We start from the raw sequence: 57671 nt of genomic DNA, 5'->3' as shown, positions 1-57671 counted from the left end.
AAAAGTAAAATTAGGAATTAACGGTTTCGGAAGAATAGGAAGAATAGTTTTTAGAGAAACCTTTAATAGAGATAATGTAGAAGTAGTAGCTATCAACGATTTATTAGATGTAGATCATTTGGCTTATTTATTAAAATATGATTCAGTTCACGGACGTTTTGCCGGAAAAGTAGAAGTAAAAGACGGTAAATTATATGTAAACGATAAATTTATTCGCGTTACAGCCGAAAGAGATCCAAAATTAATCAAATGGGATGATAAAGATGTAGACGTTGATGTCGTAGCAGAATGTACCGGTTTTTTCACCACAATTGAAACTGCCAAAGCACACCTTGATGGTGGTGCCAAAAAAGTAGTGATATCGGCACCTTCAGCAGATGCTCCAATGTTTGTAATGGGTGTGAATCACCTTGAAGCTAAAGCAACGGATACTGTAGTGTCTAATGCTTCTTGTACTACCAACTGTTTAGCGCCATTGGCCAAAGTAATCAATGACAATTTCGGCATTGTTGAAGGTTTAATGACTACTGTTCACGCCACAACATCAACACAAATGACTGCTGACGGACCATCAAGAAAAGATTGGAGAGGCGGTCGTGCTGCTAGTGTAAACATCATTCCATCTTCAACAGGTGCTGCAAAAGCAGTTGGAAAAGTAATCCCGGCCTTGAACGGAAAATTAACAGGAATGTCTTTCCGTGTGCCTACAGTTGACGTTTCAGTAGTAGATTTAACCGTAAAAGTGGCCAAAGAGACATCGTATGAAGAAATCATGGCAGTATTGAAAAAAGCTTCTGAAAATGAACTAAAAGGGATTTTAGGGTATACTGAAGATGATGTGGTTTCTCAAGATTTTATTTCTGATTCGAGAACTTCAATTATTGATGCTAAAGCCGGAATTGGTTTGAACTCAACGTTCTTCAAATTGGTTTCTTGGTATGATAACGAATATGGTTATTCAAGCAAATTAATTGATTTATCTGTTCACATTGCGAACTTAAAATAATAAATGACAAAATCCCGTTATCTTTGTAGGTAACGGGATTTTTATACCTAAACTAAACCAAAATAATAAAAGAATTAAGTTTTATAATTTTGAACTCGTTTCAAATTTGTAATCCCTAATTTGTAATTCCTAATTAATTATGAAATTATTAGTTGACAGTGGTTCTACCAAAGCCGATTGGATCGCAATTGATGACAATGGAAAAGTGCTTTTCACCACTCAAACTTTAGGATTAAATCCCGAAGTATTAGACAAAGATGCTGTACTTGAACGTCTGAATGACAAATTTGATATCGAGCACAACAAGGACAAAGCAACGCATTTATTCTTTTATGGCGCCGGTTGCGGTACCGACAGGATGAAAAATTTCTTAACCAAAGTGTTTGAAGAATATTTTAGAAATGCTCTAGTTTCTGTACATGAAGATACTTATGCCGCCGTTTATGCAACCACTCCAAAAGACGAAAAAGCCATTGTTTGTATTCTGGGTACCGGTTCAAATTGTAGTTATTTTGACGGTAAAGTTTTGCATCAAAAAGTGCAATCTTTAGGGTATATTGTCATGGATGATGGTTCAGGGAATCGTTTTGGAAGACATTTAATTCGCGGACATTATTTCAACAATATGCCGGAAGAATTGTCTAAAGAATTTGCAGACGAATACAATTTAGATGCCGATTACATCAAAGCCAATTTGTACAAAGAAGACAATCCTAATGCTTACTTGGCAACATTTGCAAAGTTTATCATCAAACACAAAGACAATCCTTTTTGTCAAAAAATCATCAAGAAAGAATTGAAATCGTTTGCCAAAAATTACATCATGCAATTTGACAATTGCCGCGAGGTACCGGTACATTTCGTGGGTTCAATAGCTTTTTATTTGAAAGACGAATTAGAACAAGTTTTAGCCAAATATGACATTAAGATAGGTAATGTACTCCGAAGACCAATCGACGGTTTGATTGCGTACCATATCTTAAATAAATAGATTTATAAATCCCGATTTTTTTGTCGGGATTTTTTATTTTTACTTAAATTATAATTTATGGAAATCGCCATCATAGCACACGACGGAAAGAAAGCCGATATGGTTCAATTCATCAACAAGAACAAAGAACTATTACAAAAAGAAAACATTAAACTTATAGCTACGGGAACAACCGGCGGAAAAGTAGAAGCCGTTGGAATCAAAGTAAAGCGAATGCTTTCCGGACCAATGGGTGGCGATGCTCAAATTGCGGCACGTGTAGCCGAAGGTAAAACCAAAATGGTCTTGTTCTTTAAAGACCCAAACTCAAGCCATCCTCACGAACCGGATATCAATATGTTGATTAGAATTTGTGATGTGCACAATGTGCCATTGGCCACCAATGAAGCAACGGCGCAGTTGTTATTGTTGGGATTGGATGAGGTAAAGTAAAAAATCTTTATTGTTTTCAACTTAAGAGTTTTTCCTTTTTCAATCAACTAAGAAACAATCAAAACTCTTTCTCTAATTGCCACAAAGAAATCTCAGGCGGTCCGGCTAAAAAGTTTTTAGCATTGGCGATGAATTGCTGTATATGTGGTGTTTTCATATGAGCATATTCATAATAAGAAGCATCAAGCCATTCTTCATAAAGCAAAATATTCGTCGGGTCTTTCGGGTCAACGTGGAGTTTGATGCTCACAAAATGAGGTTCTTTTTTAACCTCTTCAATCAATATAGTTAAGTTATTGATAGCTTCTACACTTTTGTCAGGTTGGGTTTTATATTTGACCAAAACTATAGTGTTTTTTGAAGTTAAAGTTGATTCGCTTTGCCAACTTAAACAAAGTAATATGGCTAACAGTACTATAAAGGGAAGTGTTTTTTTTAAAGCTTTCATACAGTTGTATTTTTAGTTAAACCATAAAGGTAAGCAATTGGTGTTTAGGTTTATAAATAAAAATCCTTCATTGTTTGCACAATAAAGGATTCATCTATTTTATAACTGCAAACTGAGACTAAGAACTACTTCACGGCTAACATCGAAATCTCTACATTCACGCCTTTAGGCAATCCGGCTACTTGAACCGTTTCTCTTGCCGGAGCTGTTGCTTCATCAAAATAACTTGCATAAACGGTATTGATTCGTGTAAAATCACCCATGTCCATGATGAAAATGGTTGTTTTGACCACATTGGCAAAAGTCATATCAGCCGCTTCTAAAACCGCTTTCATGTTTTCCATTACTTGTTTGGTTTCGGTTTCGATATCGTCTAAAACCAGTTCCATTGTGCTCGGATTCAAAGCAATTTGTCCGGAAGTGTATAATGTATTGCCCACTAAAACCGCTTGGTTATAAGGTCCTATCGGTGCCGGAGCTTTGTCTGTAAAGATTATTTTTTTCATGAGAATTTATTTAATACGGTCTTCTTAAATCTGTGTTCTGTAGGCTATCGAAGTGTTCTGTCTGGAAGCGAACGTTTGTCCCATTTGATATCACTCAATACACCCGATTTAATTCCGATAAAGAATCCCCAATAAGCATTATCCCCAAAAGGAACCCAATTGAAATCCATACGCCAACTCAACAAATCTCTTTCAAATCTGAATTGGGTAAAAGTGACACCTCTTTGTACAAAGTCGTAACCGGTTGAAACCCCAATTTTCCATTTAGGGGTTAAATCTGTATTCATTGAAATCATCACCGAATTTCCGGAGATTTTCTGTTCCCGATTGTTGTTGGAATAGGTTAGGGAATACGCTAAAGTCATGTCCCAAGGTAATTCATATTTGAAAAACTCGGTTGGTGGTTTTTCTTCGCCATCATCGTCTTCAAATTGGCTTTGACGCCGATCACTTAAATCGGTATTGGTTCCGAACAAATCATCTTCACGACCGCCATTTCGTTTGCCTTGCTCGTTTTTCTTGTCTTTACCGTTGCCATCTTTACTTGAAAAAGCATAATTCAAAGTCATGTTGGCGCTAGTCATTCTAAACAAACTTCCGCCATTGTCAATATTCCAAGTGTCGATTCTGCGACCAGCATTGTTAATGGCATACGGATCAAGTGTTGCCGCAAAATTGATGTTCATTTTTTGATTCAGAATCTGTGTTCCACCGCTAACACGCATTGGTGACCAACGCAAGGAATCGGCTGTAATGTCATAACTGGTTGAAAAATTCAAATTGTTTAGCAACATCACTTTCTTAGGTTGTGTTGCTGTTGAATCTTTATCTGTTACTTTGGCTTCAAAAGTGTTACTTAAGTTAAAACCAACATTATTGGACATGTTTTTTCCGGGTGCGCCAAAAATTCCGCCGTCAAAACGAGTATAATCTTTTAGCATCGTCCCACTGCCATCCGGGTCATAAGTGTCATAATACCTCTCGAAACTTGGCGTATAGCTGTAAGTTACGTTAGGTCGCATGACATGACGAATCGCTTGGATTTTTTTCTTGTCGCCAAAATTAAAGGTTCCATAAATCGTTGTTCCTAAACCGGTAGAAAAGGAGTAAGTTCTAAATGCATCAAACCCTTGAACATCGGTGTCAACAATTTGGTTTGTATTAGCATCGTATTGTTTTCGGATGGTTTTTAGATACCAAACCTCATTATAATTGACGGAAGTCGAAGCACTAAAGTACTTGAAAATTTTAAAGTTGGTACTCAACGGAATGCTGTGTTGGAAACCTACTTTAGCATCGCGAAACATTTCCGATTTAAAAAAAAGGGAATCGGTTGTTTCAATACGGTTTTCGCCTCTTAAGTTGTACTGTAAATTGATGTTTTTAAAGAATCCTTTTTTGATGCCGTCTTTTGGAGCAAACGGGAAAATTCTGTCCACACTCAACTGTAACGTTGGCAAAGTCATATTGATTTGCTCCGTATTGGTATTTTGTGAATGTGTAGCGGTCAATGACATATTGACTTGCGGAACGGAATTGAATGTTTTAGAATACGAAATCGAAGAACTCAACGTGTTATTCAAGCCTGAACTCACGTTCATTTGATTTAAAGATTGACGGAAATACTGACTACTTCCTAAGTTTACAGAAGCCGAAAATCTGGAGTTAGGATTCGATTTTCCGTCTTTGGCGTGTGACCATTGAATATTGTAATTATTGGCTCTGGAATAATCAGGATAACCTCTTTCGCTTTGGATTAGATTTTCAAAACGAACATTGACATTGCCCATAAACTTATAGCGCTTGGCATAAGAAGATTCAAATCGGAAGCCATAACTACCGTTGGTATAATAATCTCCTAAAATTGCTAAGTCATAATTATCGCTCAAGGCAAAATAATAACCACCATTTTGTAAAGAAAATCCACGAGTGTTACTGTCGTTATATGTCGGAATAATCAATCCTGAACGCGCTTTGTCAGTCATAGGGAAGAAAGCAAATGGTAATGCTATTGGCGTGGGAACATCTGCAATGACCATATTAGTCATGCCAACCACCACTTTTTTTCCGGGAACCAGTTTTACTCTATCGGTTTGGAAATAATATTCAGGATTGTCTATGTCTTTCGCAGTGGTAAAACGTGCACCTTTCATGAAATAAACAGAGTCGTTTTCCTTTTTAGTGATGGCGGCTTTGATGTTCATTTCCCCTTGCTGGCTTCTTGAATTCCAAACCAAAGCTTTTTTAGTTTTTAAATTAAATCGAATAGAATCCGGTTCAACCACATTTGCACCTTGTTTAAAAACCGGTCTTTGGGACAAATTCCCCAGCGAATCTTTAATTCTTCCGGCGTAAACTTCATCTTTTTGGTAATCAATTACAATAATGCCCGATTTTAATTCAATATCTTGATAATAAACTTCAGCTCTGTTGTAAAGCGTAATTGTTTTTTTCTTTTGGTCTAGTTTTTCATAATCAACCGCTTTCCTTTTGATTTTGCCGTCCAACAAAGCTTTTTTAGGTTTGATACTGTCTTTTTTTGTTGAATCGATGACTTTTGTCAAGTCTGTTAACTCAACTTTAGTGCTATCTGTTTGGTTTTTAGCTGGAAAAGGGTTGCTTTTCTTAGGCAGGTCTTGTGAATATGTTTTTACGTTTCCCAATGTTAGGAAAATTGTTAAAAAAACGATATTAAATAAGTTTCTTTGCAAAGGTTTAATGCTATTTTTGTAGAAATATGGCTTGGTTTTTGACGAGGCAAACTTAAACAATATTTCCGGTCAAAAATAGGTAAATATTACATTTATGACCGCCGGGTTTTAATTTAAATTAACTTTTACAAATGAAAATAAATAATAAGGACATTCTTTTCTCGATAGTTTCGATGTTGTTCGTTTGTAGTTTGACATGGTCTCAAGCCAATAAAGCTTTCACAGTGATACTAGATGCCGGTCATGGTGGAAAAGATCCCGGGAATTCTTATCATGGTTTTGTAGAAAAGGAAATTGCGCTTAAAACCACATTGAAAGTGGGTAAACTGTTAGAAAGTGAAAAGGATTTAAAGATTATTTATACCCGTACCACTGATGTTTTTATCGAATTAGTCAACAGACCGAAAGTAGCCAACAAAGCCAATGCCAATTTGTTTGTTTCGATTCATTGTAATTCGGTAGCCAACCAAACGCCCTCAGGAACTGAGACCTTTGTAATGGGTTTATCGCGCAGTGGGATGAATTTGGAGGTAGCCAAAAGTGAAAACTCGGTAATTTTATTAGAAGACAATTATAAAGAGACTTATCAAGGTTTTGATCCTAAAAAGCCAGAGTCATTAATTGGTTTGACGATGATGCAAGAAGAAAACTTGAATAGTAGTATTGATTTAGCCACTAAGATTCAAGATAACTTTACCCATAATTTAGATCGAAAATCAAGAGGTGTGAAGCAACAACCTTTATGGGTTTTAGACGCGGCTTATATGCCGAGTGTTTTGATTGAATTGGGATTTTTGTCCAATAAAGAAGAAGGTGAATTTTTAAACTCAGACGAAGGTCAGAATAAAATGGCCCGACAAATTGCTGATGCTATTATCAAATACAAAAAAGAATACTTGAATGAAGCTTATAATAATAATGAAAATGTAAAGTATTTGAATATGCCCGAGGTAAAAGAAGTAAAAGAAACCGTTACAGTCAAAGCGGAAGAAAATTCAACAACCGATTTAAAAAACGGTTTGTATAAAATCCAATTGTTTGCGACTTCCAGAAAGCGAGATATTACTTCATCAGATTTTAAAGGACTTAAAAGTATTTCATTTACTTTAGAGAATAACTTATACAAGTACTTTTACGGAAGTGCTGTCAGTTTGGAAGAAGCCAAAAAATTAAATGAAGTAGCCAAAAAGCATGGTTTTGCAGATTCGTTTATTGTATCAACGGTAAACGGAAAAACGGCGGCCATAAAATAATAAATAGTTTATAAGATATTTTGAAATTGATAAAACCAATGAAAGGAATTACGTTAGTAGGTACGATTTTATTATTCATTTCCAATTTGACCTTTGCCCAAACGGCCAAGTTTAAAGTAGCACTCGATGCCGGTCACGGCGATCACGATTATGGTGCAGTTTACAACGGACATATCGAAAAGAAAATAGCTTTAGCTGTCGTGCTTAAAGTAGGGAAGATATTAGAAAGTAAATCGGGTATTGAAGTTATTTACACCCGAAAGACAGATACGTTTGTCGATTTGATTGAGCGTGCAAATATAGCCAACAGAGCTGATGCGAACATTTTTGTTTCGATTCACTGTAATGCCAATAAAAATGCAGCTGCTTGTGGTTCTGAAACCTATGTAATGGGTATGTCGAAAAATGCTTCCAATCTCGAGGCAGCAAAGAAAGAGAATGAAGTAATCACCATGGAGAAAGATTACCAACAAAAGTATAAAGGCTATGATCCGAAATCTCCGGAGAGTTTAATCGGTCTGACTATAATGCAAGAGGAATATCAGGAAAATAGTATTGCCTTGGCCGGAAAAATCCAAAGTCATTTTATAGATGATGTCAACAGTAAAAGCCGCGGCGTAAAACAAGCGCCATTCATGGTATTACATAAAGCTTACATGCCAAGAGTATTGATTGAAATGGGTTTTATTTCTAATCCTGCAGAAGGCGCAAGATTAGATTCTGAAGCCGGACAAAATGAGTATGCCGAAGCCATTGCTAATGCCATTATCAACTACAAGAAAGAATTCTACGATTCAGGTGATACTGATGATGTTAAGCCTTCTCAAAAAATGGAAACGGTAAAAATTGATTCCCCTTCCACAACTAAACCGGTGGTGAAAACTGCGGACATTAAAAAGGTAGAGCCAAAGCCTGAAGTTATTGTAAATTCGGGTGTAGCTACATTTAAAGTGCAATTATCAGCCAGTGGAACAAAATTAGAAACAGTGCCAAGTAATTTCAAAGGATTGAATAATATTTCAGTTTCAAGCGAAGGTTCTTTATACAAATACATGTACGGCGAAACCACAAGCTATGACGAAGCTAAAAGATTGTTGGCGGAAGCCAAAGCCAAAGGTTTTACGTCTGCTTTTGTAATTGCCTTTAAAAACGGAAAAAAAGTTTCGGTTCAAGAAGCATTAAAGCAATAATAATAAGGAGTTTTAGTATTTTATTTTAACTTTGCCAAAAAACAATTAGCATTGAAAATCACGAGAGAAATCAAGACGGCAATTTTAGTTATTGCTTCTATTTTATTGTTCATTTGGGGTTATAGTTTCTTAAAAGGAAGAGATATCTTGTCAAACTACCATAAATACTATGTTAAGTATAGTAATGTTGACGGATTGGCAACATCGTCTCCGGTAGTTATCAACGGATTGGTGGTTGGTAAAGTAAATTCTATCGAATTGCAAAAAGATTGGTCTTCCTTAGTTGAATTGCAGATCAACGGCGATTATAAAATTCCAAAAAATAGTGTAGCCGAATTGTATTCTCCGGGACCAATCGGCGGTAAACAAATCGCTATTTTGCCCAATACAGAAACCACTGAAATTGCTGTTTCAGGAGATTTTTTTAAGTCCGGTAATAAATTGGGTTTAACCGAAGAAGTTTCGAACCAAATCAAGCCAATCAAAGAAAAACTGGATAAAGTTTTGGAAAATGCCAATACAATGTTGGTCAATGTAAACCAAGTATTGGATGAAAAAACCAAACAGAATTTAAGAAGCAGTTTAGAAAACTTAAACGAAACCTTAGCCGAATTCAAGCAAGCGTCAACCAGCGTCAACCAAATGTTAGCCGAAAACAAAAGCAAAATTTCTTCAACGATGACAAATTTTGATAAAGCATCGGGCAATTTAAAAACCATGTCTGATTCTTTAGCCAAAGCCAATATAGGTCAAACGGTTAAACATTTAGAAAAAACATTAGCCAGCGTCGATAAAATTATGGCTGATATGGAAGCCGGAAAAGGAACACTTGGCAAATTGGCCAAAGATGAAGCCTTGTATAATAACTTTGCCAAAAGTTCGAAAGAATTGGAATTGCTTTTACAAGATTTGCGTCTTAATCCAACCCGTTATATAAATGTTTCGCTGTTTGGAAAGAAAAACAAGCCCTACAAAGCACCGGTAAACGATACCATTAAAAAGTAAAACCTGAGTTATGATGTATATTGACAACATACTTTTTGCGATTATTCTCGTAGTGGGAATTGGTTTTTTTGTTAAAAACGTAAAGAAACTAACGCGAAATATCAATTTAGGACAGGATGTCAATCGTTCTGACAATCCTTCTGCACGTTGGCAAAACATGGCGATGATTGCTTTAGGTCAATCCAAAATGGTAAAAAGACCAATCGCCGGATTATTACACATCATTGTTTATCTCGGTTTTGTCATCATCAACTTAGAAGTTTTAGAGATTATTATCGATGGATTATTCGGGACGCACAGAATATTCTCGTTTTTAGGCGGGTTCTATGGTGTTTTAATCGGTTCGTTTGAAGTTTTAGCTGTGTTGGTTTTGGTAGCCGTTATTGCGTTTTGGATTCGCAGAAATGTAATTAAACTAAAAAGATTCGCTAGCACCGATTTAAAAGGTGCACCAAAGAAAGATGCCGATACCATTTTGTATTTTGAAATAGTATTGATGTCATTGTTTTTAATCATGAATGCTTTCGATTTGAAATTTCAAGATATGAATTCCGGAAATATCATTTCACAATTTTTAACACCGTCACCGGATACTTTTTCATTGGAAGCGGTTACAATTATTGAAAGAGCCGCTTGGTGGTTTCACATTATTGGAATCTTGATTTTCCTAAACTATTTATACTATTCTAAGCATTTACACATATTATTAGCATTTCCGAATACCTATTTCGCCGATTTAAATGCCAAAGGAAAATTTGATAATTTAGAAAGTGTTACCAAAGAAGTAAAACTAATGATGGATCCGAATGCCGATCCGTTTGCAGCCCAACCGGTTGACGAAAATGCCGTGCCAAGTAAGTTTGGAGCTTCTGATGTACAAGATCTGAATTGGGTACAATTGTTAAACGCTTACACTTGTACCGAATGTGGTCGTTGTACGGCTGAATGTCCGGCGAATCAAACCGGAAAAAAATTGTCACCGCGGAAAATCATGATGGATACCCGTGACCGTTTAGAAGAAGTGGGCAAGAATATTGATGAGAATAAAGGTGTTTTTGTACCCGATAATAAATCATTATTGAATGATTATATAACGCCGGAAGAACTATGGGCTTGTACATCTTGTAACGCTTGTGTAGAAGAATGTCCGGTAAATATCAGTCCATTATCTATTATTATGGACATGAGAAGGTATTTAGTTATGGAGCAAAGTGCGGCGCCACAATCATTAAACGCGATGATGACTAATATTGAAAATAATGGCGCACCTTGGCAATACAACCAACAAGATAGATTAAACTGGAAAGACGAAGTATAAACAAATATTGACGCGTTTATCGCATCTGAATTAGGATGTCATTTATTGCATCCATTTTAACCCTGATAAATTCTCAAAAATGTGAGGCTTGGGAATTTGTCGAATGAATTTGAAACACTATAAAAGTAAAAAAATGAAAGCGGAAGACATTGAAAAAAACCTGCAAAGCATCACAGAAAACGGTCAACATTTAAGCCCGATTTTACCCGAAGGAATTAAGAATTACCTAATCGATATCGATGGAACAGTTTGTGATGATATCCCAAACGAAGAACCGGAAAGAATGTTAACAGCAGAGGTTTATCCGGATGCGTTAGTGACTTTAAATAAATGGTATGACGAAGGACATATTATATTTTTCTTCACTTCGCGTACAGAAGCCCACAGAGAATATACTGAGATTTGGTTAAAACAACACGGGTTCAAATACCATGGAATCTTGTTCGGAAAACCACGTGGCGGAAACTATCATTGGATTGACAATCACTTGGTAAAGGCAACCCGTTACAGAGGAAAATTTACCGATTTGGTAGACAAAGAAGTAACCATTCAAGTGTTCGATGATGAACACCATGAGTAACAATTTGATTATTGGATATTTGGATTATTAGATCAAACACATCTAAGAATCTGAAAATCTAACAAATCTAAAAATCTAAACAGAATGTCAGAAGTTTTAAACGTGCCAACCATGGCAGAAATGATGGCCCAAGGCAAACAACCCGAAGTGTTATTTTGGGTAGGATGTGCCGGCAGTTTTGATGACAGAGCCAAAAAAATAACCAAAGCGTTTGTGCGAATTCTAAACCGTGCCAATGTTGAGTTTGCCGTTTTGGGAACTGAAGAAAGCTGTACAGGTGATCCGGCAAAACGCGCCGGAAATGAGTTTTTGTTCCAAATGCAAGCCATGATGAACATCGAGGTTTTGAATGCATATGAGGCTAAAAAAATCGTAACTGCTTGTCCGCATTGTTTTAATACTTTAAAAAATGAATACCCCGAATTGGGCGGTACTTACGAGGTAATTCACCATACCGAGTTTCTGAAATCATTATTAGATTCCGGTAGATTAACTATCGAAGGTGGACAATTTAAAGGCAAACGTATTACTTTTCATGACCCGTGTTATTTAGGTCGTGCCAATAATATCTATGAAGCACCAAGAGATTTAATCCAAAAATTGGATGCCGAATTGGTCGAAATGAAACGTTCTCGTGCCAATGGTTTGTGTTGTGGTGCCGGCGGAGCGCAGATGTTTAAAGATGCCGAACCCGGAAACAAAGAGGTCAACATCGAAAGAACTGAAGACGCTTTAGAAACCCAACCCGAAATTATTGCAGCCGGTTGCCCATTCTGCAACACGATGATGACTGATGGTGTCAAAGCCAAAGAAAAAGAAGCCAATGTCAAAGTCATGGACATCGCCGAACTAATCGCCAATGCACAAGACTTATAATTCGTAATTTATAATTTATAATTCATAATTCCCATGTACGTTCCTTTTGAAAATTTACCCGAAGATTCTAAAATTTGGATATACCAATCCAATCGCAAATTTTCAGATGACGAGATGACCGAAATCGAAAATGATATCAAAGCATTTGTCGAAAATTGGTCGGCTCACGGAACCGGTTTGGAAGCCTCTTTTTTATTAAAATACAACCGATTTATCATTTTTGCCGTAAATCAAGAAGTACAACAAGCCACTGGTTGTTCGATTGATTCATCGGTAGCTTTTATTCAAAGTTTAGAACAAAAATATGGAGTAGATTTACTTGATAAAATGAACGTAACGTTCAAAAACGGCGAACACATCGCCCACAAATCGTTGATTGATTTCAAACGAATGGCCAAAGAAAAAGCAGTAACCGCAAATACTATTGTTTTCAATAATTTAGTCAATTCAATAGAAGAGTTCAACGACAATTGGGAAGTGCCGGCCGGCGAAAGCTGGCACAGTCGTTTCTTTTAAACTTTATTTAATGAAATATTTTTTGTTCAGAATAGGCTTATTCACAGCATTGTTGTTTTTGGCGACCAATTGTTCTTCTACCAAAAATAGTAAGACCAATACACCTTTGGCTAAAACCGAAACAACGATTCAAGAGCAAGACAGTGTTTCCTATGTCAAGACCGAACGAAAAAACTTTTTCCCTGAAACTGCAGCCGAAACAAAATGGGTAGACAGCATTTATAACCAATTTACTTTACAAGAAAAAATCGGACAATTATTCATGGTTGCCGCTTATTCAAACAAAGATGCCGCTCATGTAAGCGAAATCGAAAAATTGGTGCGCGATTATAAAATTGGAGGTTTGATTTTCTTTCAAGGCGGTCCAAAACGCCAATCCCGGTTAAGCAATAAATACCAATCTTTAGCCAAAGTTCCGCTGTTTATTGGTATTGATGCCGAATGGGGAATGAACATGCGTTTGGATTCTACTTTTCGCTATCCTTTCAACATGACATTAGGCGCTATTAGAGATTTAAAATTAGTCGAAAATGCTGGAGTTGCCATGGGTAAAGAAAGCAAAAGAATGGGTGTTCATTTTAATTTTGCTCCAGTTTTAGACATCAATACCAATCCTAAAAATCCTATCATCGGATATCGTTCTTTTGGTGAAAATAAAGTGAGCGTGACAGAACATGCCATCGCTTTGATGAAAGGCGTTCAGGGGCAAGGTATTTTTTCTACCGGAAAACATTTTCCCGGACACGGCGATACTTCAACCGATTCGCATCACACTTTGCCCGTGGTAAATGCGACGTTGGAACATATCGAAAATATTGAGTTATATCCTTATAAAAGGATGTTTGACGAAGGATTGGTTTCTGTAATGGTTGCGCATTTGAATGTGCCGAGTTTGGAACCAAGGCCAAATTATCCAACTTCCATCTCAAAGCCGGTGGTTACCGATTTGCTGAAAAAGAACCTAGGTTTTGATGGGTTGATTTTTACCGATGCCTTGAACATGAAAGGCGCCAGTAATTTTAAAAAGCCCGGTGATATTGACTTAGAAGCTTTTTTAGCCGGAAATGATATTCTGCTTTTTGCTGAGAATGTACCTTTGGCTTTAGAAAAAATTTGTGTGGCTTATCAAGACAGTATCATTTCAGAAAGCCGTCTGGCAGAATCAGTGAAGAAGATTTTGCGTTACAAATTTAAAGCAGGTTTGAACAAATATGAACCGGTTGAAGGGATTAATTTGTATAATGATTTGAATCCGAAGTCGAATGAAAGTTTGCAATACGAACTCTATGAAAATGCCGTTACCGTGGTGAAAAACGATGGCGTATTGCCGATTAGAAATTTGAACCAAAAAATTGCTTATGTTAAATTGGGCGATGACACCAACAGTTCTTTCTTGTCAACGCTGAAGAAATATACTGAAGTTACCGAAGTCGCTGACACCAATTTGGACACGTTAATGGCTAAACTAACCGATTATGAAACCGTAATCATTGGTTACCACAAATCGGATAAATCATGGTGGCGTTCACCTGAACTAACGGTTCCTGAATTGCAATTAATTGATGCTGTTGCAGCTAAAAAGAAAGTGATTGTCGATTGTTTTGCCAAACCTTATTCGCTTTCCAGAATTGTAAATTTTGAGGAAATTGAAGGTGTTATTGTTTCCTATCAAAATGGCGATATTGCTCAGGAAGTTTCCGCCGAATTGATTTTTGGTGCGATAGCTGCCAAAGGTATGTTGCCGGTTTCCATCAATAGCACTTTCAGAGCCGGAGACGGTTTTTCAACAGATAAATTAGACCGTTTGGGTTTTACAACACCTGAGAATGTCGGAATGAGTTCAGAAAAGTTAAACCAAATCGAAAAATTAGCGTACAAAGCCATTGATGGTAAAATGACACCCGGATTGCAGGTTTTGGTTGCTCGAAAAGGCAAAGTCATTTACCAAAAATCCTTTGGTCACCAAACTTATGAAAACAAAGTAAGGGTAAAGAATACCGACTTATACGATGTAGCTTCCTTGACCAAAATTATTGCAACATTGCCTAACGTAATGCAATTATACGATCATCATAAAGTCACTTTAGAGACAAAGCTAGACGAAATGTTGCCTGAATTTAAAGGTTCTAACAAGCAACACATGACTTTTAAAGAGTTGATGTCGCATTACGGTAGAATGCAAGCTTGGATTCCATTCTATAAAGCTACGGTTGGTGTTGATAAAAAGCCTTTGGAAAAATACTATCGAAAAACACTTGTCGAGGGATTTACCAAAAGAGTCACCGATAGTTTGTTCCTGCGTGATGATTACCATGATACTATCATGAAACAAATCATCAACAGTCCGTTAATTGACAAAAAAGAATACAAATACAGCGATTTCACCTTTATCATCCTTAAAAAATATTTAGAAAAAGCTACCGGAAAATCTTTAGAGCGATTGACTTATGATAATTTCTACAAAACTTTAGGAATGAATAACACGATGTACAATCCTTTACAGAAGTTTGATAAAAACGTGATTGCGCCAACTGAAATCGATACTTATTTCCGTCATGAAACCATTCAAGGCTATGTACACGATATGGAAGCGGCGATGGAAAATGGGGTAGGCGGACATGCCGGAATTTTCTCGAATGCTTTGGATGTGGCCAAAATGATGCAAATGTATCTTCAGAAAGGAAAATATGGTAATATTCAATATTTCTCTCCAGAAACTTTTTCTACTTTCAACACTTGTCATTTCTGTGCCGAAGGCAATCGTCGTGGCTTAGGATTTGACAAACCACAGATAAGCGGAGCCGGACCAACTTGTGGTTGTGTTTCGATGTCGAGTTTTGGACATACTGGTTTTACGGGAACCATAGCTTGGGCTGATCCTGAGACAGAGATTGTTTATATTTTATTATCCAACAGAACTTTTCCGGATTCTAATTTGCCGAACACACTTTCCAAAGAAAACATCCGTGAAGACATTCAAAAAGTGATTCAGGGAGCGATTATTGACAAGTAATCTTTAACTCTTTTTTACGATAAAGCATTCCTATTTTCTGTAATTTCGTACTACTAAAAAGACTATATGAAAATAGCTATTGTGTGCTATCCTACTTTTGGTGGTAGCGGCGTTGTCGCCACAGAACTCGGACTTGAATTGGCCCATCGTGGTCACGAAATTCATTTTATTACTTACCGACAACCGGTGCGTTTGGCACTTTTAAATCCCAATGTGCATTACCACGAAGTAAACGTTCCCGAATATCCTTTGTTCCATTATCAACCTTATGAATTGGCCTTGTCAAGCAAGTTGGTGGATATGGTGAAATTGTATAAAATCGAATTGTTACATGTGCATTATGCTATTCCGCATGCTTATGCGGGTTATATGGCCAAGCAAATGTTGAAAGACGAAGGCATTATCATTCCGATGGTAACTACACTTCACGGGACCGACATCACTTTGGTTGGTAATCATCCTTTTTACAAACCTGCGGTGAGTTTCAGCATCAATAAATCAGATATAGTAACATCTGTTTCTCAAAGCCTAAAAGACGACACTTACAATTTATTCAACATCAAAAAAGACATTCACGTAATTCCAAATTTTATTGAGCTTGACAAAATACGCAATGAGAGTCTAATCTCTTGTCAGCGATCGGTGATGGCCAAAAAGGAAGAGAGAATAGTTACACACATTAGTAACTTCAGAAAGGTAAAACGCATTCCGGATATCATCAAAATTTTCTATAAAATTCAAGAAAAAATACCCGCTAAATTAATGATGGTTGGCGATGGTCCTGAAAAATCACGAGCGGAACAACTTTGTGAACAACTCGGCATACAAGACAAAGTAATTTTCTTTGGAAACAGTAACGAGATTGACCAAATTTTATCTTTCTCCGATTTGTTTTTATTGCCTTCTGAAACCGAAAGTTTTGGATTGGCAGCTTTAGAGGCTATGGCCTGGAGTGTTCCAGTGATTTCAAGTAATTCGGGTGGTTTACCTGAGGTGAATTTTGATGGTGTTTCAGGTTATTTGAGTAATGTTGGCGATGTTGACGACATGGCAGAAAATGCTTTGAAAATATTAGCCAATGATGAAACTTTAAATCAATTTAGAGCTAATGCTTTAGAGGTAGCCAAACAATTTGACATTAAAAATATATTGCCTTTATATGAAAATCTGTATCTTCAAGCCATAAAAAATACACAATGAAAAAAATAATTTTAGCCCTTTTTGTTTTGTTTTTTGCTTCTTGTTCTTCTCCGAAAACGGTTGTAAGCAAATCATTGTATGAAGTATTGACTACTAATGACGATGGTGGTGCCAATATTAAGTTTTACGAAATTCTAACTGAGCCAAAAGAAATCATGATGTTGTTAGGCGATGAAACTTTGCGAAAAAAAATCAGTAAAGATGATACGCTCAACAGCAGTTTTATTATTTTGAATTCGGGGCCTACTAAGGAAACTTACAACCGAATTAAAGTAGAAAAAGTGATAGAGACACCAACGAACATTGAAGTGTATGTAAAAGATACTCAAAAAAGTACCGAACCTGATTTAGCCGATGAGAATATATCTTTTCCTTATACTATTATTAAAATCAATTCGAAGAAACCTATAGTCATCAAATAAAAAAATCCCACTAATTAGTGGGATTTTTATAATATTTAAATATCGATTACCATCTGTAACGGATACCCAAAGCGATGTCCGGTCCGAAACTGTCATAGTTATCAAAATCTTTTCTATTGTCACCAAAGTATAACTCAGGTCTGAAGTCTAAAGATAATTGAATTGGAGCTTCTTTAAAGTTATACTCAATTCCAATATCTCCGGCAGCTAACAAGAATGTTCCTCCATCCGGATCTGGATCTCCAGGGCCATTGTAGCTCCAGCTTCCGATACCACCACCAACACCGGCGTACCAATTAAAGCCTCCATCAATGTTCCAAACCCATTGGTATAAACCAACGATTTTTATCGCATCAACGTTTTTACTGTTTCTCCAACCTAAATCTAACTCCAAACGATTGTTTTTCGACAAACCTCTTTGGTATGATATCTCGCCACCAAAACCGTCATTGTCTCCTAAACGCAATCCTAATGCATTCTTTGAAATGTCTTGAGCTTGTGTGCTGAATGCTAATCCTACTAGCATAAAGGCACTTAGAAATAATTTTTTCATAATTCTTGAATTAATTTTTGTTTTTGTTAAATAATAAAATCGAAATTGTAGTAACAATTCTACTAAAACAAAGATAGGGTATTAATTTGTTAAGGGTTTACATAATATTTGTTAAAAGTTATAGAATTTCTATTGATTAAAAAATCAAATAATATTAAGTCAAATTTCGATAAATAATTTCAAAAAACTATATTTGTTTAAAACATTATACAATGGCCGGAAACAGTTATGGAACACTTTTCAAATTAACTACTTTTGGAGAGTCTCACGGTGAAGCACTTGGCGGTATCATTGATGGTTGTCCTGCCGGAATGACAATCGATTTAGCCGCAATTCAATTAGAGATGCAACGCAGAAAACCAGGTCAATCAGCTATAGTAACCCAGAGAAAAGAAGAAGATGAAGTGCAATTTTTATCTGGAATTTTTGAAGGGAAAACCACCGGCACTCCAATAGGTTTTATTATTCCAAATACCAACCAAAAATCTGACGATTACAGCCATATCAAAGACAGCTACCGTCCAAGTCATGCTGATTATGTCTATGAAAAGAAGTATGGCATTCGAGATTATCGCGGTGGTGGGAGAAGTTCTGCCAGAGAAACTGCCTCTCGTGTTGTAGCGGGCGCAATTGCGAAACAGGTTTTAAGTGACATTAAAATCAATGCTTTTGTGTCTTCTGTAGGTGAAATTTTTATAGACAAACCTTATCAGCAATTGGATTTTTCTTTAACCGAAACCAATGCTGTTCGTTGTCCTGATTTGGCAACAGCCGAAAAAATGGAAAATTATATCAAAGAAATCCGTAAGGAAGGCGACACTATAGGCGGGACTATTACTTGTGTAATTCAAAATGTGCCGATTGGTTTAGGAGAACCTGTTTTTGATAAGCTACATGCCGAATTAGGCAAAGCTATGTTGTCGATAAATGCAGTAAAAGGCTTTGAGTTTGGTAGCGGATTTTGTGGTGCCAAAATGAAAGGAAGCGAGCACAACGACTTATACAACGAAGACGGAACGACCAAAACTAATCTTTCGGGCGGAATTCAAGGTGGCATTTCTAACGGAATGGATATTTATTTCAGAGTAGCTTTTAAACCGGTAGCGACTTTAATCCAAAAGCAGGAAGTACTGACCCATCAAAATACGCTAGTTGAACAACAAGGCAAAGGCCGACACGATCCTTGCGTAGTACCAAGAGCTGTGCCAATAGTAGAAGCTATGGCTGCCTTGGTCTTAGCTGATTTTTATTTAATAAACAAAACATACTTATAAATAGTTATTCAGTATTCAGAAATTAGTGGGCAGTTAAATTAGACTGAAAACTGAAACTGAAAACTGAGACTGAAAACTGAATTAAATGAATACAATTCAAACTGAAAAGAAGTCTTTTTTCTCTAATCTTACAGTCCAAATTCTTATCGCCATGGTTGTTGGCGCAATACTCGGAATTTTTGTTCACAACAATTACAGTCCCGAATCAGCAAAGGAATTTAGCGGTTACATTAAAATGTTGGCCACCGTATTTATTCGTTTGGTTCAAATGATTATTTCGCCTTTGGTTTTTACTACTTTGGTGGTTGGTATTGCCAAATTAGGCGATATTAAAGCCGTGGGTAGAATAGGAGGTAAAGCCTTGGGTTGGTTCTTTTCGGCTTCATTAATTTCCCTTTTAATTGGAATGTTTTGGGTAAATGTTTTACAACCCGGAACCGGTTTGCTTTTATCCGATGTCGATACAGCTTCAGCGGCTGAAGTTACTGATAAAACCCAAGTTTTTTCAGCACAGAATTTTATTGAGCACATTATTCCCAAAAGCATAGTGGAAGCCATGGCAACCAATGAGATATTACAAATCGTTATTTTCTCTATTTTCTTCGGATTAGCCGCTGCTTCTATAGGTGACAATGCTAAACCAGTTGTCAATGCCTTGGATAAAACGTCTCATATTATCCTGAAGATGGTAAATTATGTAATGAAATTTGCGCCTATTGGTGTATTTGGTGCCATCGCCGGGGTTTTTGCTATCAGAGATTTAAGCGAGTTACTGATTACCTATGCCAAATTTTTTGGTTCTTTTATGGTAGGTATTTCCTCTTTATGGGTTGTGTTATTGCTAATTGGATACCTTTTTTTGAAAGGCAGAATGACCACTTTACTCAAAAGAATTGTCGGACCAATAATTATCGCTTTTGGTACAACCAGTAGTGAAGCCGTTTTTCCCAAGTTGACCGAAGAGTTAGAACGTTTTGGTGTGAAAGACCGAATCGTTTCTTTTATGCTTCCGCTAGGCTATTCTTTTAATCTAGATGGAAGTATGATGTACATGACTTTTGCCAGTATTTTTATTGCGCAAGCCTATGGAGTCGATTTGGATATGGGAACACAGATAACCATGTTATTGGTCTTAATGCTAACCAGTAAAGGAATTGCAGGTGTTCCTAGAGCAAGTTTAGTGGTAGTTGCCGCCACTTGTGGCATGTTTAATATTCCCATCGAAGGTATTGCTTTGATTTTACCGATAGATCACTTTTGTGACATGTTTAGAAGTGCAACCAATGTATTAGGAAACGCAATTGCTACATCAGTTGTTGGTAAATGGGAAAAAGATAGTTAAAAATTATTTTTTTTATGAATTACTTTATACATTTGAATTTTAAAAAACTAAAAAAAATCAATACTTATGAAAAAACTTTTACTCTTATCTCTTATTTTGTGTTCTTCTATTGTCAGTGCACAAATTATTCAAAGTGAAGATTTCAATGGATTAACCATTGGAAATATTGGAACTGACCCTACTGGTGTAACAGCTGGTCAAGGTGAGTGGTTAACTTTTACAAGTAATGGTGCTGATCCAACAACCGGGACCAATGCAGGTAATTCAAATTTTCAAGTTGTGGCTTCAGGATTTGGAGCAACCAATGGATTGAAAATTGTAAGTTCAAATGGTAACAAAGGAAATCGTTTCATGTGGAAAGATGGATTAGATGTTGCTTGGGATACAAGAACAGAAGGAAATGAAATTATTGAAGTAGAATATGATTTTTTTACAGGACCTGCAACTACTAGTACAGCTCAAGTTGGGGTTAGACTTTATGCGACAGATAACTCAGTTACTCCTGCAGTTACAAGAACTGTAAATGGTTTTGTTTACTCCATGAATACAAGAGTCTTACAAGGTGTTGCTTATCTTAATAATGCCGGAACTTTTGGTACTTTTTTAATTAACTTAGCAGCAGCACCTGGGTTAGTTTTAACCGCTGATACTTGGTACAGAATAGGTTTTGCTTATGATACAACAACTGGAGAAACAATATGGAAAGCTTCTACAGTTTATACAGGTTTACCTGCAGCAAACTGGGCTGGACCATTTCCATTAATTTCGGAAGTAGATTTTGTTTCAACAGTTCCAACAACCAATTCAGCAGTCTCTGAAGTTATTTTTGATAATTTAGTTGTAGAAGCTACTTTTGAAGAAGAGTTATTAGGTGTTAATACAGTTAACGAAGTAGCTGCCTTCTCTGTCTTCCCTAATCCAACAACAAACAATTTCACTATTAATAGTGCTAATAGTTCAACAATCAATGGTGTTGAAATGGTTGATATCAATGGTAGAACTGTGAAATCAATCAAATTTGATAATTTGACAAGTGCTGATGTAAATATTGCTGATTTGTCTCAAGGTGTTTATATGGTTAAAATTTCTTCTGAAAACGGAAGCGTTACTCAGAAAATTGTAAAACAGTAATTTATTTACACTTCTAAATAACAAAAAACGACTAAGGAAACTTAGTCGTTTTTTTTGTTCTTACTGTTCATCATAAAGAAGACAGCTGCAATGATGCCTATGATTACTAGGGCAAATACACCTATCATAATAAGGGCACCATTGTCCCATGAATACAAAGGAATGTGTAATGAAGTCATGATTTTTCAAATTTAGGTTTATCAAATGTAAATCGATTATTCGATAATAATCATGATAATTGTCATGCTAAGAATTTGGCCTTAAGTTCCGGCGTTGGAATCATACATGCTTCTTGTTTGCCATACCACTTGTAACGGTTGCGAGCGACATAATCGTAAATGGCATTGGAAATAAATTTGGGGAATAGAGTCAATATTTGTAGCAAGATATAAACGCCACCAAATTCCTTTACAATCTTTAAAGCGGCTTCCGATTTATAGTAGTAAGCTTTCGTGGGTTCATACAAAACAATACTGTCTGTGTTTTTAGTATCTATACCAATGTGCTTTATGATTTTTAAACCTAATTCTGATTGCAAAGGAACAAAACGGAAAATATCTTTTTTATCATGTTTAATCACATATTGAACAGTTGAATTACAAAGATTGCAAACGCCGTCAAACAGTATTATTTTTTTGTCATTAGGTAAGTCTGCTATTTCCATAATTTATTTAGGTTGTACAAATTCTAATTCTTCCAAGCTTACTTTTGAAGTAAAGATGCCATAATTCACTACAGCTTTGTTTTTCTCAATTTTATCAATAGTTCCAACGGCTTTTCCCTCAACCATTCGAACACGATCGCCTATTTTTAAAGTCACTTTTGGCTTTTCAGCTTCCTGTTTTTGGGCTTTGATTTTCTTTTCTTTTTTTTCTTTTCGAATTTCTTCTACTTTGACTTTGACTTCTTCAACGACTTTTTTCTGAATGATTTCTATTTCCTTTTTCTCTTTTACGGTAGCTTTTTTGCGTTTGGAGTTTTCGATTTCTACTATTTTCAGCAACTCCCCAATCAATACTTTTTTGTCTTTATTATTGAAATATTTCTCCGAAAGATCATCCACTTTTTGGCCCATATAAATCAACCGTTGGTTAGCATCATACAATTCCTGGTAGCGTTCTAATTTGTCCTGAATTTTAGCATTGATGTTTTCCATTTTTTTACTTTCTTCACGGGCTTTGGTTTCTTCCTCTTTGAGGGTTGAAGCCGTTTTTTCCAGTTTAGAGCGTTCTTTTTGTAAAGTCGCAATCGTTTTGTCAAAGCGCACTTTTCCGCCTTCAATTTTCTTCTTTGCTCGATTAATTAAACCATAAGGAATTCCGTTTTTCTGAGCAACTTCAAAAGTAAATGAACTTCCGGCTTGTCCCAAAATCAATTTGTACATCGGTTCCAATGATTTTTCGTCGAAAAGCATATTCGCATTCGAAGCGAAAGGCAATTCATTGGCCAAAATTTTCAAATTGGAATAATGCGTCGTTATTATCCCGAATGCTTCACGGTGATAGAATTCTTCTAAAAAAATCTCCGCCAAAGCACCACCCAATTCAGGGTCAGAACCGGTTCCGAATTCATCTATCAGAAATAAGGTTTTGGCATTGCACTTTTTCAAGAAGTAATTCATATTCTTTAAGCGATAACTATACGTACTCAAGTGATTTTCTATGGATTGGTTGTCACCAATGTCAGTCAGAATTCGGTCAAACAAAAACGTTTCGCTTCGTTCGTGTACCGGAATTAAAATCCCGCATTGTAACATCAATTGCAATAATCCGACTGTTTTAAGCGAAATGGTTTTTCCACCGGCATTCGGTCCGGAAATCACTATAATTCTACTGTTGTTGTTTAATTCAATGGTTTGTGGAAACGTTTTTTCTTTCTTTTCCAAATTGTTCAAAAACAAAATAGGATGGAAGGCATCTCGAAAGAACAATCGTTTTTCTTCAATGATATTCGGCAAAATCGCATTGATTTTACGTGCATATTTGGCTTTAGCCGAAACTACGTCAATATCACTAAGAAAGTCTTGGTATTGTTTTAACAAATCGATGAACGGCCGAATATCATTCGACAGCTTCTTTAAAATCTTAGTGATTTCTTCCCGTTCTTCATATTCCAAATTACTCAATTCACGCGAATAACGCAAAGTGGCCTCGGGCTCGATATAAGCGATACTTCCGGTTTTAGAACTGCCTAAAATGGAGCCTTTCACTTTTCGGCGGTACATCGCTAAAACGGCTAAAACCCTTCGGTTTTCAACGAAACTTTCTTTGATTTCATCTAAATAACCTAAGCCGTTGTATTGGCTTAATGCTTGACCAAAACTTTGGTTGACTTTGCCGCGAACAACACTCATATCCCGACGAATATTAATCAAATCAGGCGATGCATTGTCTTTGATTTCGCCGTATTTATCAACCACTTCCTCAATTTTTTGGATGAGGTATTTGGTGTATTCCACTTGTGAAGCTTTCTCGTTCAGCTTTGGGTAATAATCATGGAATTTTTTCAGAAACAATAATAATACATTCACGGTTTCTGAAAGCGTGGCAATTTTTCTGAAACTGCCTACTTCCAAAAAGCTGTCTTCAATGGCTAAGAACTTGATGTCATTGGTGATATTGTCAAAGCCGTGATTTGGAATCGCGTTGTTGTTCGTGAAAGAGGATAAATATTCCGAGGTTTGCAACAACGAATTCAGTAAGGTTTCCTTATCTTTAAAAGGAACAATTTCCAATGCTTTCTGTTTACCGATTTCAGTGTTGCATCGATCTGAAATAGTTTGCAAAATGGTATTAAACTCTAAATCTTTAAGTGTTTTGTCTGTAATTGATATCATTCAATTCGTGTCTTTGGTTCAAAGTTACAAAGGATAAAATCCATATTGCAACAGAAAATAGTATTTTTGGTAAAATTTTATGAGATGTTACTCCAATTGCATTCTTCTTGGCAGGCCCAACTTTCCGATGAGTTTGAAAAGCCTTATTTTCAGAAGCTAATTGGCTTTGTCAAAAACGAATACGCAGCTCATAGATGTTTTCCAATTGAAAGCCAAATCTTTGCTGCTTTCGACCATTGTTCCTTTGAAAAGGTTAAAGTAGTTATCATCGGTCAAGATCCGTATCATGGATTAGGGCAAGCCAATGGATTGTGTTTTTCGGTTTCCGATGGGATTTCGTTTCCACCATCGTTAGTTAATATTTTCAAAGAAATTCAATCCGATTTAGATTTGCCTATTCCGATTTCAGGGAATTTAGAACGTTGGGCCGACCAAGGTGTTTTGTTGCTCAATGCCACCTTAACCGTACGAGAAAGCGAAGCCGGAAGCCATCAAAATCAAGGTTGGGAAAACTTTACCGATGCGGTAATTCAAAAGATATCCGAGGAAAAAGAAAACATAGTATTTCTACTTTGGGGCGGATTTGCCAAAAAGAAAGGCGCTAAAATCAATCGCAACAAACACCATGTTTTAGCAACCGGACATCCATCGCCATTAAGCGCCAATCGCGGATTGTGGTTTGAAAACAAACATTTCAGTAAGACCAATGCTTATTTGAAAAGTATTGGCAAAGATGAAATTGATTGGTAAAAACTAATTAACGTTGAAATAAAAATAACCATTACCATCCAGATTAGAGACGGCGGCATTCAGATTTACAATCAGATTTTTTGGCGAATTTTGCGAAACCAACTCAACACTGTTGGTTGATGAACTGTTGTAGCCAAAAGCCAATCGGTAATTTCCGGAAGCTAGTAGAGGAAAACCAACGTCATAGCGGTAATATTCGGCAACTGAATCATATTCACAAATCGCATAAACATAAGCACCGTTTTGAGCATCTCCGGCATTGATGGCTAATTGATTGTCATTTACAGTGACTACTTCCCAATCAGTGGCATTTATTTTTCGTTCAATTATATAAGAAAAAACAAATATTGGGGCATTTCCGGTGGTTTTGTAGATGTCTAACAAATTAGTTTCACCCGGTTCGGGTATGTATCTTGCTAAATCGGCTTTTACATATAAATAATCGCCAACATTATAAGTCGTTTGAGGTTGAAAGGTAACAATGTTATTACCGCCTTCAACATAAATAGTCTTGTAGAAAGTGTCGTCATTGGTGTCGCAATTCGTAAATATAATAGCAACAAATAACAAAGCGATGTATGATATTTTTTTCATGTTTATGGTATTAAAATCGGTAACCTAAGTTAAATCCAACTCTTGAAATCACATCCGGACTTTTCTCTCGATTGGTTAAGTTGGAACCGAATCCGGCTAAAAATTCTATGACAAAAGCTTCTTTGATATACATTTTATACCCTAAACCACCGCCTAAACCAAAATCGGAGTATTTTGATTTTTTCGTGGCATAGTAACCGTTTAGGTTTTCGTCTACCAAGCGAACAATTTCTTTGTAATCTCCGCTATTGTAGGAACCGAATACTTCGGCAAAATAGAAACTTTTTTTGCCTTTTGACAATTGGTATCTAACATACGGATTGAATTCAAATTTGGGAACATTGTTTCTGTAACCGTTGTCAAAATCTTCATTCAATTGATTGCTATCAGAAAAATTGACATTAAAACCGGTGGAGAAATTGCCGCTAAAAAATCGTTCGTAACTCAAACTGGCTTTTTGCCAAACTAGAGCCGACAAAACATCTACTCTGAATTCATTTTTTTTATTGTCCAACGGAGAACTTTCTTGAGCTTGTGAAGCCAAGGAAATCAACAGAAATAAACAAAGCATTTTTTTCATTACAAATCTTTTTTTACGAAACGAATATAGTAAATTAAATTGTCGGAAATTATAAATCCAGGAAGAAATGTCAGAGTGTTAAAGCACCTAAAATCTCCTCATTCATGAATGGACCACCGGGATATTTTGCAGTATAGTCGAGATTGAGCCAAATTTTACCGCGCTCATCAATATGATAGTTGATAATTTTATTTTTACTTTCCAAAGGGAAAAGAACCATTTTAATAGCGTAGTTGATTTTTTCCAAATCTTTTTTATCGCCAATATACAACTCAGGATAGATATGTCCTTTGGTGTGAATCAGCCGAGTCGTTCCGCCAATAGATTTGATACAAGCCGCCATAAAAATAGAATGGTCATCACAATCACCGGAAAGATATTGTAATGATTCTGTCGCTTTTGCTATATAATCACGACCTTTTGGGTCACTTACGTAATTCCAATTGGTGTTGATTTCTTTGAAAACCGCGAAAGATTGTATAATGGTAAAATACTCATGATATCCTTTTACATCTTTAAAATGTTTGGCAGTAGCCATGATGGCAAAGTTTCTGATTCGGGGATTTTGGTATTCGATGGCGTTTATAATTTTCGATTTGTTCGGAAAAGGCAAAAGTTTGGATATGATTATGTCCTGCGGATAAGGATTGTCATTCATGGTGTAAATCATCGAGCGATAATCTTCAAAAACGCTTTCAAATCCGTAATCGCTGAATAAACTTCCGTAAACAAGAACTATAAAATATAGAATTACAGAAATCAAAGTTACTCTTCTCAGCGCTCTTAAAATTAATTGTATAACTACGAGTATAACAATAAATAATAAGATTCTGTCAATGTGATTGGTCCAATCAAGGGTAATTAAATTGTTGTGCGCAATGATAAAAATGGGAATGGTAATCAAAATATTCAACACAAAAATGATGATCAAATCCCAAGGACTTTTTATCCTGAATTTTTCTTTCAGTTGTTGATAAGTGAGATTTCCTATTTTTATCATATGGCCAATGGCAAAAGCTACACGGCTTTCACAATTTCAGCAAAAGTACCTTTTTTATCTATAATTTTGAGGTCAAACAACTGATTTTGAATTTTGTTTAACACTTTTTCTTCTAAAGGTTTTTGCGACCATTTGGTTAGGGTTAACCAGATTTGAATGTCTTCTAGTTTTTGATTGTATTTAGAAGCCAAAGTTCGGTCAATACTGGGAATGTCTTTAAAATCGGCAGTCGTATTATTGATGATGTCTAAAATCAAATCTACCGTTTGAAAGTTGTCTTCAAAAAAATCATTCCGCACTGCTATGACAAAGCATGGCCAAGGCGTTGGACAATCGGCAATACGACGAAAAACACCTTTGTCTACCAGCGGTTTGGTCATAAAACGTTCCCACATAAAGTAATCGGCGCTTCCATTAGTTAAGGCTTCGACAGCGCCATCAATTGTATGGACGATTTCAAATTGTAGTTGCTCGGTATTCCAATTTTGATTTTGCGCATTGACATACGACATCAAATGCGAACCCGAACCATAACGTGAAATAGCCGCTTTAGTATTTTCTAAATCGGATAAAGTTTGATATGAAGAGTTTGCGCCAACGTGTATTCCCCAAATCAGCGGGCTTTCCACATAAACTTGAACAATTGAACTTGGATTGCCACCAACAATGTCTTTTACAATGCCTTCCGTTAGAATTACGGCAATATCAGTTTTGCCATCACGTAGCATTTGACACATTTTTCCGGTGCCTTCAGGAACATCGGTCCATTGTAAATCGATGCCTGCTTGGTGGAATTCGCCACTTTCGATACACAAATGCCAAGGTAAATTAAAGTGTTCCGGAACGCCTGCTATTTTTACGGTTTTCATTTTTTTATTTTTAAGAGTAAAGAACATAGAATAAAGACAATTTTGATTTAAGAGTCTATTTTCTTTTTTCTATTCTCTATTTTCTATTCTCTATTTTCTTTTCCTAAAGGATTTTCCATTTGCCACCATTTCCAAATTACGCCGTCTTTATCCGGATAGTCTTCCATGAATTTCATGCCTATTTTTTGCAAGATATGATTGGATGCGCCGTTTTCAAAATGGGTATAGGCATTCATTTTATCGATGTTCATTTGGTTGAAGCCATAATCGAGCCATGCTATCGAAGCTTCGGTGGCGTAACCTTTGCCCCAAAAATTTTCATTTAATCGATAACCATAATCGTAGAAATTGGTGTTGCCGTTTTCTTCATGGTCGTCAACGAATTTGATACCTGTCCAGCCGATGAATTCGTTGGTTTCTTTTAGAATGGTTGCGAATCGGCCGATGTTGTTTTTTCCGTATTGACTGCGAACGTACTCGATTACTTTGATGACTTCCTCTATTTTTTGCACCGGTGTTTGCCAAAGGTATTTGTGTACTTCGGGGTTTTTATCCATAGCAAACATGGCTTCAGCATCGGAAAGTTCTAGCGGACGAAGGATTAGTCGGTTGGTTTCTAGTATTAAATCCATTTTTCTTTTTTAGCCCCGATAGGAACGGCATCCTTTTGTTTTGTTTCCAATAGTAGTTATTTAGTCTGAATGTGACAAAACAAAAGATACAGTGGATAGCGGGAAATAGCTCCTAAAATTTATTCTGCTAATTTATCTAAAGCGTAAGCAATTAAAGCATCAACCGCCTTGTATGGGTCTTCGCTAAAAGTTCCTGTTGCTCTGTTGGCAATGATGGCGTTCAACGACAAACAGTGATGTCCTAATAGTTTTCCTAAACCATAAATGGCAGCGGTTTCCATCTCTAAATTGGTCATTTTGATGCCTTCGAATTCGAAGCTGTCCATTTTGCTGTTGAGTGCTGAATCTTGAATTTCGAGACGCAACACACGACCTTGTGGTCCGTAGAATCCGCCGGCAGTTCCGGTGAAACCTTTGTGAATTTGGTTGCTTTCGATTCTTTTTTCTAAAGTTTCCGAGCAAGTAATTACGTAAGGACGACCTTTTTTCAAATCCCAATCGGTTTGTTTGATAAAGGCTTCTTCCATGTCTTTTTCTGAAATATCATCGATCAAATAGGAGCGAAGCATGTTGTCTAGGCCTAAACCGTATTTGCTCATGACGAAACTATCGCAAGGAATGTCGGCTTGCAACGAACCCGAAGTTCCGATGCGGACGATGTTTAAGGAAACTAAGTTTTCTTTGGGTTGGCGTGTTTCCAAATCGATGTTGACCAAGGCGTCTAATTCGTTCATGACAATGTCGATGTTATCCGGACCGATTCCGGTTGACATTACGGTCATTTTTTTTCCTTTGAAATAGCCGGTTTGGGTTTTGAATTCGCGTTTTTGAGTGGAGAATTCAACACTGTCAAAGAATTGAGTGATTTTTTCTACTCTATTTTGGTCGCCTACGAAGATGATGTCGTGAGCAATATGTTCGGGTTTGAGGTTTAGGTGGTAAACGCTGCCGTCAGGGTTTAGTATTAATTCTGAGGATTGTATCATTTTCTTATTTTTAACCGCAAAGTTCGCAAAGAATTCGGCAAATTTCGCAAAGTTTATTATTGTTTTATATTCTGAAAACTGAGACTGAGACTGAAAACTTATTTATCCGCCGACGCGTTTGGTTTTGAAGCCTTTGTCTTTGAGCATGTTCATTATTTTATCGCGATAATCGCCTTGAATGATGATGGCGCCGTCTTTGAAAGTACCGCCAACACTGAGTTTGGTTTTGATTTCTTTGGCTAAGACTTTAAAATCTTCGTCGCTTCCTTCGTAGCCTTCGATGATGGTTGTTGCTTTGCCTTTTCGTTTTTCATATTTACAAATCATAGGTTCTTTTTGGATGAAGAGTTCATGATCTTGGTCGGCAACATCTTCCGGTTCGTTCGAGGGTTCGTGATCGGGGAAGAGTTTTTTTAATTGTTCTTGTAAGTCCATTTTTTTTAAAGTTGCTGAGTGACTGAGTAGCTAAGTTTTTTCTAAGACACTCAGGAACTTAGGTACTCAGTTACTTAGTTAAAAACCAAAAAAGACATCAAGTATATAACTCAATGTCTTTAATGAAATTATTGAATTAACCTTTACTTTTTCTTTAAACCCAGTTCTACCAGTCTTTCATCAAGATATTCACCTGCTGTAATGTCTTCAAATCCTTTTGGATGATCAGCATCAATACATTTCTCAAGACAGTTCAAAGGCATATCGCTCACGGGATGCATGAAGAACGGAATTGAAAATCGTGATGTTCCCCATAATTCTCTTGGCGGATTCACTACTTGGTGGATGGTTGACTTTAGTTTGTTGTTGGTGTGACGCGATAACATGTCGCCCACATTAATCATCAATTCGTCCGGTTGTGCCATAGCATCAATCCATTCGCCATTGTGATTTTGTACTTGTAATCCTTTGCCTTGCGCACCCATTAAAAGCGTGATTAAGTTGATATCACCATGAGCAGCCGCGCGAACAGCGCCGTCTTTAGGTTCATCGGTAATTGGCGGATAATGGATTGGTCTTAGGATACTGTTACCGTCTTTGATGTAGTTGTCGAAATAAAATTCGTCCAAACCAATGTACAAGGCTAAAGCTCTTAAAACATAAACACCTGTTTTTTCTAACATTTTGTAAGCTTCTTTTCCTACTTCATTGAAGTGAGGCAATTCAGAAACTTCAACATTGTCAGGGTATTCATTGGCATATTTTGAGCCTTCACTCACGTATTGCCCGAAGTGCCAAAACTCTTTTAAGTCTCCGGCTGAACGACCTTTAGCATGTTCTTTTCCAAAAGAAACATAACCACGTTGGCCACCAATTCCGGGAATTTCGTATTGGGCTTTGGTTTCCAATGGTAGGTTGAAGAAATTACGTACTTCAGCGTACAAGTCTTCTACCAATTTGTCATCAAGAAAATGACCTTTTAGTGCTACGAAGCCAATGTCTTCGTAAGCTTTTCCGATTTCATTTACAAATTTTTGTTTACGTGCCGGATCGTCCGACAGGAAATCACGTAAGTCAACACTTGGAATTTGTTGCATACTACTAAAACTTTTTTGTTAATAACTTAGACTGGAAAATCTCCAACCATAACTACAAATGTAACTAATTTTTGAATAGTAAAGTTCAAAGTTATTAACAAATATCAGTACATTTTTTTGCCTTCCTAAAGTTTCCTTTTACTTTCCCTCAAAAAAACTACAACGATTGAAATCTGTTTTTATACTTTTGCAACGCTAAAATAAACCAAATGAATTTCGACAGAAAAGAGCTATCCAATTTACAATTATTGGATTTATATAAAAGACTGCTTAAACCCAGATTGATAGAAGAAAAAATGTTGATTCTATTGCGACAGGGAAAAGTGTCTAAATGGTTTTCAGGTATCGGACAAGAAGCGATTTCCGTTGGAATAACTGCCGCTTTAGACAAAGATGAATACATTTTGCCCATGCATAGAAATTTAGGGGTATTCACCGGAAGAGATATTCCGTTGCACCGTTTGTTTTCCCAATGGCAAGGCAAGAAGACAGGTTTTACCAAAGGACGTGATCGCTCGTTTCACTTCGGTACCCAAGAATTTAAAATCATCGGAATGATATCGCATCTCGGTCCGCAAATGGGCGTGGCTGATGGGATTGCTTTGGCTAATAAATTAAAGAAGAACGGAAAAGTTACTGCAGTTTTCACCGGAGAAGGTGCTACTTCAGAAGGTGATTTTCACGAAGCGTTGAATATTGCTGCCGTTTGGGAATTACCGGTGCTATTTGTTATTGAAAATAATGGTTATGGTTTATCAACGCCAACTAATGAGCAATACCGTTGTGAAAACTTGGCTGATAAAGGAATTGGTTATGGTATGGAAAGTCACATCATAGATGGAAACAATATCCTCGAGGTTTATACCAAAATAGCCGAATTGAAAGCTTCGATAGTTGATAATCCTCGTCCGGTTTTATTAGAGTTTAAAACTTTTAGAATGCGTGGACACGAAGAGGCGAGTGGTACTAAATATGTACCGCAAGAATTAATGGACATGTGGGAGATTAAAGATCCAATTTCAAATTACAGAGAGTATTTGCTTCAAATCAGTGTATTGTCTGAAGAAGAAGATGAAAAGATTAAGAAAGCCATTAAAGCTGTAATTGATGAGCATTGGGCAATTACGGTGGCGGAACCTGAATGTGAAGCTGATTTAGCCGAAGAGCTTAATGATATGTATGAACCGTATGAATTTGAAGCGGTTAATCATGGTGATGCGGTAGAGAATATTCGTGTGGTAGATGCCATTTCCAATGCGTTGCGTCAATCAATGGAGCGTCATGACAATTTGGTGATTATGGGACAAGACATCGCAGAGTACGGTGGTGCTTTTAAAATTACCGACGGTTTTGTAGCGCAATTTGGGAAAGAAAGAGTACGCAACACACCAATTTGTGAAAGTGCCGTGGTTTCTGCCGCAAATGGTTTGTCTATCAATGGGTTTAAAGCGATTGTAGAAATGCAGTTTGCCGACTTCGTTTCAACTGGATTTAATCCGATTGTAAATCTTTTGGCTAAACAGCATTACCGTTGGAATGAAAAATCGGATGTTGTGGTGCGTATGCCATGTGGTGGTGGTACTCAAGCCGGACCATTTCACTCACAAACGAATGAAGCTTGGTTTACCAAAACACCGGGATTAAAAGTAGTTTATCCGGCATTTCCTTATGATGCCAAAGGTTTGTTGAACACCGCCATCAATGATCCGAATCCTGTTATGTATTTTGAGCACAAACAGTTGTACCGTTCGGTTTATCAAGACGTACCGACAGATTATTATACCATTCCTTTTGGAAAAGCAGCTTTGTTGAAAGAAGGGACTCAAGTGACTGTTATTTCTTTTGGTGCAGGAGTACATTGGGCATTAGATACTTTAAACAAGCATGGAGATATTGAGGCAGATTTGATAGACTTACGTTCTTTACAACCATTAGATACTGAGGCAATTTTTACTTCGGTTAAAAAGACAGGGAAAGTAATAATACTTCAAGAAGATACTTTGTTTGGAGGTATTTCGAGTGATATTTCAGCGGTGATTATGGAACAATGTTTTCAATATTTGGATGCGCCGGTACGAAGAGTAGGAAGTTTGGAAACAGCCATTCCTTTTGTAAAAACTTTAGAAGACCAATATTTGCCTAAAGACCGTTTTGAGCAAACTTTATTGGAATTAATAGCCTATTGAGATTATTTATTTTCACCATAACTTTATACAAAGGCACTACAATAGTTAGTGCTTTTTTTATTGAACAGTTTGTTTCTAAATGTATAATCAATTTTAACTTTAGCTATAATTTTTATCTATCGTAAAAATGATTTACATAAATAATATTGGGTAAATTTGGCTTATAACAGAACTAAAATTTATTTACAGTATGGAAAATAATCACAATGCCAACGGTGCAGCTAAATGCCCGTTTTCCGGAGCACAAGTCAAACAAGGTACAGAAACTCCAAACAATAGTTTTTGGTGGCCCAATGCGCTGAACTTAGATATTTTGCACCAGCATGACACCAAAACAAATCCTCTGGGAGAAAATTTTAACTATGCGGAAGAATTCAAAAAACTAGACCTTGAAGCTTTAAAAAATGATTTAAAAGCATTAATGACAGATAGCCAAGATTGGTGGCCGGCTGATTGGGGTCATTATGGTGGATTGATGATTCGTATGGCTTGGCATAGTGCCGGAACTTATCGAATAGCCGATGGTCGTGGTGGTAGCGGAACTGGGAACTTGCGTTTTGCACCTTTAAACAGTTGGCCGGATAATGGTAACCTTGATAAAGCTCGAAGATTACTTTGGCCGATCAAGAAAAAATATGGAAACAAAATTTCGTGGGCTGATTTGATGATTTTGGCTGGTAATATGGCTTATGAATCTATGGGCTTCAAAACGTTTGGTTTTGCCGGTGGTCGTGAAGATATTTGGCATCCGGAAAAAGATATCTATTGGGGTTCTGAAAAAGAATGGTTAGCGCCATCAGGGGGAGAAAAAAGTCGTTACTCCGGACAAAGAGATTTAGAGAATCCGCTTGCTGCTGTAATGATGGGGTTAATTTATGTGAATCCGGAAGGAGTAGACGGAAAATCCGATCCTTTGAAAACAGCCAAAGACATGCGCGAAACTTTTTTGAGAATGGCCATGAACGATGAAGAGACAGTTGCATTAACTGCTGGCGGACATACCGTTGGGAAGGCTCACGGAAATGCCGATGCAGGTGCTTTGGGCCCAGAACCTGAAGCTGCCGGTATTGAAACGCAAGGTTTTGGATGGTTGAATCCAAAGGGTTCAGGAAATGGTGAACATACTGTAACCAGTGGTTTAGAAGGTGCGTGGACAACTCATCCGGACAAATGGAATCACACCTATTTTGACATTTTATTGAACCATGATTGGCAATTAACCAAAAGTCCGGCCGGTGCTTCCCAATGGGAACCGGTTTCGATTAAAGAAGAAGACAAACCTTTTGATGCACATGTGAAAGGCGTTCGTAGAAATCCAATGATGACCGATGCTGACATGGCTTTGAAAATGGATCCGGAATACCGTAAAATTTCAGAAAAGTTCCAAAAAGATCCACAAGCTTTTGAAGACGCTTTTGCCAGAGCTTGGTTCAAATTAACCCACCGTGATTTAGGGCCAAGAAGTCGCTATTTAGGAGCCGATGCGCCTAAAGAAGATTTGATTTGGCAAGATCCGGTACCAACAGTAGATTACACACTTTCAGAAACAGAAATCGAAGAATTAAAGTCAAAATTATTGAACAGTGGATTAACGGCTACTGAATTAATCAACACTGCTTGGGATAGTGCAAGAACTTTCAGAGGTTCTGATTTTCGTGGTGGTGCCAATGGAGCTCGAATTCGATTAGCACCTCAAAAAGATTGGGAAGGTAATGAACCGGAGCGTTTGCAAAAGGTATTAGCTAAATTAACTGAAATACAAGCCGGATTGAGCAAAAAAGTATCTTTGGCCGATTTGATTGTTTTAGGTGGAACTGCAGCCGTTGAAAAAGCAGCACACGCTGCCGGAGTAACCGTAAAAGTGCCATTCGCACCAGGTAGAGGAGATGCTACTGCTGAGATGACTGATGCTGAATCATTTGATGTACTAGAGCCATTACACGATGGTTTCAGAAACTGGTTGAAGAAAGACTATACTGTTCAGCCGGAAGAAATGTTGCTCGACAAAGCCCAATTGATGGGATTAACGGCACCCGAAATGACAGCTTTAATTGGCGGAATGCGAGTGTTAGGAACTAATTACGGAGGAACGAAACACGGTGTATTCACCGATAATGTTGGTGTTTTGAGCAATGATTTCTTTGTAAATCTAACCGATATGAATTTCTCATGGCAGCCTACAGGCAAAAACTCCTATAATATAGTAGACAGAAAAACTGGCCAAACTAAATTTACAGCTACTAGAGTAGATTTGGTTTTTGGTTCTAATTCTGTTTTACGCTCTTATGCGGAAGTATATGCACAAGACGACAATAAAGAGAAATTTGTAAAAGACTTTGTGGCTGCTTGGATCAAAGTCATGAACGCTGATCGTTATGATTTAGCGTAAATAGTGATTAAATTGAAAAAGGCAACTCAGCGAGTTGCCTTTTTTTATTTGTCATTTCAACGAAGGAGAAATCACATTATTAGGGTATGCGATTTCTACTTCGTTAAATGATAACCAAATAACCTTTTTGTTTTACAATAATCTACAAATTTCAAGCCTGGTAATTGTAGCAAACGGCTTTTGGTAGCTGCGATTTAGTTTTATGTTGATAAGCTATTTGTTAAATAATTTTAAATAATCTTCAATAGGCTCTAATTCCATTTCGGCTCTTAATTGATTAATTTTTTCTGGTGATTTAAGCTTATATGGAGAATGAACTCCTTTGGAATTCCAAACCATTTGTGTACCATACAATTGAGGCTTATTTTCGTTCTTTTTAACTCGGTCGTATAAATAAGCATAGTTTTGTCGCAATACATTATTTGATTTAAGCTCTTTTTTCATCGCTTTTAGAACTTTTTTTTGAAAATTAATGTCATTATCACCATGTTGAACAATTATCCAAAAGTTTGAAGAAGTTTCTTTACCATTTTCTTTAATTCCGGGATAACCATATTCTTTAAAATATTTCTTTACAACGATTAAATTCTTTTCACATAGTTTATTGAATTCGACTTCCATTGAATCTCCATATTCTTTGCGAATTGCTTTTTTCAAATCATATTCTTGAGCCTTTTGGTCTTTCACACACATCTTTCAACTCCAATTTCATAGCTTCTGTATATGGAATTTTCGACTTACATGAGTAGAAAAAAAATATGAAAATTATTAATATTATATGTCTTGTCATTTATAATCTTTATGGTTTGAGGTTGTTGCTACCGTCTTGCGTCTTGAAATAGTTGTGAAGCCAGCGAACTGATTATTTTCTGTTAAAGAAAAACGTTTTTCGTGAAAAATAAATTTCCTTTTTCCGCTAAACCAACAATTGTTTCAAACGGCTTTTAGCGGTAGTACCGTTATAAATAATTTTCTGCAATCCAATCTCCCAACTTCCACCACAAAAACATGGAAATCATTAAAAGTGAAAACTGCATCACAAATTCTAACCATGTCGCTTCTTTTGCTTCTTCTTTTTCCATCCAATTACTTATTCTACAGCTAAAATACATGTGACGATTGTATTTTTTCAAAGCAATGAAATCGAAAAGTTTGTAAAGAGCTAAATAGCATATAAGTAAGATTGGTCCCAATGCATTTACTTTTTGAAATTTTTCCCAATCAGGTTTAATCTGCAAAACTGAAGCGATTAACATAATAATTGAAATCGCAACTAAAATAAAATGGACTTTATTGTCACGAAGATATTTATGGGTTGGAGAATAAAGAACATTTGCAAACCAAACGCTGAAAAATGAAATAATAAACATAAAAAGATGGATTGGTTCTGAATCTGCGTTCATCTCAATATAAGGGTTTTCAAGGTATTACTGCCAACGCGCCGCAGCTTGAAATAGTTGCGATTCAAACGAATTGCGTATTGTTTGCTAAGATAAAATATTTTCGTAAAGAAAGAAGTTCAATTCAAGAAAAACCAGCAATTGCGCGAAACCGCTGTTATGCCTTCGCCCTTTATTTCATTCGTGTTTTGGTTCGTTCAAGTCAAAATAATTGCCTTTTGTCTTGTCGAGTATTTCTGATAGTAATTTAAAGTTTTGTTCTGTCGGTTTTAGATTTACATATTTGTCAACTATTGTTCTGTGTCTGTATATGATAAAAGTGTTCATTGCATTAGGATTTATTTTGTTAAGGTTTACTTCACTTTCGGTGTCGCTAAATGATGAAACAAAAGTCAAAGCAATTTTTTGAAGTCCTAATTCTATTCCTATTTTTTCTAACTCTGTTTGACGGGTTTGCTCATTGTAGCTTTTTGAATTTCCGTAAACGAAATAGGCTTTCAAGTATTTCTCCCTTTTGATGCTTTCATCATCCAAATATTTGAGCCATTTTTTTATTTCTTCCCATTTGGTATTGTCGCCTACGAAAAATATAATTCCATGATACCTACCATATTTACAAACAGGGCAAGTTCTAGTTCCTTTGTCTGGTCCAAATGCATGAAATGGAATAAATGAAGGTTGGTCTTCACCTACATTTAAACCTGATGGATAATCTTTCTTGTTTTTTGTTGGATAGTTAGGAATATTTAAGCCAAGTATAATGTTGTGTTCAGCAACTTGAATTATACCATCAATCACCACTCTCAATATTTCTGTACCAGCTCGGTCAATTTTTCCGTATTTTTTCTTGTGTTTCAGATATTTTGGGTCATCGTCAAAGTATAAATCAGCAAAATACTCATTCTCTATGTTTTGTTCTTTGATTGAAAGATGTATGTGTGCTGCCATTTCTTCGTCAGGATAGTGAGCAGGTCTTGAGGTCTTTATGGTATAATTTCCATTTTCGTCTGACTTTACCCAACCTCTTAATTTACCGTGTTGTTTTGCCTCTTTTGGTGTTTCATTATTTGATGTATACAAACCATTGTCGTCTGTGTGCCAATAGTAGATGATTACATTAGATGCAGGTTTTTTTCCGTCCGGTTGAAAAACTTTACCCGTCAAAATGAGTTTTTGTTTGCCTTCAGTCCAACCTAAACTTGTATCCTCTGGCAATATTTGTTCGGGCATTCCAACATACATTAATTCACAACCATCACAACCACCCCCAACAATTTTCTTAGTGTTTATTTCAGATACAGGCTGATTTTCGTTTTTAGTGTTTATTTGTCCATTGCAACTTGTAAATAATGATAGAAGCAATAAAAAAAATAACCGAAATATTCTGAATTTGATCTCCATAATTTGAACTTTTAAAATTTAATGTTTCGGCAAAACTATGGACAGAAAAGGAGTCAAAAAAATGGAATGGTCTAAGCCGATGAATTTATATGTTGACCTGTGGACTTTCTTTAAAGTGTTTTTTGAAAGCGGCTACATAAGTTCTACTTAACCTTGTCAATTCCCCGTTTAGCAACTGTAAATCGTAATCACCATTGAGGCGAGATTTGAAAGACCTGACCTTCGAGATGTTAACCACTGTTGATTTATGTACTCGAATAAAGACATTGTTATCTAATACACTACAAATGGATTTCAGTGTCTCGGAATGAAGGTATTGCTTGTTATCGAGATGGATGAGGATGTAAGGTGTTGCAGATGTAATTAGGACGATATCTTCAACACATACAATCGTATTTTCTTTTCCATTATTGATAACAATGGTATCCAATGTAGGTTTAATTTCCTTAATGTTAATGTTTCGTGTAGAGTTTGAAAAATACTTGTAGCCCAAAACAAAGCTTGTATATACGATAACCAATTTATATAGATCGTTTGCCAATGTGTATGAAAAAAATTTGTACAAGTCATACCGTCCTTCATAAAAAAGTACAGAGAAAAACACTCCGACAAAAGGTAAAATAAGAAGATGGATTGCGACGGGAAAAACAATAAAAGTTGTCATTTTGGTATAACTGTTTAACCGCTTATTTTTCAGTATATAGTGCAAAATGACTAATATTGGTATGAACAGAAACCAAACAATTTTAAAGAGAATTGACTCGTTAAGGCTGAAAACAATGCCACTTCTCTTTGTTTCCAATAAATCTTGAAAGATAGTTAGGGCCACAATAACTAAAAATATTAATGAAAGTTGAAAAAGGACTCTGCCTATACTTTTTGGAAAATTCTGCTCGGTTTTTTTGTTTGCAATCGTGTTTACCATACATCGATGTATTTTGATTTTTTCTGCTCTTTTAGGGTGAGACATAACGTGCCTCGGTTGAAATAGTTGCGAAGCCAGCGAACGGATTATTTTTGTTAAAGATAAACGTTTTTCGTGAAAAGTAAATTTCCTTTTTCAGCTAAACCAACAATTGTTTCAAACCGCTATTATAGGCAGTGCTTTATTTTTTATTTCTCTCCAATAAGTATTGACTGTCCTCTTGATTTACTTCATCTCCTTGCCATTCTTCTTTTTTTAATACCACTTTTTTTCTTTCGATAATTTTTTTGCCAATGCTTTTTGTATAAACTATTGTGTCTTGATCTTGGTCTATGTTTTCAAAAAAGGCAATATCTCTTTTGTTTTTTTTCAGATTTGCATAGCCAAAACTATAATTTCTAGCACCCATTTTCCACATATATGAGATTCGGTTTTTTTCTTTGTCATATTCTATATTTGTGCCACTAAATACTTTTGAATATTCAAATTTTTTGTTTTTTGGATTGAAAAGAAAAACTTCATACGTCATATTGCCACCAGCTGCTGCTCTTTCTAGTAGAATTTTGAAATCACAATAACCATCATAGTCAATATCTTCACATTCCAAATTGTATGATTGATGAGTTTTAATATAAACTATGTCATTATTTTTTAGAACATCATTAGAATTGTTAACCTCATTTGTTGTTTCAAATAAAATACTATTAGAAGTGAAAGATTTTAATTTTTGGTTTAGAATAAACATGTTTTGGTCACTTTCTTTTATTGTATACTCCCAATAACATTTTGTGCCATTAACTTCAAAAGGCAATGCCTTAACTAAAAGGATGCTGTCTTTTTTTATTTGAATAGTTTTTATACTTTCCTTTTTAGCTATACTTTTTGAAATTGTATCAATTGTGATTTTCTCTTCAGAAATTTTATTCTTTTGTGAATTGTTACAACTCACAAAAAGAATGATGGCAAGAAAATATGATATATTTCGCATTTAAATTAATTTAAAATAATGACCATTGTAAATCAAGTTAGCTTCTCTGTTACAACCTCCAAAATAATTAGCTAGAATATATACTGTTTTAGCTTCAATACTAATTTTAACAATTACAGGAAAATATACCAATTCAAATGTTCTAAACTTTAGACAATCAACAAATTTTCCAGATTTAGAAATTTTACTATTTTTCAAAAACTTATTTAATCGATTATCTAAATCTTCATTTTGAGATATTTCTTGTTCAGAAAAATTATTAATTATTCTACCAATATTCCAGTTGTCACTATCATTAAATTTTTCAATTAGTTCTTTAGAAACAGCAAATATTTCGTAAGAAGCCTTTTTGGCCTTTTCCCCATTTTTTGTGTAAATGTTCAGCGTCAAAAGTCCTTCGCCACAGACTTGGGAATATCCATTTATGCTAAAATATAAAATTGTGAATATTAATAATGCTTGTTTTTTCATTGCGGTTTTTTTGCATTGGCTATAATATGCCTCGGCTACCCGACTGTAGCGAATCCAGCGAGCTACGTACTTTCAGCTAAGATAAAATATTTTCGTAAAGAAAGAAGTTCAATTCAAGAAAAACCAGCAATTGCGCGAAACCGCTGTTAGGAGCAGTTTTTATACACTAATGTGAGATTTAATATTTTTGTAAAAATTATATATTTCAGTTTTCTCGGCACCGTTTAGTTGGTCATTATTTAAAATGGTTGACATTTCTTGTAGTTTTTTAAAACAGAATGAATTCAACTCTCTTATTGATTGAACCTTTGAAGTACTGATGTCTTTTGATTTAATTCTATATTCGTCAGGAAATAGTTCTTTGTCTATTTTTGATAATTTTACTTCTTCTAATTGAATATTAGCTTGCTTTTTTTCAAAATCCAATTTTATGTCTTCAAAGAGTTGTGAATTGTAATTAATCCAATCAGAAATGTAAAAGCCATAATAATTTTGTTGCAAGCGAATTTTTATTTCTTCATCGCTCAAACCCCTAACATTGATTTCGTATTCTAAATTTTCTAAGGATTGTGTAAAATTGTCAGACTCTCTTAACTCTAAAATTTCTAATAATATACAAGGTAAGGCGTAGAAAAATACACCAAAAAGAAATACATTTATTTTAGCAATATTGGTTTGGAAATTAAATAAGGTATAAGCAGAAAAAATGATAAAAAATAAGCTAATTAAATAAACGATGATTGACCATTTGTCACGGTCATTAGTTCTCTCACCTGTACCATCAAATATTTCTAAATAAGAATTTTTAGAGTTTTTTTCGGAGTTTAAAAGACCGAAAATTAAAATTAAAAATATTAATAGAATTATTGACATCGTGATAAAATAACCGTTTTCGATGTTATTATGATAATTCCTAATTGAGACTACTATTGTAGAGACTGATGGAATTAATAATAAACTATAAAGCAAAACTTCATCTAATAAATGGATGCTATTTGAATTTAAAAAAATGCGTAGGTTAGAAACATGATTTGATGTTTGCATGTAAACCATTCTTATTATCACAAATCCTAAAATAAAATTAAATGTACAAACTAGTAAAGGTAATATCTCCCAAAATGATTTTCTAAAAGGAATGAGCGGATAAAATTCAAAAATCTTATATAAAACTATAATAACAATTGAGTATAAAACATAAGAAGTCATCCCAGATTCTCTCTTCCGTTGAAGATTCCGGTCATTGAGTTTACTCACATAATTTTTCATACAGTCTTGTTTAAAATTGCTCCTAACTAGTTCATATATATTACAAAACCATACTTCAACCCATTTTCTCACAGTATAAGTAGTAAAGTTGTAATTCTTTCATTCAAATATAAATATTCCCTTTCAAACTTCAACCCATTGGTAGCAAAAAAGCGTCTTCCTCTTGCTTTTTAGTGTTTTTATCGTTTTTATCCTTTCCGCCCTATTGACGAGGCTTTCCGAGCGCGGAAAGAAGCAAGAAGGTGGCGGAAAGAGGTAAGAAGGCAACGGAAAGAGTTAAGAATGCGGCGGAAAAGAGTAAGAAGGTAGCGGAAATAGTTAATAAGGTAGCGGAAATAGATAATAAGTTAACGGAACTTGGTAAAAAGGAGATGGAAAGAAATAATAAGGTCGCGAACATTGTAAAACCGGGAAAGACTTATTAATAAACAAACCAATACAGCTAAACCGTCATCGAAAACAACTGTGTTTGTGGTGTTCTGCGTTTCAATCGCAAGTCAAAAGCCATGCAGATATTGCGCACAAAGGGTTTGCCTTTTTCGGTTACAACCAAACGGTTGGGTTCTATTATCAGCAATCCGTCGATTTCCATTTCGTGGAGTTGTGCTAAAACTTCGGGAAGTTCATCAAAATACAGCGTATCATCTTCCCAAGAGGTATTAAATTGGCACATTAAATTCAGGATGTGTTTGCGAATGATTAAGTCTTCCTCAGTTAAAACATGGCCTCGATAAACCGGCAATTCATTGTTGGCCAATCGGGCGTAATAGGTTTCGAGTTCTTTTTCGTTTTGGGCAAAAGCATACCAACTATCGCTAATAGATGAAACACCTAAGCCAATCATCAATTGGGTTTTTGAAGCTGTATAGCCCATAAAATTGCGGTGAAGTTTTCCGGCTCTGAACGCTTTATACATCGCATCGTCTTCCAAAGCAAAGTGATCCATCCCAATTTCATGATAGCCTTTTTTAGATAAAAGCATTTTGCCTATTTCATAAAGTTGGCGTTTTTCATCATCTTTCGGCACATCTTCGTCTTTAAAACCTCGTTGGCCATTGCCTTTAATCCAAGGCACGTGAGCGTAACTGTAAAAAGCCAATCGGTTTGGCGAAAGCGAATTGGTTTTTTCAATAGTGTCAATCACATTTTCCAAGGTTTGAAACGGCAGTCCAAAAACCAAATCATGCGAAATGGAGGTGTAACCTATTTCTTTGGCCCAAAAAGTGACTTTGGCTACATTGTGAAAAGGTTGCATTCTGTGGATAGCGTTTTGTACTTTTTCATTATAGTCTTGCACACCAAAACTTACTCGGCGAAAGCCTAAATCGTAGAGTTTTTGTAAATGTTGACGAGTCGTATTGTTCGGATGTCCTTCAAAACTAAATTCATATTCAGCTGCTTTTTTAGCTTTGCTCAGAATTCCGCTAATTAATCGTTCCAAGTTTTCAGCCGAAAAAAACGTTGGTGTTCCGCCGCCCAAATGAATCTCTTTGATGATTGGTTTTGTTGTAAATAAATTACAGTACAAATCCCATTCTTTCAGTACAGCCTCTATATAAGGATGTTCTACCTCGTGGCGTTTGGTAATTCGTTTGTGACATCCACAAAACGTACACAAGCTTTCGCAAAAAGGCAAATGAATGTATAAACTTATACCTTCAGCTACATTACTTTCCTTAAAGCTTTTGAGGAAAGTTTCTTTCCATTTTTCAGTTGAAAAGGAATCTTCATCCCAATAAGGAACTGTCGGATAACTGGTGTATCTTGGACCGGGAACGTTATATTTTTGGACTATTGAAAATGACATACCACTATTTTACAAGGACAAAAGTAAATAGTGTTTCCGAAAACAAAAATGACAATTGTCATGTCGACCAATTATTCCTTAATTAACTTAATTACCTGCTGGTTAAGTTTAAGAAAATAAGTTCCGGTGGAAATATCTGTTAAGTCTACGGTTGTTTCGGCAGTTTCGATTTCAAAACTTTTTAAGCGTTGTCCCAAAATAGAGTACAATTCAGCTTTGCCACGATAACCAATAGAAGAAAGTGTCAGATAATCTTTGGTCGGATTAGGATAAACTTTGATAGATAGCAATTCGTTTGTTGGAACGTCTAAAGCTGTCTGATTCAATTTGGCCAAAAATGGATAATACTGAAAATCATCGGTTCCGACTTGTAAATTATCAAAAGTGATTACATCATTTGCCATTCCGGAAACCACAACACTTCCATCGGGTAAAATGCTAATACCATCGGTTCGGTCTTCAGAATTGCCACCGGCGGTTTTGGCCCAAAGCACGTTTCCTTGTGGGGAATATTTTAAGAGTAAAACATCGCTGTTGAAACCAACTTGGGTTTGTGAACTTACATTGGCATTCCATTGAATAGTGCCTTGAGTTTTGCCTGTAACATAAATATTCCCTTGATTGTCGAGAGTTAAGAAATTGCGTTGGCCCATTTCAGCGCCGCCGCTACCCGGAACTTCTCTAACCCATTGTACAGTTCCGCTCGAATTGAATTTAGACAAAAAGAAATCGTAGTTGCCCATCGGACCTTCGCAAGTGATGTCACCAATGGCAAAACTGTCAAATAAATGAGAACTGAAATACACTTCGTTAGGTGTGCGGGCAATGACCATAGGTTCCGGACAAGTAATGTCTTCTACATAATGCATCCATTGCATTTGTCCGGCCGGATTGTATTTGACCACATAAACATTGTATAAAAAAGGCGCGGGCATTGCAGTTCCATTAAAATCAGCATTTATTTCGGCACAGGAACCGGCAGCATAAATATTACCTTCAGTATCAACACTCACGGCACTGATGAGTTTGACTTGGGTTTGTGTGATTAATTGGAGTGAATTGCCATTAGGATCTAATTTTTCGATAAACGAATTTTGATAGTCATCATAACCAATGAAAACATTTTGTTGACTATCAATGGCAATCGCTGTAAAATGTTGGGTAAAATCGCCCGGAATCACTTTGTGCCAAAGCAAGTCACCATTGGCATTGAATTTTAATAACAGCGGATTTACACCAGATAAAAAGGTAGTCAAACTAAAATCACCAATGCTAATGTTAGTCAGATAACCCACAGCCATATAAAGATTACCGGCAGTATCGGTAGCTAATTTATAGGCGTGTACATTGCCGTTAATGTTTTTATTGAAAACCAAAGTGCCGTTAGCATCATATTTAAGTAATGCAAGATTTCCAAAAATGTCTGTGTATGGTGTAGTACTGTCTTTAAATCCGCAGATATAAGTATTACCTTGTTGGTCCGAAGCCGTCGGGTAACTGATCATTGCCGGATTTGAAGTGAATGTAATACTTGGCGTTCGCAGCCATTCAAAAGTTTGCGCTTGCACTCCAAGTTGGAACAGCAATAGCATAGTGAGGAAATAATTCTTTTTCATGATTTTATTCTTTTTGATTGATGATTCAAAGATACTGAAAACTAAAAAGGGTTGGCTATTTTGTAGGTTGACTTGAGGTAAACACATCGTTCTTCGTGTATGTAAATTTAATTTAAACAGACTTGCCAATCGCTAACAATTTAGCCACATTAAATACTTCATAGTTAATAAATCAATGACTTTAAGTTAATCATGGTGTAAAGCCAATAGCGGTATTTTGTGACAAATTAAAACAACAACACTATGTCGAAAAATTACACAGCAAAAAGCCTGTTACTTATCTTAATGATGGCTTTTTCCTCTACTTCTTGGGGACAAACTCTGGTTCACTATTGGAACTTTAATGACAACACTTCAGTGGCTGCAATCACAACACCAACTTCTACACTTGGTGGTGCAACACTAACTGCAATTCCCGGAGGCATTAGCGTCATCGATTTTGCCGGAGGAACCGGTCAAAACTTTAATGTTTTAAATTTGAATGCTCGCAACAGCGATGTTTCAGGAACACATTTGCGTTTTAATGATCCCATTGGTGGTGCTTTAGAATTTGCTTTACCAACAAGCGGTTACGAAAATATTATCGTAAAATTTGCTACTCGCCGTTCTGCTCAGGGTGCCGGTACTCAAACTTGGTCATACTCTTTAGACGGAACCAACTATGTAGCGTTTACAACCGTGATTCCTAACAATGGTGATCCGGCGTTGGCTACTTTAGATTTTTCGACTGTTTCCGGAGCAAACAACAACCCAAATTTTAAGTTGAAAGTCGAGTTCTCCCAAGGAACAGGCGGAACTGGTGGTAACAATCGTTTTGATAATTTTACCGTAGAAGGTTCGTCTCTTGGTGGCGGAGATACAACAGCGCCAATGGCCGCTTTTCTTCCAACGAATACCACAACTAATGTGGCAATCAATGTTAATCCAACTATAACTTTTAATGAAGATGTTCGTTTACTGGATGATTCCGCTATCAATGATACTAATGTTGATGCTTTAGTTGAATTGCGTTTGAACAATGCTAGCGGAGCTTTGGTTCCTTTTGATGCTACATTCTCAGGAAATACCATTACGATAAATCCAACTTCAGATTTAGCGAACAACCAAGTGTATTATGTTGCTTTGTTACCTAATGTAGTAGAAGATTTGAGCAATAATGCCATAGTAACTTCTCCATCAGCATCTTTTACAACTATTGCTTTGCAAACGCAATTTGCCGCTGGTGACATTGCTTTTGTTGCTTACCGAATGAACGCAACCGCTACCGAAGATGAAGTGGCTTTTATCACTTTCGTGGATATTGTTGCAGGTACTTTTATCAACTTTACGGATTCAAAATACACTACAAATTCACCGGCGCAATGTGCTAATGGAATTGTTTGGACAGCAACACAATGCATTCCGGCCGGTTCAGTGGTGACTATTCAAACTTCTGCATTACTTTCAAATAACGGAACAGTAACCGGTTCAGGCTTTGGACTGAGTTCAGGTGGCGATCAAGTAATTGCTTATACAGGTTCTAATACAAATCCGAATTATATCACTGCTTTAACCTCTAACGGATGGGTTACTGAAAACATTTCATGTGGTGGAAGTTTGTCTATTTTACCAACTGGTTTAGCCGATGGAATTTCATCTTTAAACACGTCAACTTCTCCCGGGAATGTGGCCGGAAATACAGTCAATGCTTTTTACAGCGGAACCCAAACCGGAACTCCGGCTGCTTTAAGAACATCGATTTTAAATCCTGCCAACTGGACAGGTGTTGCCGGTGGAACTGCCGCTCAAACTTGGCCAACTTGGAATTTCCCAAGTTCGTTGCAAGTGCAGAGTGTATCAGTAGTAAATAACAATACTATTCAAGTTACTTTCAATAATAATTTAGACGTGACTTCGGCTTCTAATGTTTCTAATTATACCGGAGTACCTAATTTGACTTCTGTAACCGTTTTAAATAATGTTGCCACTTTGAATTATTCAGTAGGTTTTGCATCGGCAACTAACTATACTTTAGTAATTAGCAATGTTCAAGATACTAACAATGCTTTGATGTCTTGTCCATTCTCTTATGCATTTTCTTATAACACTTCAGTAAGTTTGGCTTCCAATTTTATTACGGTAAATGAAGCAGCAGGCACTTTGTCTTTTGTAATTAATTTGTCAAGTCCGGCAACGAGTTCAGTAGATTTAGTGGTAAAAGGAACGCCTTTCAGCACAGCTGATTCTAATGATTTTACTTTGGCCACACAAACCTTAAACTTTACCGGTTCAAGTGCTTTGACACAAACCATCACGATTCCGATTATTGATGATGTTTTAGAAGAGCAACAAGCGGAATACTTTGTGTTGAGTTTAGAAAATGCGGTTGGTTTAACAATTTCAGGAAACACATTTGCCACAATTTACATCATTGATAATGATAGAGTAGCCAAAGTGCCGAGCAACCAAATCGAATTGAATTACATAGGAAGTTTTGATCCATCAGGAAGTAATTCGAGTACTTGCGAAATCGTAGTACATGACCCAACTTCTCAACGTTTGTTTACCACAAGTGCTGTGGCCGGCTTTTTAGATATCATCAATTTCACCGATCCAACCACACCATCTGTTATCAACTCAATAGACATGAATCCTTACGGTGGCGTAACTTCGGTTGCGGTTAAAAACGGAGTAGTAGCGGTGGCTTCCCCAAATGCTGATGAAACCTTAAATGGTTCAGTAGTGTTTTTTGATACTAATGGAACTTTCTTAAAGCAAGTAACTGTTGGTGCTTTGCCAGATATGATTACTTTCACTCCTGATGGCACCAAAGTAATGACTGCCAATGAAGGGCAACCTAACGCGAATTATTCTATCGATCCTGAAGGTTCGGTGAGTATTATTGATATTTCAGGCGGAATTCCTGCTTTGACACAAGCTAACGTAACGACTTTGTTATTCACCGCTTACAATTCACAAGAAGCAGCTTTAATCGCTTCAGGCGTTAGAAAATTAAAATTGACCAGCACGATGTCGCAAGATTTCGAACCGGAATACATCACAGTAAGTGCTGATTCTCAAAAGGCTTGGGTGACTTTACAAGAAAATAATGCTATTGCCGAAATCAATTTGGCTACCAATGCCATAACCGATATTTGGGCTTTAGGAGCAAAAGATGTTAGCACGCCAGGAAACGGAATGGACATCTCTGATAACAACAATCAAGTCCTTATTGCCAACTGGCCAATTCAAGCGTTTTACATGCCTGATGCTGTTGCCAATTACAATGTAGGCGGTACCAATTATATCGTAACCGCTAATGAAGGTGACGAAAAAGAATACACCGGATTTGTGGAAAGAACTACGGTTGGAGCAGCTTCATATTTATTAGACGCTACCAATTTTCCACATGCAAGTGTGTTGAAACAGTCTTATAATATGGGTCGTTTCAGGGTTTCTAACTTAAGCGGAAATACAGATGCCGATCCTGAATTTGAAATAATCAATGCTGTTGGATCACGTTCGTTCTCTATATTTAATGCAACAACCAAACAGTTAGTTTATGACAGTGGTGATGATTTTGAAATGTACACAGCAGCCAATTTGCCAACACTTTTCAATGCAGATCATGAAGACAATACTCCAAAAGGAAGAAGTCGTGCTAAAGGTCCGGAACCTGAAGGTGTAACGGTTGCCCAAATTGGTTCAGAAACCTTTGCTTTTGTTTCTTTAGAAAGAGTAGGAGGCGTTATGGTTTATAACATTACAAATCCAAACAATGCTATTTTTGTAGATTATAAAAACAGCAGAAGTACTTCGGATTACAGTGGAGATCACGGACCGGAAGGCATAACTTACATAGCTCCGGAAAACAGTCCGACAGGTATGCCTTATATTTTAGTAGCCAATGAAATCAGTGGTACGATTACCATTTTTGAAGTGGACACCAATGATTTGTCAACTCCTGATTTTAGTGGTAATGTGCCAACATTTGCAATATTCCCTAATCCTTCTGTTGATAATGGGTTGGTGTATTTTAACCGAACTGCTGATATTGAAGTGTATGATATTTCCGGAAAAATAATTTTATCGCAAAAAGAAGCTCAAACCATTGACACTAGAGGTTTCAGTGCAGGAATCTATATTGTTAAAACTGGTGAAGGCATCGCAAAACGATTGATTATTAAATAAATTGGGTTAGTTATCAATTTGTGGAAACCTCTGATGAAAATCAGAGGTTTTTTTATTTACTCTTAAGCGATTTTTTACAGATGTTTTTTTGCCAAGATTATCCCATTGATGCATAAAGTAGTAATAGAACTCAATCGATAACAGGCTAATGGATTACAGATAAAAATAAAAACCGTCACAATTTCTGGTGACGGTTTTTGTCTTTTTGTCATAGCCTATTGTTGGTTAGGACCAAATTGGGATTTGGTGAAAACTTCTTCTCTTGACCCAACAATATTGTTTTTTGTTATTACAAATTTGGTATTTTTTAAAAAAAATTGCGTTGCAAAATTTTGGCTAATTATTACATAATTTTCATCCACCAAAAGGTTGAGGTAACGGAACAAAGTCTGTTTCATTATGTACTTTGGGAAATCGTTGTGCGGTCCAATCTGCTTTGGCTTGTTCAATAACCGCTTTGTCGGAATGTACAAAGTTCCAATAAATAAAATGCTCTTCAGGAAATGCTTCACCACCAAAAAGATAGAGTGTTGTATTCTCACTCATTTCAAATTCGCAAAGCGAAGTTTCTTTGGCAACCAATAATTGCTTCGTGCCATAAGTATGACCATCATTAGTTATGCTGCCTTCCAAAATATACATCGCGCTTTCACCATAAAGTTCGTGACCAATGTTGACTTTTGTCTTTTTAGCACTTTTGATTTCAATAAAATACAACGGACTATAAACCGGAACGAGAGATTTTTTCCCAAAAGCTCCTCCGGCAATCAGTTTGATTGTGACACCATCTTGTTGCCATTCGGGAATGTCTTTAGCTTCTACGTGAGCAAAAGAAGGCTCCATGTTTTCTAGAGCTTTAGGTAAAGCTACCCAAATCTGTAATCCGTGCAACCTTTTTTCAGTATGGCGCAAATATTCCGGTGTTCGTTCCGAGTGAACAATGCCTTTTCCGGCAGTCATCCAGTTCACTGCACCGGGTTCGATGACCATTTCGGTACCCAAACTATCACGGTGCATAATAGCGCCTTCAAACAAATAAGTGAGTGTTGATAATCCAATGTGTGGATGTGGCGGAACATCCATATTTTGGTAATCTTTCAATTGTGCCGGTCCCATGTGGTCAATAAAAACAAATGGCCCAACCGCTCTTTTTTCTCGAAAAGGCAACAATCGTCCAACCAAAAAGTTTCCGATGTCTGCAGCGCGTTCTTCTATAATAATTCCAATATTTGACATATCTTGTTGTTTCTTTTAGTAACTACTAAGTTAATTAATTTTGGCAAAAAAAACCGCAAAGCCTAAAAGTGACCTGCGGTTTCCTCATCAAAAATTATCAATCATTATTGTTTCACAAATTGTACTTCGGCGTTTAGTTTAATATCTTCTCCAACCAATACACCACCGGTTTCCAGCGCAGCATTCCAAGTAAGACCAAATTCTTTTCGATTAATTTTACCATTTAAAGAAAGACCGATTTTGGTATTGCCCCAAGGATCTTTCATCAAACCGCTGTATTCCGTATCAAAAGTGATATTTTTAGTCACGTCTTTAATAGTCAAATCACCGCTGATTTTGTATTCGCCTTCGGTTACTTTTTGAACGTTGGTGCTTTTAAAAGTCAGTTTTCCAAAGTTTTCCACGTCAAAGAAATCCGCACTTCTTAAGTGATTGTCTCTGTCGTCATTTCCGGTGTTGATGGAATTTACTTCTGCCGAAAAATTAATGGTTGAGGTTTCAAAATTTTCTTCTTCATTTTCAATCAAAGCTTCAAATAAATCGAATTTCCCCGATACGTTAGTAAACATCATGTGTTTTACTTTAAAACCTATTTCTGAATGTGTAGGGTCGATTGCCCAAGTTGCTTTTGCCATAGTTTGTTATTTTAATGAGTTAAATTTTTTTGTCTTGTTTACAAAGTATGTTTAATACTTATTTTGAACATCACAAAGGTAGCATGAGTTCAATCCTGACACACTTAACCTAGGTTAAGAAATGATGTTTTTTTTATGGAATTCAAAAGTTAATTTTTTCAAAAAATTATTGCTGAGGCCAATAGTATAGTAGTTTTGCATTTCCATTTTTACTGAATTATGAAAATATTATATACTTATATCCAAAAGCACAAATGGCTTTTGTTTTTAGCTCTTTTTTTAGCCGCGATAAATCAATGTTTTTCATTATTTGATTCGATTATCATTGGTAAATTATTAAATGAATGTGGCGTTGGTGTGGCCAATTTTAATCACAACCAAGAAACTTTTGTGAAAGCCGTTTTGGGTTGGCTTGGCTTGTCATTAGGCGCCGCGATGATGTCCAGAATTGCCAAGAACTTCCAAGATTATTTTACTAATATTATCATCCAGCGCACCGGTGCTCAAATGTATACAGATGGCATTCAAAAAGCACTACAATTGCCGTATCAGGATTTTGAAGACCAGCGAAGTGGTGAAACCTTAGGCAAACTCCAAAAGGTAAAAATCGATTGCGAAAAGTTTATCACATTATCGATTTCAATGGTTTTTCAAACACTGATCGGAATTGTCTTTGTCGTGGTTTATGCCATCAATATCCATTGGCTTTTGGGCCCGATTTTCTTGGCGACTGTTCCCGTAATTGCTTTTGTGAGTTCTTTTTTAGGTAAAAAAATCAAGAAGGTTTCTCGAGAAATCTTAGGCGAAACTACAGCCTTAGCAGGCGCTACAACCGAATCGCTTCGGAATATCGAATTGGTAAAAAGCTTAGGCTTAACCGAACAAGAAGTCAATCGATTGAACAACACAACCATTAAAATCTTAGGATTAGAATTGAAAAAAGTCCGTTTTATTCGTTCGTTAAGTTTTATCCAAGGCACGTCTGTTCATTTTATGAGAACGACTTTGGTTTTTGCCCTATACATGTTCATTTTTAACGGAATTATCAAACCCGGCGATTTAATCACGCTGATGTTTTTCTCTTTCTTTTTGTTCAATCCTTTGCAGGAATTGGGGAATGTGATTGCCACTTACAACGAAACCAAAGCTTCGATGGACAACTTTAGCGAGTTAATGAATGCAAAAAGTGAAGAAAAACCTTTGCATCCGCAAACCATAGGTTCAATTAATCACTTGAGATTTTCACATATTTCGTTCAAACACCAATCGGCTTCCACTTATGCGGTGAAGGATATTTCTTTTGAAGCCAAAGCCGGTGAAACCATCGCTTTTGTTGGTCCGTCCGGAAGTGGAAAAACGACTTTGGTTAAAATGTTAGTTGGTTTGTATACGCCGGAATCTGGTTCCATTTTTTACAATGAAAAGAACTCCAAAGACATCGATTTGAATGAACTCCGTCAACAATTAGGCTTTGTAACCCAAGATGCGCAATTGTTTTCCGGAACGATAAAAGACAATTTATTGTTTGTCAAACCAACAGCTACAGATGAAGAATTGAACGATGTTTTGCAAAAATCAGCTTGTCAAAATCTATTGTTTCGCGCAGAAAAAGGCATCGACACTACCATAGGCGAAGGCGGAATTAAAGTTTCCGGCGGAGAAAAACAACGTTTGTCTATTGCCAGAGCTTTGTTGAGAAACCCGAGATTGTTACTTTTTGATGAAGCGACTTCGGCTTTGGATTCGATTACCGAAGAAGAAATCACCCAAACCATCAGAAATATTTCTTCTAAACAAGACCAAATTACGGTTCTGATTGCGCACCGATTGTCAACCATCATGCATGCCGATAAGATATTTGTGCTGGAACAAGGACAAATTATTGAGCAAGGAAAGCACCTCGATTTGATTGAAGAAAAAGGATTGTATTACGCCATGTGGCGCCAACAAATTGGGGAACGAAAATAGTTTTATTAGCACAATAAAGAATACATTTAATTAAAATTTTAGCCTTATTTTTGGTGTGATTTTAAAAATTACGACCTATCAAACCAATATCTCTTTTTCTTTCTATCAGTCTGTTTTGGGTTACTACAGTCAATGCAACTGATAGCAAAAAATGCGATTCCATTATCAAAACCGGAGTCGAATTGATGCTGAAGAAAAACCACGTCAAGTCATTAGAATTGCTTTCCAATGCCCGAAATATGGCGGAGCAGCACAAATGGTACAAACAATTGTTCTTGGCCCAAAACAATATCGGAAACAATTACTATATGCTGTTGGATTATGGCGAAGCCTTGAAGCAGTATTTAATCAGTTACCAAATTGCCGTCAAGCACTTAGATTTGCAACATGAAATGATTGTGCTGAATAACATCGCGATTTTATACGGCAAGGAAAAGAAGTTTGAAAAATCCAATGAATATTTTCATAAAGCCTTTTTAATGGCCCAAAAAAGCAACGATTCGCTTAAAATGGGTATGTATTCGATGAATTTAGGCAGTTTGGCCAACGATGAAAACAAACTCCAGAAAGCTAGAAATTATTTCAATGATGCACTACGGTATACCCAAAGACCGGAAGTGAAAATTCCGGCGCAAATCGGACTTTGTGCCAATGACCTATTGTTGGGCGAAACCGGTCGAGCTCGATTAAGAGCCATTGCGTTACTTCCGAAACTAAAAAAGGAACAAGATATTGACCATCGCATCAATCTTTCGACCATTATTGCCAAAACGTATTTGAAGGAAAACAACTTGTCTGCCGCGTTGCAATGGACGAATAATGCCTTGGCAGAGAAACCCGATTTGGAGAATAAAATGGAGTTGTTCAAGCACCTTTCAGATATTTATTTCCGACTTAAATCTTATGATTTGGCTTTTCAATATAAAGATTCCATCAATATTGCAAACAATGAACTGAACAGAATCAAGAATGGAAAATTGTATGAGAGCAGCGAGGTCAAGTTTCAAATTCAAAATTACAAAGAGAAGATTTCAGAAAACGAAGCCAAAATCAAAAGCGAACGCAACATTTTTTATTCTATCATCTTGGTTATTGTTTTGGGAATCATCATTTTGGTCTTAATTTTTAGAAACCAACTCATCAAAAACAAGCAAAAAGCACTCATCATCCAACGCGAACAAGAATTGATATCGTTCAAGCTCGAAAAAGAAATCGCAGACAACGCTTTGTTATTGGAAAAAGAAAGAACGGCTTTATTGGAACAAGAGCGACTCCAGAATGAAATAGAATTGCGTAACCAAAAAATTCTATCAAGAGCTTTATACCAATCGGGTCGAAACCAATTGTTACAAGATATTTTAAAGTCGTTATCGAGTATACCGCAACTTTCGGAAAACAGTGTCATTATTAATGACATTCGAGCCTTAAAAGAACATCTGAAAACCGAAGAAGGTTGGGACAACTATGTACGTCATTTCGACGATGTCAACCAAGGTTTTATCAAAAAACTAACCGAAAAGCATCCCGATTTAACTACAACCGATATCCGTTACATTTCCTATGTCTATATGAATTTGGATACCAAAGAAATCGCTACGATGCTCAACATTACCCCGGTAGCTTGCCGAAAACGCAAAGAAAGAGTCGAAAAACGATTGCAGTTACCCGAACACCTTTCTTTGAATGCTTACTTATTGAGTATTTAATCCTAATCATGATTTTTTCACAGGCTTTGATTGTTAATTAGTTATTTATTAAGTGTTTATAATTGATTAAATTTATATTGTCACAATTTATATTGTCGAATGTCACAATTTGTCACGCCTAAAAAGAGACTTGTTGTAGAAGCCCTTTTTAAATTTGTATACAACTAACAAATTAATCTTTTAAAAACTTGACTTATGAAAAAAGCTTTACTTCTTATCTTTTGTTTAATTGGTTTTGGAACAGTTTCCGCGCAAGCTCCACAGATTACGGGCGACTTGATGCTTTGTCCTTGGACGAATGGAACAGCAACTGTAACTAATCAACCTTTTGATACTTACCAATGGTATTCTAAATTTTGGTTTACTGATGATCCTTATGTGGCAATCGATGGAGCAACCCAGTCATCTTTTACTTATGATTGGTATACCTATGATCAATCTCTTTTCAAGGTTGTGGCAACGCTAAATGGTGTTACTTACGAATCGAATGTAATTCAGATTGACAGTTATAATTGGGTTGGTTTTACAGTAGCTACCGAAATCAATGAATTTGTAACCATTGATCAAAACAATGGAAATATGTTATTATGTCCGGGTGGCAGTTTTACGGCTTCGATTTTTATGCCGTATGATTCAGGTATTCAATGGTATAAAAATGGCGAACCCATTAGTGGTGCCAATCAAATGGAATATTTGATTACAGGTCCGGGAATTTATCATGTAGTTGCCGCGCCGAGTTTCTGTCCGGATAGCTCGAGCAATAATGAATTTTTGCCAATTGTGGTAGATGAAGATGTTAATTGTAATTTGGGTACCAATCCTAATACCAGAGAAGATTTTGCCATCTATCCTAATCCAACTCGAGAAACATTATTCTTGAATTTAGAGGCTAATGCTAAATTCACCAAATACCACATCGTTGACGCTTCAGGAAAAGTACTGAATGAAAGTAATTTGATTTCAGGACAAAACACTGCGGCTATCAATGTGAGTAATTTATCCGATGGATTTTATTTCATTCAATTGCAAGGCGAGAACTCTAGCACTGTTAAACGATTTGTCAAAAACTAAATCAGCATACATTACAACTTAAAAATCGGGATTTGTTCCCGATTTTTTTTTTTCGACTAACTTTCAACTCAAATACTTTATCAAGGCTATATGCAAATTATATAAGAAAATGCTTTTCATCTATAAGACTTTTCTAATTTTTTTGTGCCAAATTTGTAGCAATAACTCATTAACTTGTAATAAAGTAACTAATAGGATGTTTATTTACTTGCATTCAGTAAAAGTATAGGGTGATAGTGCATAAATACGTTAAGAAAGGACTGAAAATAACCGCTTGGATAATAGGATCTATTATTGGGCTGTTTCTTCTTGTGGTGTTATTAATTCAGATTCCTGCTGTACAGAATGTTATCAAGGAAAAAGCCATTGCTTATTTGGAAGGGAAAATTCACACACCGGTCAGCATTGGCAGAATTGAAATTGGTTTGCCCAAAAAAGTCATACTCGAAGATGTTTATTTCCAAAGCCAATCCGGTGACACTTTGCTCGCCGGAGGAAAAATAGCCGTTGATATCAGTCTGTTTAAATTGTTTGATGAGGAAGTAGAAATAAATTCTATTAGCCTAAAAAATATTACTGCTAATGTAAAACGCGATAAAGATTCCGTTTTCAACTTCGATTATATCATTGAAGCATTTGCTTCGAAAGAAACTAAAAGTAGCGACAAGAAAACTAAATTCTCTGTGCACAAAATCAATTTAGACAACATCAAAGTCCGTTTTAATGATGCTATTACTCAAAATAATCTGAACGTATCGTTAGCTCATTTTGATACCCAAATGAAAGTATTCGACCTTGATCAAATGAGTTTTGAAATTGCCACAATCAAACTAGATGGCCTAAACGTTAAACTCAAACAAGGCGAGTTGATAAGAGAAATTACGACCAAC

General features: G+C 36.3%; 50 protein-coding genes (2 of these 50 cut by a window edge). 24 read left to right on the top strand and 26 right to left on the bottom strand.

Annotation, left to right across the window (positions count from 1 at the left end):
* From gap to ACK4R1_RS08420, 3 genes are all read left to right on the top strand, one after another.
* On the top strand, nucleotides 1-1006 hold the 3' portion of the coding sequence (gene gap / locus ACK4R1_RS08430) for a type I glyceraldehyde-3-phosphate dehydrogenase (RefSeq protein ID WP_409685797.1). The gene continues 5 nt to the left of window position 1, outside the view; 1006 of the gene's 1011 nt are visible here — the last part of the coding sequence; the start codon falls outside the window, past its left edge; it ends in the stop codon at nucleotides 1004-1006.
* A 139-nt stretch (nucleotides 1007-1145) separates the two neighbouring features.
* Nucleotides 1146-1997, top strand: a complete 852-nt coding sequence (locus tag ACK4R1_RS08425; protein WP_409685794.1) for a BadF/BadG/BcrA/BcrD ATPase family protein — start codon at nucleotides 1146-1148, stop codon at nucleotides 1995-1997.
* Between the two features lie 57 nt (nucleotides 1998-2054).
* The gene (locus tag ACK4R1_RS08420; RefSeq protein ID WP_409685791.1) at nucleotides 2055-2429 is read left to right on the top strand and encodes a methylglyoxal synthase; all 375 of its coding nucleotides are present in this window, start codon (nucleotides 2055-2057) and stop codon (nucleotides 2427-2429) included.
* Nucleotides 2430-2487: 58 nt separating this feature from the next.
* On the opposite strand, the gene ACK4R1_RS08415 is transcribed toward ACK4R1_RS08420, so the two are convergent.
* From ACK4R1_RS08415 to ACK4R1_RS08405, 3 genes are all read right to left on the bottom strand, one after another.
* Nucleotides 2488-2877 carry a putative quinol monooxygenase gene (locus ACK4R1_RS08415; RefSeq protein ID WP_409685789.1) on the bottom strand — a complete coding sequence of 130 codons (390 nt, stop codon included), beginning with the start codon at nucleotides 2875-2877 and terminating at the stop codon, nucleotides 2488-2490.
* A 125-nt stretch (nucleotides 2878-3002) separates the two neighbouring features.
* On the bottom strand, nucleotides 3003-3383 hold the full coding sequence (locus ACK4R1_RS08410) for a RidA family protein (RefSeq protein WP_409685786.1): 381 nt from the start codon (nucleotides 3381-3383) through the stop codon (nucleotides 3003-3005).
* 44 nt (nucleotides 3384-3427) lie between these two features.
* Nucleotides 3428-6094, bottom strand: a complete 2667-nt coding sequence (locus ACK4R1_RS08405) for a putative LPS assembly protein LptD (RefSeq protein ID WP_409685783.1) — start codon at nucleotides 6092-6094, stop codon at nucleotides 3428-3430.
* Between the two features lie 131 nt (nucleotides 6095-6225).
* Between ACK4R1_RS08405 and ACK4R1_RS08400 the strand changes: the two genes are divergently transcribed.
* The 10 genes from ACK4R1_RS08400 to ACK4R1_RS08355 all read left to right on the top strand — a co-directional run bounded on the left by ACK4R1_RS08400 (nucleotide 6226) and on the right by ACK4R1_RS08355 (nucleotide 17467).
* Nucleotides 6226-7347 carry an N-acetylmuramoyl-L-alanine amidase gene (locus tag ACK4R1_RS08400; protein ID WP_409685780.1) on the top strand — a complete coding sequence of 374 codons (1122 nt, stop codon included), beginning with the start codon at nucleotides 6226-6228 and terminating at the stop codon, nucleotides 7345-7347.
* A gap of 38 nt (nucleotides 7348-7385) precedes the next feature.
* Nucleotides 7386-8537, top strand: a complete 1152-nt coding sequence (locus ACK4R1_RS08395) for an N-acetylmuramoyl-L-alanine amidase (protein WP_409685777.1) — start codon at nucleotides 7386-7388, stop codon at nucleotides 8535-8537.
* A gap of 51 nt (nucleotides 8538-8588) precedes the next feature.
* On the top strand, nucleotides 8589-9542 hold the full coding sequence (locus ACK4R1_RS08390) for an MlaD family protein (protein ID WP_409685774.1): 954 nt from the start codon (nucleotides 8589-8591) through the stop codon (nucleotides 9540-9542).
* Nucleotides 9543-9552: 10 nt separating this feature from the next.
* Nucleotides 9553-10860, top strand: a complete 1308-nt coding sequence (locus ACK4R1_RS08385; RefSeq protein ID WP_409685771.1) for a 4Fe-4S dicluster domain-containing protein — start codon at nucleotides 9553-9555, stop codon at nucleotides 10858-10860.
* Between the two features lie 133 nt (nucleotides 10861-10993).
* Nucleotides 10994-11440 (top strand): phosphoheptose isomerase, encoded by a 447-nt coding sequence (locus ACK4R1_RS08380; protein WP_409685768.1) that lies wholly within the window; start codon nucleotides 10994-10996, stop codon nucleotides 11438-11440.
* Nucleotides 11441-11524: 84 nt separating this feature from the next.
* Entirely contained in the window at nucleotides 11525-12316 is a 792-nt protein-coding gene (locus tag ACK4R1_RS08375; RefSeq protein ID WP_121314301.1) for a (Fe-S)-binding protein, read from the top strand.
* A 33-nt stretch (nucleotides 12317-12349) separates the two neighbouring features.
* Nucleotides 12350-12832, top strand: coding sequence for an ABC transporter ATPase (locus ACK4R1_RS08370; protein ID WP_409685765.1), 483 nt, complete (start codon nucleotides 12350-12352; stop codon nucleotides 12830-12832).
* A 10-nt stretch (nucleotides 12833-12842) separates the two neighbouring features.
* Complete coding sequence (locus ACK4R1_RS08365; protein ID WP_409685762.1) at nucleotides 12843-15845, top strand: glycoside hydrolase family 3 N-terminal domain-containing protein; 3003 nt, start codon at nucleotides 12843-12845, stop codon at nucleotides 15843-15845.
* 66 nt (nucleotides 15846-15911) lie between these two features.
* A complete protein-coding gene (bshA, locus tag ACK4R1_RS08360) occupies nucleotides 15912-17045 on the top strand; it encodes an N-acetyl-alpha-D-glucosaminyl L-malate synthase BshA (protein ID WP_409685760.1) in 1134 nt (377 codons plus the stop codon).
* Entirely contained in the window at nucleotides 17042-17467 is a 426-nt protein-coding gene (locus ACK4R1_RS08355; RefSeq protein ID WP_409685757.1) for a hypothetical protein, read from the top strand. The genes bshA and ACK4R1_RS08355 overlap by 4 nt, the downstream gene beginning before the upstream one ends.
* A gap of 46 nt (nucleotides 17468-17513) precedes the next feature.
* On the opposite strand, the gene ACK4R1_RS08350 is transcribed toward ACK4R1_RS08355, so the two are convergent.
* Entirely contained in the window at nucleotides 17514-18020 is a 507-nt protein-coding gene (locus ACK4R1_RS08350; RefSeq protein WP_409685755.1) for a hypothetical protein, read from the bottom strand.
* A 212-nt stretch (nucleotides 18021-18232) separates the two neighbouring features.
* On the opposite strand from ACK4R1_RS08350, the gene aroC reads away from it, so the two are divergent.
* The 3 genes from aroC (at nucleotide 18233) to ACK4R1_RS08335 (ending at nucleotide 21767) form a co-directional block, all read left to right on the top strand.
* Entirely contained in the window at nucleotides 18233-19294 is a 1062-nt protein-coding gene (gene aroC, locus ACK4R1_RS08345) for a chorismate synthase (RefSeq protein ID WP_409685751.1), read from the top strand.
* Between the two features lie 85 nt (nucleotides 19295-19379).
* Nucleotides 19380-20636 (top strand): dicarboxylate/amino acid:cation symporter, encoded by a 1257-nt coding sequence (locus ACK4R1_RS08340; RefSeq protein WP_409685749.1) that lies wholly within the window; start codon nucleotides 19380-19382, stop codon nucleotides 20634-20636.
* A gap of 66 nt (nucleotides 20637-20702) precedes the next feature.
* A complete protein-coding gene (locus tag ACK4R1_RS08335; protein WP_409685746.1) occupies nucleotides 20703-21767 on the top strand; it encodes a T9SS type A sorting domain-containing protein in 1065 nt (354 codons plus the stop codon).
* Between the two features lie 41 nt (nucleotides 21768-21808).
* On the opposite strand, the gene ACK4R1_RS08330 is transcribed toward ACK4R1_RS08335, so the two are convergent.
* The 3 genes from ACK4R1_RS08330 to ACK4R1_RS08320 all read right to left on the bottom strand — a co-directional run bounded on the left by ACK4R1_RS08330 (nucleotide 21809) and on the right by ACK4R1_RS08320 (nucleotide 24603).
* Nucleotides 21809-21946 carry a hypothetical protein gene (locus ACK4R1_RS08330; RefSeq protein ID WP_409685744.1) on the bottom strand — a complete coding sequence of 46 codons (138 nt, stop codon included), beginning with the start codon at nucleotides 21944-21946 and terminating at the stop codon, nucleotides 21809-21811.
* Nucleotides 21947-22008: 62 nt separating this feature from the next.
* Complete coding sequence (locus tag ACK4R1_RS08325) at nucleotides 22009-22431, bottom strand: thiol-disulfide oxidoreductase DCC family protein (RefSeq protein WP_409685741.1); 423 nt, start codon at nucleotides 22429-22431, stop codon at nucleotides 22009-22011.
* 3 nt (nucleotides 22432-22434) lie between these two features.
* A complete protein-coding gene (locus ACK4R1_RS08320) occupies nucleotides 22435-24603 on the bottom strand; it encodes an endonuclease MutS2 (protein ID WP_409685738.1) in 2169 nt (722 codons plus the stop codon).
* An 84-nt stretch (nucleotides 24604-24687) separates the two neighbouring features.
* Between ACK4R1_RS08320 and ACK4R1_RS08315 the strand changes: the two genes are divergently transcribed.
* On the top strand, nucleotides 24688-25353 hold the full coding sequence (locus ACK4R1_RS08315) for a uracil-DNA glycosylase (RefSeq protein WP_409685735.1): 666 nt from the start codon (nucleotides 24688-24690) through the stop codon (nucleotides 25351-25353).
* Between the two features lie 3 nt (nucleotides 25354-25356).
* Here the strand turns inward: ACK4R1_RS08315 and ACK4R1_RS08310 are convergent, their stop codons facing one another.
* From ACK4R1_RS08310 to ACK4R1_RS08275, 8 genes are all read right to left on the bottom strand, one after another.
* Complete coding sequence (locus ACK4R1_RS08310; RefSeq protein ID WP_409685732.1) at nucleotides 25357-25947, bottom strand: hypothetical protein; 591 nt, start codon at nucleotides 25945-25947, stop codon at nucleotides 25357-25359.
* A gap of 10 nt (nucleotides 25948-25957) precedes the next feature.
* Nucleotides 25958-26527, bottom strand: coding sequence for a hypothetical protein (locus ACK4R1_RS08305; RefSeq protein ID WP_409685729.1), 570 nt, complete (start codon nucleotides 26525-26527; stop codon nucleotides 25958-25960).
* A 70-nt stretch (nucleotides 26528-26597) separates the two neighbouring features.
* A complete protein-coding gene (locus tag ACK4R1_RS08300; protein WP_409685726.1) occupies nucleotides 26598-27527 on the bottom strand; it encodes a transglutaminase in 930 nt (309 codons plus the stop codon).
* A gap of 17 nt (nucleotides 27528-27544) precedes the next feature.
* Complete coding sequence (locus tag ACK4R1_RS08295; protein ID WP_409685723.1) at nucleotides 27545-28396, bottom strand: substrate-binding domain-containing protein; 852 nt, start codon at nucleotides 28394-28396, stop codon at nucleotides 27545-27547.
* An 83-nt stretch (nucleotides 28397-28479) separates the two neighbouring features.
* On the bottom strand, nucleotides 28480-29028 hold the full coding sequence (locus tag ACK4R1_RS08290) for a GNAT family N-acetyltransferase (protein WP_409685721.1): 549 nt from the start codon (nucleotides 29026-29028) through the stop codon (nucleotides 28480-28482).
* Between the two features lie 119 nt (nucleotides 29029-29147).
* Complete coding sequence (locus ACK4R1_RS08285) at nucleotides 29148-30014, bottom strand: nucleoside phosphorylase (protein ID WP_409685718.1); 867 nt, start codon at nucleotides 30012-30014, stop codon at nucleotides 29148-29150.
* Between the two features lie 102 nt (nucleotides 30015-30116).
* Nucleotides 30117-30449: a translation initiation factor gene (locus ACK4R1_RS08280; RefSeq protein WP_409685716.1), complete on the bottom strand. Its 333-nt coding sequence runs from the start codon at nucleotides 30447-30449 to the stop codon at nucleotides 30117-30119.
* A 143-nt stretch (nucleotides 30450-30592) separates the two neighbouring features.
* The gene (locus ACK4R1_RS08275; protein WP_409685713.1) at nucleotides 30593-31546 is read right to left on the bottom strand and encodes an isopenicillin N synthase family dioxygenase; all 954 of its coding nucleotides are present in this window, start codon (nucleotides 31544-31546) and stop codon (nucleotides 30593-30595) included.
* Nucleotides 31547-31755: 209 nt separating this feature from the next.
* On the opposite strand from ACK4R1_RS08275, the gene ACK4R1_RS08270 reads away from it, so the two are divergent.
* Together ACK4R1_RS08270 and katG are read left to right on the top strand one after the other, a co-directional pair.
* Nucleotides 31756-33732, top strand: coding sequence for a thiamine pyrophosphate-dependent enzyme (locus ACK4R1_RS08270; protein ID WP_409685710.1), 1977 nt, complete (start codon nucleotides 31756-31758; stop codon nucleotides 33730-33732).
* A 190-nt stretch (nucleotides 33733-33922) separates the two neighbouring features.
* On the top strand, nucleotides 33923-36121 hold the full coding sequence (katG, locus tag ACK4R1_RS08265; RefSeq protein ID WP_409685708.1) for a catalase/peroxidase HPI: 2199 nt from the start codon (nucleotides 33923-33925) through the stop codon (nucleotides 36119-36121).
* Nucleotides 36122-36334: 213 nt separating this feature from the next.
* On the opposite strand, the gene ACK4R1_RS08260 is transcribed toward katG, so the two are convergent.
* From ACK4R1_RS08260 to ACK4R1_RS08220, 9 genes are all read right to left on the bottom strand, one after another.
* Entirely contained in the window at nucleotides 36335-36808 is a 474-nt protein-coding gene (locus ACK4R1_RS08260; protein WP_409685705.1) for a DUF6624 domain-containing protein, read from the bottom strand.
* A 272-nt stretch (nucleotides 36809-37080) separates the two neighbouring features.
* A complete protein-coding gene (locus ACK4R1_RS08255) occupies nucleotides 37081-37491 on the bottom strand; it encodes a hypothetical protein (protein WP_409685702.1) in 411 nt (136 codons plus the stop codon).
* 207 nt (nucleotides 37492-37698) lie between these two features.
* Entirely contained in the window at nucleotides 37699-38922 is a 1224-nt protein-coding gene (locus ACK4R1_RS08250) for an intradiol ring-cleavage dioxygenase (protein WP_409685699.1), read from the bottom strand.
* Between the two features lie 85 nt (nucleotides 38923-39007).
* A complete protein-coding gene (locus tag ACK4R1_RS08245; protein WP_409685981.1) occupies nucleotides 39008-39586 on the bottom strand; it encodes a LytTR family DNA-binding domain-containing protein in 579 nt (192 codons plus the stop codon).
* A gap of 442 nt (nucleotides 39587-40028) precedes the next feature.
* The gene (locus ACK4R1_RS08240) at nucleotides 40029-40835 is read right to left on the bottom strand and encodes an XAC2610-related protein (RefSeq protein ID WP_409685696.1); all 807 of its coding nucleotides are present in this window, start codon (nucleotides 40833-40835) and stop codon (nucleotides 40029-40031) included.
* Entirely contained in the window at nucleotides 40836-41306 is a 471-nt protein-coding gene (locus ACK4R1_RS08235) for a hypothetical protein (protein ID WP_409685693.1), read from the bottom strand. It lies immediately after the preceding gene.
* Between the two features lie 159 nt (nucleotides 41307-41465).
* Nucleotides 41466-42572, bottom strand: coding sequence for a hypothetical protein (locus ACK4R1_RS08230; protein WP_409685691.1), 1107 nt, complete (start codon nucleotides 42570-42572; stop codon nucleotides 41466-41468).
* A 442-nt stretch (nucleotides 42573-43014) separates the two neighbouring features.
* Nucleotides 43015-44379, bottom strand: a complete 1365-nt coding sequence (gene hemN, locus ACK4R1_RS08225) for an oxygen-independent coproporphyrinogen III oxidase (protein WP_409685688.1) — start codon at nucleotides 44377-44379, stop codon at nucleotides 43015-43017.
* Nucleotides 44380-44450: 71 nt separating this feature from the next.
* Nucleotides 44451-45995, bottom strand: coding sequence for a T9SS type A sorting domain-containing protein (locus ACK4R1_RS08220; protein WP_409685685.1), 1545 nt, complete (start codon nucleotides 45993-45995; stop codon nucleotides 44451-44453).
* Nucleotides 45996-46238: 243 nt separating this feature from the next.
* On the opposite strand from ACK4R1_RS08220, the gene ACK4R1_RS08215 reads away from it, so the two are divergent.
* Nucleotides 46239-50165, top strand: coding sequence for a choice-of-anchor I family protein (locus ACK4R1_RS08215; protein ID WP_409685682.1), 3927 nt, complete (start codon nucleotides 46239-46241; stop codon nucleotides 50163-50165).
* A 354-nt stretch (nucleotides 50166-50519) separates the two neighbouring features.
* Here the strand turns inward: ACK4R1_RS08215 and ACK4R1_RS08210 are convergent, their stop codons facing one another.
* Together ACK4R1_RS08210 and ACK4R1_RS08205 are read right to left on the bottom strand one after the other, a co-directional pair.
* Nucleotides 50520-51401: a pirin family protein gene (locus ACK4R1_RS08210; protein WP_409685679.1), complete on the bottom strand. Its 882-nt coding sequence runs from the start codon at nucleotides 51399-51401 to the stop codon at nucleotides 50520-50522.
* 104 nt (nucleotides 51402-51505) lie between these two features.
* Nucleotides 51506-52036 carry a YceI family protein gene (locus ACK4R1_RS08205; protein ID WP_409685676.1) on the bottom strand — a complete coding sequence of 177 codons (531 nt, stop codon included), beginning with the start codon at nucleotides 52034-52036 and terminating at the stop codon, nucleotides 51506-51508.
* Between the two features lie 219 nt (nucleotides 52037-52255).
* On the opposite strand from ACK4R1_RS08205, the gene ACK4R1_RS08200 reads away from it, so the two are divergent.
* The 4 genes from ACK4R1_RS08200 to ACK4R1_RS08185 form a co-directional block, all read left to right on the top strand.
* Nucleotides 52256-54004 (top strand): ABC transporter ATP-binding protein, encoded by a 1749-nt coding sequence (locus tag ACK4R1_RS08200; RefSeq protein ID WP_409685673.1) that lies wholly within the window; start codon nucleotides 52256-52258, stop codon nucleotides 54002-54004.
* A 185-nt stretch (nucleotides 54005-54189) separates the two neighbouring features.
* Nucleotides 54190-55710, top strand: a complete 1521-nt coding sequence (locus ACK4R1_RS08195) for a tetratricopeptide repeat protein (protein WP_409685669.1) — start codon at nucleotides 54190-54192, stop codon at nucleotides 55708-55710.
* Between the two features lie 195 nt (nucleotides 55711-55905).
* Nucleotides 55906-56781: a T9SS type A sorting domain-containing protein gene (locus ACK4R1_RS08190; protein ID WP_409685667.1), complete on the top strand. Its 876-nt coding sequence runs from the start codon at nucleotides 55906-55908 to the stop codon at nucleotides 56779-56781.
* Nucleotides 56782-57017: 236 nt separating this feature from the next.
* Nucleotides 57018-57671 carry the 5' portion of a translocation/assembly module TamB domain-containing protein gene (locus ACK4R1_RS08185; RefSeq protein WP_409685664.1) on the top strand. The gene runs 4395 nt beyond the window's last position, so 654 of the gene's 5049 nt are visible here — the first part of the coding sequence; the start codon lies at nucleotides 57018-57020; its stop codon lies off the right edge, out of view.

Origin of the sequence: Flavobacterium sp., from assembly GCF_046293665.1 — a bacterium.
Lineage (GTDB): Bacteria > Bacteroidota > Bacteroidia > Flavobacteriales > Flavobacteriaceae > Flavobacterium.
This window is presented reverse-complemented; position numbering and strand designations above follow the sequence as displayed.

What these genes read in the sequence shown, in the direction of transcription:
- ACK4R1_RS08215 (WP_409685682.1), top strand. Translation starts at nt 46,239, where the DNA reads ATGTCGAAAAATTACACAGCAAAAAGCCTGTTACTTATCTTAATGATG.
- ACK4R1_RS08420 (WP_409685791.1), top strand. Translation starts at nt 2,055, where the DNA reads ATGGAAATCGCCATCATAGCACACGACGGAAAGAAAGCCGATATGGTT.
- ACK4R1_RS08340 (WP_409685749.1), top strand. Translation starts at nt 19,380, where the DNA reads ATGAATACAATTCAAACTGAAAAGAAGTCTTTTTTCTCTAATCTTACA.
- ACK4R1_RS08380 (WP_409685768.1), top strand. Translation starts at nt 10,994, where the DNA reads ATGAAAGCGGAAGACATTGAAAAAAACCTGCAAAGCATCACAGAAAAC.
- ACK4R1_RS08305 (WP_409685729.1), bottom strand. Translation starts at nt 26,527, where the DNA reads ATGAAAAAAATGCTTTGTTTATTTCTGTTGATTTCCTTGGCTTCACAA.
- ACK4R1_RS08370 (WP_409685765.1), top strand. Translation starts at nt 12,350, where the DNA reads ATGTACGTTCCTTTTGAAAATTTACCCGAAGATTCTAAAATTTGGATA.
- aroC (WP_409685751.1), top strand. Translation starts at nt 18,233, where the DNA reads ATGGCCGGAAACAGTTATGGAACACTTTTCAAATTAACTACTTTTGGA.
- ACK4R1_RS08195 (WP_409685669.1), top strand. Translation starts at nt 54,190, where the DNA reads ATGCTGAAGAAAAACCACGTCAAGTCATTAGAATTGCTTTCCAATGCC.
- ACK4R1_RS08410 (WP_409685786.1), bottom strand. Translation starts at nt 3,383, where the DNA reads ATGAAAAAAATAATCTTTACAGACAAAGCTCCGGCACCGATAGGACCT.
- ACK4R1_RS08385 (WP_409685771.1), top strand. Translation starts at nt 9,553, where the DNA reads ATGATGTATATTGACAACATACTTTTTGCGATTATTCTCGTAGTGGGA.
- ACK4R1_RS08395 (WP_409685777.1), top strand. Translation starts at nt 7,386, where the DNA reads ATGAAAGGAATTACGTTAGTAGGTACGATTTTATTATTCATTTCCAAT.
- ACK4R1_RS08220 (WP_409685685.1), bottom strand. Translation starts at nt 45,995, where the DNA reads ATGAAAAAGAATTATTTCCTCACTATGCTATTGCTGTTCCAACTTGGA.
- ACK4R1_RS08375 (WP_121314301.1), top strand. Translation starts at nt 11,525, where the DNA reads ATGTCAGAAGTTTTAAACGTGCCAACCATGGCAGAAATGATGGCCCAA.
- ACK4R1_RS08300 (WP_409685726.1), bottom strand. Translation starts at nt 27,527, where the DNA reads ATGATAAAAATAGGAAATCTCACTTATCAACAACTGAAAGAAAAATTC.
- ACK4R1_RS08355 (WP_409685757.1), top strand. Translation starts at nt 17,042, where the DNA reads ATGAAAAAAATAATTTTAGCCCTTTTTGTTTTGTTTTTTGCTTCTTGT.
- ACK4R1_RS08270 (WP_409685710.1), top strand. Translation starts at nt 31,756, where the DNA reads ATGAATTTCGACAGAAAAGAGCTATCCAATTTACAATTATTGGATTTA.
- ACK4R1_RS08205 (WP_409685676.1), bottom strand. Translation starts at nt 52,036, where the DNA reads ATGGCAAAAGCAACTTGGGCAATCGACCCTACACATTCAGAAATAGGT.
- ACK4R1_RS08290 (WP_409685721.1), bottom strand. Translation starts at nt 29,028, where the DNA reads ATGGATTTAATACTAGAAACCAACCGACTAATCCTTCGTCCGCTAGAA.
- ACK4R1_RS08325 (WP_409685741.1), bottom strand. Translation starts at nt 22,431, where the DNA reads ATGGAAATAGCAGACTTACCTAATGACAAAAAAATAATACTGTTTGAC.
- ACK4R1_RS08255 (WP_409685702.1), bottom strand. Translation starts at nt 37,491, where the DNA reads ATGTTTATTATTTCATTTTTCAGCGTTTGGTTTGCAAATGTTCTTTAT.
- ACK4R1_RS08280 (WP_409685716.1), bottom strand. Translation starts at nt 30,449, where the DNA reads ATGGACTTACAAGAACAATTAAAAAAACTCTTCCCCGATCACGAACCC.
- ACK4R1_RS08235 (WP_409685693.1), bottom strand. Translation starts at nt 41,306, where the DNA reads ATGAAAAAACAAGCATTATTAATATTCACAATTTTATATTTTAGCATA.
- ACK4R1_RS08425 (WP_409685794.1), top strand. Translation starts at nt 1,146, where the DNA reads ATGAAATTATTAGTTGACAGTGGTTCTACCAAAGCCGATTGGATCGCA.
- ACK4R1_RS08250 (WP_409685699.1), bottom strand. Translation starts at nt 38,922, where the DNA reads ATGGAGATCAAATTCAGAATATTTCGGTTATTTTTTTTATTGCTTCTA.
- ACK4R1_RS08275 (WP_409685713.1), bottom strand. Translation starts at nt 31,546, where the DNA reads ATGCAACAAATTCCAAGTGTTGACTTACGTGATTTCCTGTCGGACGAT.
- ACK4R1_RS08285 (WP_409685718.1), bottom strand. Translation starts at nt 30,014, where the DNA reads ATGATACAATCCTCAGAATTAATACTAAACCCTGACGGCAGCGTTTAC.
- ACK4R1_RS08350 (WP_409685755.1), bottom strand. Translation starts at nt 18,020, where the DNA reads ATGAAAAAATTATTTCTAAGTGCCTTTATGCTAGTAGGATTAGCATTC.
- ACK4R1_RS08200 (WP_409685673.1), top strand. Translation starts at nt 52,256, where the DNA reads ATGAAAATATTATATACTTATATCCAAAAGCACAAATGGCTTTTGTTT.
- ACK4R1_RS08330 (WP_409685744.1), bottom strand. Translation starts at nt 21,946, where the DNA reads ATGACTTCATTACACATTCCTTTGTATTCATGGGACAATGGTGCCCTT.
- ACK4R1_RS08295 (WP_409685723.1), bottom strand. Translation starts at nt 28,396, where the DNA reads ATGAAAACCGTAAAAATAGCAGGCGTTCCGGAACACTTTAATTTACCT.
- ACK4R1_RS08240 (WP_409685696.1), bottom strand. Translation starts at nt 40,835, where the DNA reads ATGCGAAATATATCATATTTTCTTGCCATCATTCTTTTTGTGAGTTGT.
- ACK4R1_RS08400 (WP_409685780.1), top strand. Translation starts at nt 6,226, where the DNA reads ATGAAAATAAATAATAAGGACATTCTTTTCTCGATAGTTTCGATGTTG.
- ACK4R1_RS08310 (WP_409685732.1), bottom strand. Translation starts at nt 25,947, where the DNA reads ATGAAAAAAATATCATACATCGCTTTGTTATTTGTTGCTATTATATTT.
- hemN (WP_409685688.1), bottom strand. Translation starts at nt 44,379, where the DNA reads ATGTCATTTTCAATAGTCCAAAAATATAACGTTCCCGGTCCAAGATAC.
- katG (WP_409685708.1), top strand. Translation starts at nt 33,923, where the DNA reads ATGGAAAATAATCACAATGCCAACGGTGCAGCTAAATGCCCGTTTTCC.
- ACK4R1_RS08210 (WP_409685679.1), bottom strand. Translation starts at nt 51,401, where the DNA reads ATGTCAAATATTGGAATTATTATAGAAGAACGCGCTGCAGACATCGGA.
- bshA (WP_409685760.1), top strand. Translation starts at nt 15,912, where the DNA reads ATGAAAATAGCTATTGTGTGCTATCCTACTTTTGGTGGTAGCGGCGTT.
- ACK4R1_RS08415 (WP_409685789.1), bottom strand. Translation starts at nt 2,877, where the DNA reads ATGAAAGCTTTAAAAAAAACACTTCCCTTTATAGTACTGTTAGCCATA.
- ACK4R1_RS08320 (WP_409685738.1), bottom strand. Translation starts at nt 24,603, where the DNA reads ATGATATCAATTACAGACAAAACACTTAAAGATTTAGAGTTTAATACC.
- ACK4R1_RS08365 (WP_409685762.1), top strand. Translation starts at nt 12,843, where the DNA reads ATGAAATATTTTTTGTTCAGAATAGGCTTATTCACAGCATTGTTGTTT.
- ACK4R1_RS08315 (WP_409685735.1), top strand. Translation starts at nt 24,688, where the DNA reads ATGTTACTCCAATTGCATTCTTCTTGGCAGGCCCAACTTTCCGATGAG.
- ACK4R1_RS08190 (WP_409685667.1), top strand. Translation starts at nt 55,906, where the DNA reads ATGAAAAAAGCTTTACTTCTTATCTTTTGTTTAATTGGTTTTGGAACA.
- ACK4R1_RS08335 (WP_409685746.1), top strand. Translation starts at nt 20,703, where the DNA reads ATGAAAAAACTTTTACTCTTATCTCTTATTTTGTGTTCTTCTATTGTC.
- ACK4R1_RS08245 (WP_409685981.1), bottom strand. Translation starts at nt 39,586, where the DNA reads ATGACAACTTTTATTGTTTTTCCCGTCGCAATCCATCTTCTTATTTTA.
- ACK4R1_RS08230 (WP_409685691.1), bottom strand. Translation starts at nt 42,572, where the DNA reads ATGAAAAATTATGTGAGTAAACTCAATGACCGGAATCTTCAACGGAAG.